The organism is Methylobacterium sp. Leaf89 (genome assembly GCF_001422215.1).
Lineage (GTDB): Bacteria > Pseudomonadota > Alphaproteobacteria > Rhizobiales > Beijerinckiaceae > Methylobacterium.
Window position 1 is genome coordinate 519,802 of record NZ_LMML01000028.1, and the last position, 55,303, is coordinate 575,104.

55 protein-coding genes and 1 tRNA gene (1 of these 56 cut by a window edge) are annotated in these 55,303 nt (G+C 70.7%); 32 read left to right on the top strand and 24 right to left on the bottom strand.

Annotation, left to right across the window (positions count from 1 at the left end; genetic code table 11):
• Positions 1-1,233 (bottom strand): methyl-accepting chemotaxis protein (locus ASF18_RS13635; RefSeq protein ID WP_244472702.1); only part of this gene is annotated, 1,233 nt, incomplete at its 3' end.
• Positions 1,234-1,761: 528 nt separating this feature from the next.
• Here ASF18_RS13635 and ASF18_RS13640 point away from each other — a divergent pair.
• The 3 genes from ASF18_RS13640 to murC all read left to right on the top strand — a co-directional run bounded on the left by ASF18_RS13640 (position 1,762) and on the right by murC (position 5,522).
• Complete coding sequence (locus ASF18_RS13640) at positions 1,762-2,928, top strand: putative peptidoglycan glycosyltransferase FtsW (protein ID WP_056215997.1); 1,167 nt, start codon at positions 1,762-1,764, stop codon at positions 2,926-2,928.
• Positions 2,925-4,034: an undecaprenyldiphospho-muramoylpentapeptide beta-N-acetylglucosaminyltransferase gene (gene murG / locus ASF18_RS13645; RefSeq protein WP_056352297.1), complete on the top strand. Its 1,110-nt coding sequence runs from the start codon at positions 2,925-2,927 to the stop codon at positions 4,032-4,034. Before ASF18_RS13640 ends, murG begins: the two co-directional genes overlap by 4 nt.
• 72 nt (positions 4,035-4,106) lie before the next feature.
• The gene (murC, locus tag ASF18_RS13650) at positions 4,107-5,522 is read left to right on the top strand and encodes a UDP-N-acetylmuramate--L-alanine ligase (protein ID WP_056215994.1); all 1,416 of its coding nucleotides are present in this window, start codon (positions 4,107-4,109) and stop codon (positions 5,520-5,522) included.
• On the opposite strand, the gene ASF18_RS24765 is transcribed toward murC, so the two are convergent.
• Complete coding sequence (locus tag ASF18_RS24765) at positions 5,474-6,208, bottom strand: hypothetical protein (RefSeq protein WP_244472703.1); 735 nt, start codon at positions 6,206-6,208, stop codon at positions 5,474-5,476. The genes murC and ASF18_RS24765 overlap by 49 nt on opposite strands.
• A 34-nt stretch (positions 6,209-6,242) precedes the next feature.
• Here ASF18_RS24765 and murB point away from each other — a divergent pair, with 34 nt between their 5' ends.
• From murB to ASF18_RS13710, 11 genes are all read left to right on the top strand, one after another.
• Positions 6,243-7,175: a UDP-N-acetylmuramate dehydrogenase gene (murB, locus tag ASF18_RS13660; protein WP_056352303.1), complete on the top strand. Its 933-nt coding sequence runs from the start codon at positions 6,243-6,245 to the stop codon at positions 7,173-7,175.
• Between the two features lie 37 nt (positions 7,176-7,212).
• Positions 7,213-7,446 carry an AbrB/MazE/SpoVT family DNA-binding domain-containing protein gene (locus ASF18_RS13665; protein WP_056215989.1) on the top strand — a complete coding sequence of 78 codons (234 nt, stop codon included), beginning with the start codon at positions 7,213-7,215 and terminating at the stop codon, positions 7,444-7,446.
• Between the two features lie 37 nt (positions 7,447-7,483).
• On the top strand, positions 7,484-7,807 hold the full coding sequence (locus ASF18_RS13670) for a type II toxin-antitoxin system PemK/MazF family toxin (protein ID WP_244472704.1): 324 nt from the start codon (positions 7,484-7,486) through the stop codon (positions 7,805-7,807).
• A gap of 38 nt (positions 7,808-7,845) precedes the next feature.
• Positions 7,846-8,769, top strand: coding sequence for a D-alanine--D-alanine ligase (locus ASF18_RS13675; protein WP_056352307.1), 924 nt, complete (start codon positions 7,846-7,848; stop codon positions 8,767-8,769).
• 68 nt (positions 8,770-8,837) lie between these two features.
• Positions 8,838-9,722 carry a cell division protein FtsQ/DivIB gene (locus tag ASF18_RS13680; protein WP_244472705.1) on the top strand — a complete coding sequence of 295 codons (885 nt, stop codon included), beginning with the start codon at positions 8,838-8,840 and terminating at the stop codon, positions 9,720-9,722.
• A 66-nt stretch (positions 9,723-9,788) separates the two neighbouring features.
• The gene (gene ftsA / locus ASF18_RS13685; RefSeq protein ID WP_056215981.1) at positions 9,789-11,111 is read left to right on the top strand and encodes a cell division protein FtsA; all 1,323 of its coding nucleotides are present in this window, start codon (positions 9,789-9,791) and stop codon (positions 11,109-11,111) included.
• Between the two features lie 123 nt (positions 11,112-11,234).
• Positions 11,235-13,031, top strand: coding sequence for a cell division protein FtsZ (gene ftsZ, locus ASF18_RS13690; protein ID WP_056215978.1), 1,797 nt, complete (start codon positions 11,235-11,237; stop codon positions 13,029-13,031).
• 329 nt (positions 13,032-13,360) lie between these two features.
• A complete protein-coding gene (lpxC, locus tag ASF18_RS13695) occupies positions 13,361-14,308 on the top strand; it encodes a UDP-3-O-acyl-N-acetylglucosamine deacetylase (RefSeq protein WP_056352310.1) in 948 nt (315 codons plus the stop codon).
• A gap of 221 nt (positions 14,309-14,529) precedes the next feature.
• Complete coding sequence (locus ASF18_RS13700) at positions 14,530-15,408, top strand: outer membrane protein assembly factor BamD (RefSeq protein WP_056215974.1); 879 nt, start codon at positions 14,530-14,532, stop codon at positions 15,406-15,408.
• Positions 15,409-15,550: 142 nt separating this feature from the next.
• Entirely contained in the window at positions 15,551-17,218 is a 1,668-nt protein-coding gene (gene recN, locus ASF18_RS13705; RefSeq protein ID WP_056352313.1) for a DNA repair protein RecN, read from the top strand.
• A gap of 120 nt (positions 17,219-17,338) precedes the next feature.
• Positions 17,339-17,548: a hypothetical protein gene (locus tag ASF18_RS13710; RefSeq protein ID WP_156389702.1), complete on the top strand. Its 210-nt coding sequence runs from the start codon at positions 17,339-17,341 to the stop codon at positions 17,546-17,548.
• Between the two features lie 7 nt (positions 17,549-17,555).
• Here the strand turns inward: ASF18_RS13710 and ASF18_RS13715 are convergent, their stop codons facing one another.
• Both ASF18_RS13715 and ASF18_RS13720 read right to left on the bottom strand, forming a co-directional pair.
• Positions 17,556-17,798 (bottom strand): hypothetical protein, encoded by a 243-nt coding sequence (locus ASF18_RS13715; RefSeq protein WP_056352316.1) that lies wholly within the window; start codon positions 17,796-17,798, stop codon positions 17,556-17,558.
• Between the two features lie 89 nt (positions 17,799-17,887).
• Positions 17,888-18,409 (bottom strand): GcrA family cell cycle regulator, encoded by a 522-nt coding sequence (locus ASF18_RS13720; protein ID WP_056352319.1) that lies wholly within the window; start codon positions 18,407-18,409, stop codon positions 17,888-17,890.
• Between the two features lie 310 nt (positions 18,410-18,719).
• Here ASF18_RS13720 and gph point away from each other — a divergent pair, with 310 nt between their 5' ends.
• Positions 18,720-19,400, top strand: coding sequence for a phosphoglycolate phosphatase (gph, locus tag ASF18_RS13725; protein WP_056215962.1), 681 nt, complete (start codon positions 18,720-18,722; stop codon positions 19,398-19,400).
• 77 nt (positions 19,401-19,477) lie between these two features.
• Here gph and ASF18_RS13730 read toward each other — a convergent pair whose 3' ends face one another.
• The 5 genes from ASF18_RS13730 to ASF18_RS13745 all read right to left on the bottom strand — a co-directional run bounded on the left by ASF18_RS13730 (position 19,478) and on the right by ASF18_RS13745 (position 25,598).
• The gene (locus ASF18_RS13730; protein ID WP_056214300.1) at positions 19,478-20,194 is read right to left on the bottom strand and encodes a DUF4142 domain-containing protein; all 717 of its coding nucleotides are present in this window, start codon (positions 20,192-20,194) and stop codon (positions 19,478-19,480) included.
• A gap of 429 nt (positions 20,195-20,623) precedes the next feature.
• Entirely contained in the window at positions 20,624-23,716 is a 3,093-nt protein-coding gene (gene polA, locus ASF18_RS13735) for a DNA polymerase I (protein WP_056352322.1), read from the bottom strand.
• 48 nt (positions 23,717-23,764) lie between these two features.
• Positions 23,765-24,109 carry a HepT-like ribonuclease domain-containing protein gene (locus ASF18_RS23080; protein ID WP_082487534.1) on the bottom strand — a complete coding sequence of 115 codons (345 nt, stop codon included), beginning with the start codon at positions 24,107-24,109 and terminating at the stop codon, positions 23,765-23,767.
• Positions 24,099-24,395 carry a nucleotidyltransferase domain-containing protein gene (locus tag ASF18_RS13740; protein ID WP_056352324.1) on the bottom strand — a complete coding sequence of 99 codons (297 nt, stop codon included), beginning with the start codon at positions 24,393-24,395 and terminating at the stop codon, positions 24,099-24,101. Before ASF18_RS13740 ends, ASF18_RS23080 begins: the two co-directional genes overlap by 11 nt.
• A gap of 45 nt (positions 24,396-24,440) precedes the next feature.
• A complete protein-coding gene (locus ASF18_RS13745) occupies positions 24,441-25,598 on the bottom strand; it encodes a YihY/virulence factor BrkB family protein (protein ID WP_056352327.1) in 1,158 nt (385 codons plus the stop codon).
• 346 nt (positions 25,599-25,944) lie between these two features.
• Here ASF18_RS13745 and ybaL point away from each other — a divergent pair, with 346 nt between their 5' ends.
• Complete coding sequence (gene ybaL, locus ASF18_RS13750) at positions 25,945-27,759, top strand: YbaL family putative K(+) efflux transporter (RefSeq protein WP_056352330.1); 1,815 nt, start codon at positions 25,945-25,947, stop codon at positions 27,757-27,759.
• A 4-nt stretch (positions 27,760-27,763) separates the two neighbouring features.
• Here the strand turns inward: ybaL and ASF18_RS13755 are convergent, their stop codons facing one another.
• The 3 genes from ASF18_RS13755 to ASF18_RS13765 form a co-directional block, all read right to left on the bottom strand.
• Complete coding sequence (locus tag ASF18_RS13755; protein WP_056352333.1) at positions 27,764-29,245, bottom strand: UdgX family uracil-DNA binding protein; 1,482 nt, start codon at positions 29,243-29,245, stop codon at positions 27,764-27,766.
• A 1-nt stretch (position 29,246) separates the two neighbouring features.
• Complete coding sequence (locus ASF18_RS13760) at positions 29,247-30,461, bottom strand: putative DNA modification/repair radical SAM protein (protein WP_056352338.1); 1,215 nt, start codon at positions 30,459-30,461, stop codon at positions 29,247-29,249.
• Positions 30,462-30,584: 123 nt separating this feature from the next.
• Entirely contained in the window at positions 30,585-31,202 is a 618-nt protein-coding gene (locus tag ASF18_RS13765) for a RecX family transcriptional regulator (RefSeq protein WP_056275140.1), read from the bottom strand.
• A gap of 81 nt (positions 31,203-31,283) precedes the next feature.
• On the opposite strand from ASF18_RS13765, the gene ASF18_RS13770 reads away from it, so the two are divergent.
• Positions 31,284-32,714 (top strand): TAXI family TRAP transporter solute-binding subunit, encoded by a 1,431-nt coding sequence (locus ASF18_RS13770; protein ID WP_056275142.1) that lies wholly within the window; start codon positions 31,284-31,286, stop codon positions 32,712-32,714.
• Between the two features lie 39 nt (positions 32,715-32,753).
• Here ASF18_RS13770 and ASF18_RS13775 read toward each other — a convergent pair whose 3' ends face one another.
• The 4 genes from ASF18_RS13775 to ASF18_RS13790 all read right to left on the bottom strand — a co-directional run bounded on the left by ASF18_RS13775 (position 32,754) and on the right by ASF18_RS13790 (position 36,057).
• Entirely contained in the window at positions 32,754-34,064 is a 1,311-nt protein-coding gene (locus ASF18_RS13775; protein ID WP_056352341.1) for a Gfo/Idh/MocA family oxidoreductase, read from the bottom strand.
• 132 nt (positions 34,065-34,196) lie between these two features.
• Positions 34,197-34,568 (bottom strand): hypothetical protein, encoded by a 372-nt coding sequence (locus ASF18_RS13780; protein ID WP_056352344.1) that lies wholly within the window; start codon positions 34,566-34,568, stop codon positions 34,197-34,199.
• Positions 34,569-34,662: 94 nt separating this feature from the next.
• On the bottom strand, positions 34,663-35,436 hold the full coding sequence (locus tag ASF18_RS13785; protein ID WP_056214342.1) for a phosphatase PAP2 family protein: 774 nt from the start codon (positions 35,434-35,436) through the stop codon (positions 34,663-34,665).
• 90 nt (positions 35,437-35,526) lie between these two features.
• Positions 35,527-36,057: a 2'-5' RNA ligase family protein gene (locus ASF18_RS13790; protein ID WP_056352345.1), complete on the bottom strand. Its 531-nt coding sequence runs from the start codon at positions 36,055-36,057 to the stop codon at positions 35,527-35,529.
• Positions 36,058-36,190: 133 nt separating this feature from the next.
• Between ASF18_RS13790 and ASF18_RS13795 the strand changes: the two genes are divergently transcribed.
• From ASF18_RS13795 to ASF18_RS13830, 8 genes are all read left to right on the top strand, one after another.
• Positions 36,191-37,171, top strand: coding sequence for a hypothetical protein (locus tag ASF18_RS13795; RefSeq protein ID WP_082487536.1), 981 nt, complete (start codon positions 36,191-36,193; stop codon positions 37,169-37,171).
• Positions 37,172-37,215: 44 nt separating this feature from the next.
• Entirely contained in the window at positions 37,216-38,193 is a 978-nt protein-coding gene (locus ASF18_RS13800; RefSeq protein WP_056352350.1) for a glutathione S-transferase family protein, read from the top strand.
• Between the two features lie 65 nt (positions 38,194-38,258).
• On the top strand, positions 38,259-38,744 hold the full coding sequence (locus ASF18_RS13805; RefSeq protein ID WP_056275655.1) for a hypothetical protein: 486 nt from the start codon (positions 38,259-38,261) through the stop codon (positions 38,742-38,744).
• Positions 38,745-38,928: 184 nt separating this feature from the next.
• On the top strand, positions 38,929-39,828 hold the full coding sequence (trxA, locus tag ASF18_RS13810; protein ID WP_056352353.1) for a thioredoxin: 900 nt from the start codon (positions 38,929-38,931) through the stop codon (positions 39,826-39,828).
• A gap of 28 nt (positions 39,829-39,856) precedes the next feature.
• A complete protein-coding gene (locus ASF18_RS13815; RefSeq protein WP_056214355.1) occupies positions 39,857-40,525 on the top strand; it encodes an LON peptidase substrate-binding domain-containing protein in 669 nt (222 codons plus the stop codon).
• A 27-nt stretch (positions 40,526-40,552) separates the two neighbouring features.
• The gene (locus ASF18_RS13820; RefSeq protein ID WP_056214359.1) at positions 40,553-40,759 is read left to right on the top strand and encodes a Trm112 family protein; all 207 of its coding nucleotides are present in this window, start codon (positions 40,553-40,555) and stop codon (positions 40,757-40,759) included.
• A 14-nt stretch (positions 40,760-40,773) separates the two neighbouring features.
• Positions 40,774-41,769, top strand: a complete 996-nt coding sequence (locus ASF18_RS13825; RefSeq protein ID WP_056352356.1) for an asparaginase — start codon at positions 40,774-40,776, stop codon at positions 41,767-41,769.
• A 211-nt stretch (positions 41,770-41,980) separates the two neighbouring features.
• A complete protein-coding gene (locus ASF18_RS13830) occupies positions 41,981-42,376 on the top strand; it encodes a hypothetical protein (protein ID WP_056214366.1) in 396 nt (131 codons plus the stop codon).
• A 195-nt stretch (positions 42,377-42,571) separates the two neighbouring features.
• Here ASF18_RS13830 and ASF18_RS13835 read toward each other — a convergent pair whose 3' ends face one another.
• Both ASF18_RS13835 and ASF18_RS13840 read right to left on the bottom strand, forming a co-directional pair.
• Positions 42,572-42,931, bottom strand: a complete 360-nt coding sequence (locus ASF18_RS13835) for an STAS/SEC14 domain-containing protein (protein WP_056214370.1) — start codon at positions 42,929-42,931, stop codon at positions 42,572-42,574.
• A gap of 53 nt (positions 42,932-42,984) precedes the next feature.
• Positions 42,985-45,231 carry a primosomal protein N' gene (locus ASF18_RS13840; protein WP_056352359.1) on the bottom strand — a complete coding sequence of 749 codons (2,247 nt, stop codon included), beginning with the start codon at positions 45,229-45,231 and terminating at the stop codon, positions 42,985-42,987.
• Between the two features lie 96 nt (positions 45,232-45,327).
• On the opposite strand from ASF18_RS13840, the gene ASF18_RS13845 reads away from it, so the two are divergent.
• From ASF18_RS13845 to ASF18_RS13865, 5 genes are all read left to right on the top strand, one after another.
• Positions 45,328-46,044, top strand: coding sequence for an alpha/beta hydrolase (locus tag ASF18_RS13845; RefSeq protein ID WP_056275160.1), 717 nt, complete (start codon positions 45,328-45,330; stop codon positions 46,042-46,044).
• Positions 46,041-47,132, top strand: a complete 1,092-nt coding sequence (locus ASF18_RS13850; RefSeq protein WP_056352361.1) for an ABC transporter ATP-binding protein — start codon at positions 46,041-46,043, stop codon at positions 47,130-47,132. Before ASF18_RS13845 ends, ASF18_RS13850 begins: the two co-directional genes overlap by 4 nt.
• Before the next feature lie 136 nt (positions 47,133-47,268).
• The gene (locus ASF18_RS13855) at positions 47,269-48,306 is read left to right on the top strand and encodes an extracellular solute-binding protein (RefSeq protein WP_056352363.1); all 1,038 of its coding nucleotides are present in this window, start codon (positions 47,269-47,271) and stop codon (positions 48,304-48,306) included.
• Positions 48,307-48,507: 201 nt separating this feature from the next.
• The gene (locus tag ASF18_RS13860) at positions 48,508-50,226 is read left to right on the top strand and encodes an iron ABC transporter permease (protein ID WP_056352366.1); all 1,719 of its coding nucleotides are present in this window, start codon (positions 48,508-48,510) and stop codon (positions 50,224-50,226) included.
• A gap of 32 nt (positions 50,227-50,258) precedes the next feature.
• Positions 50,259-50,333, top strand: a tRNA-Val gene (locus tag ASF18_RS13865).
• A gap of 282 nt (positions 50,334-50,615) precedes the next feature.
• Here ASF18_RS13865 and nhaA read toward each other — a convergent pair.
• Positions 50,616-51,830, bottom strand: coding sequence for a Na+/H+ antiporter NhaA (gene nhaA, locus ASF18_RS13870; protein ID WP_056352369.1), 1,215 nt, complete (start codon positions 51,828-51,830; stop codon positions 50,616-50,618).
• A 419-nt stretch (positions 51,831-52,249) separates the two neighbouring features.
• On the opposite strand from nhaA, the gene ASF18_RS13875 reads away from it, so the two are divergent.
• Complete coding sequence (locus ASF18_RS13875) at positions 52,250-53,377, top strand: acyltransferase (RefSeq protein ID WP_056352370.1); 1,128 nt, start codon at positions 52,250-52,252, stop codon at positions 53,375-53,377.
• A 162-nt stretch (positions 53,378-53,539) separates the two neighbouring features.
• Complete coding sequence (locus ASF18_RS13880; protein WP_056214407.1) at positions 53,540-53,770, top strand: tautomerase family protein; 231 nt, start codon at positions 53,540-53,542, stop codon at positions 53,768-53,770.
• A gap of 10 nt (positions 53,771-53,780) precedes the next feature.
• Here ASF18_RS13880 and ASF18_RS13885 read toward each other — a convergent pair whose 3' ends face one another.
• The 5 genes from ASF18_RS13885 to ASF18_RS13900 all read right to left on the bottom strand — a co-directional run.
• Positions 53,781-54,119 (bottom strand): hypothetical protein, encoded by a 339-nt coding sequence (locus ASF18_RS13885; RefSeq protein ID WP_244472706.1) that lies wholly within the window; start codon positions 54,117-54,119, stop codon positions 53,781-53,783.
• A gap of 198 nt (positions 54,120-54,317) precedes the next feature.
• Positions 54,318-54,476: a hypothetical protein gene (locus ASF18_RS24290; protein WP_200917592.1), complete on the bottom strand. Its 159-nt coding sequence runs from the start codon at positions 54,474-54,476 to the stop codon at positions 54,318-54,320.
• A 4-nt stretch (positions 54,477-54,480) separates the two neighbouring features.
• Positions 54,481-54,744, bottom strand: a complete 264-nt coding sequence (locus tag ASF18_RS13890) for a hypothetical protein (RefSeq protein ID WP_056275174.1) — start codon at positions 54,742-54,744, stop codon at positions 54,481-54,483.
• A gap of 2 nt (positions 54,745-54,746) precedes the next feature.
• Positions 54,747-54,983 carry a hypothetical protein gene (locus ASF18_RS13895; RefSeq protein ID WP_056352373.1) on the bottom strand — a complete coding sequence of 79 codons (237 nt, stop codon included), beginning with the start codon at positions 54,981-54,983 and terminating at the stop codon, positions 54,747-54,749.
• Positions 54,984-55,006: 23 nt separating this feature from the next.
• Positions 55,007-55,303, bottom strand: the final stretch of a protein-coding gene (locus ASF18_RS13900) for a DUF2254 domain-containing protein (protein WP_056352376.1). It continues 972 nt past the right edge of the window; only the last 297 of its 1,269 coding nucleotides appear in the window; the start codon falls outside the window, past its right edge; its stop codon occupies positions 55,007-55,009.

Sequence of the window (55,303 nt, forward strand, 5' to 3'; positions counted from 1 at the left end):
CAGGTTGGTCTGGCCCGCGATGTTCGTGATCATGGCGACGACGTCGGTGATGCTGGACGCAACCTCGGTCAGCCGCTTCACGGTCGCCTCGGTGCGGTGCGTGTCCTCCACGGCCTGGTTGGCCATGCCGGAGGATTGGCTGACCTGGGTCACGATCTCCTGGATCGAGGCGGACATCTCCTCGCTGGCGGCCGCGACCGTGTGGACGTTGGCCGAGGTCTCTTCCGCCGCGCTCGCCACCGTCGTCGCCTGCCGGATCGACTGATCCGCCGTGGAGGCCATCGACTGGGCGGTGGCCTCCATCTCGGTGGCCGCCCCCGCCAGTCCCTGCGTGAGGTGCGAGACGTTGGCCTCGAAGCGCTTCGTCAGCCCGTCGAGCACTTCGGCCCGGCGGATCTTCGCCTGGTTCTCGGCGTCCTGCTCGGCCGCCAGCTGACGCGCGTCGATCGCGTTGCGCTTGAAGACTTCCAGGGAGCGCGCCAGCAGGCCGATCTCATCCTTGCGCGCCATGCCCTCGACGCTGACGGTCAGGTCGCCGCTCGCGAGACGGCCCATCGCGGCGCCCATAACGGTGGCCGGACGGGTGATCGCGAAGATCACGATCAGGCCGGCGCTGCCCAGGGCGGCCAGCAGCCCGACGACGGCCGACGCCACCAGCGTGGTCGTGGTGCTTCTGACGATCTCGTCGGCGTTGACGGCGCTCGCCTTCAATTCCGCGTCGATGAGGGCGATCCGCTGATTCGCCTCCTCGCGCAGCTTGGCCCGCAACGGTGTCGCTTCTGTCTGGGCGATCCTGTTTCCGGTCGCGGGATCGTTGTTCAGGGCGGCCTCGGAGGAGCGGTTCAGAACGGCGAAGTAGACCTCCAACCCCCGTCGAAGCTCGGCGTTCGCCGCGACGCGATCGGACGTATCCGCCAGGGCGGCAAGGCTGGCCTGTGCCGCGTAGGTCGCCTTGATGGCGATGGCCTGCCGGGACTTGAAGTCGTGGCTTCTCGGACCGGTCGGATCGATCAGGATGTTGCGATTCTGGAGTGCGGCTTCCGTCAAGGTGATCTGCAGGCCGAGAGCGTAGCTCTGCCGTGCCATCTGCACCTGGACGATCTCCCGTGTCTGGTCCGCAATCCGGGACAGCGCATGACGGGCGTAGATCACAAGACCTACGGCGACCAGTGCCGTCATGGCGAACGGAATGATGATCTTTACCAGGAGGCTTAGATTATTGAACGTCCTCATCACGCATCCCGCCTCTGCAAATGGAGGATCATATTTGTTTCTTCACGGATCTCATTTGACAGTTAAATAACAGTTAATATTCGCAATTTATATGTTTAAATGAGGTTTGATTATTCAAAGATCGATAATAGTGTTGTTATGGTACAGATCCTAGAAGGATGAGTTCAGCAAGGTTATTATTCACCGCAGGATGAGTTCAGATGTTCTGATTTGGAGATAGGGTCATGGAACGGAAGAGTTCCCGTGCGCTGCCTTCTGCGAGATCTCGGGTTCGGTGGGTGTTCCTGGCTCGGCAAGAAGGACATTGCTGAAGAGGGTTTTTTGAATGCGCTGGAGCCGTCGTCAGATCATCTCGAACGGCCGGGTATCCTAACGACGTGACCCTCGGGACACGCGAGGCTTCGACGGCGCATCGCAACACTTGGTTTACCATTCCGGCACAGGATCGGTCCCGTGCCGGCCTGCCGCCGCCGGCCGCGATCGGCTGCCCTGCCCGGGCGCCGTGAGGCCCCGGAGAGCGCTGATCCCATGATGTCCCGCGCCGAACGCACGCCCCTGACGGACTGGTGGTGGACCGTCGACCGCGGCCTGCTGGCCGGCCTCGGCGCGCTCATGGTGGCGGGCCTGGTCTTCCTCATGGGCGGCGGGCCGCCCGTGGCCGAGAAGATCGGCCTGCCGACCTTCCACTTCCTCAACCGGCAGGCGCTCTACCTCGCGCCCACGATCCTCATCATCGTCGGCGTCTCGTTCCTGTCCCTGCGCCACATCCGCCGCGTCGCGCTCTTCACCTGGATGATGGGCGTCGCGCTCTGCATCCTGGCGAGCAAGTTCGGGCCGGAGATCAAGGGCGCGCACCGCTGGATCCAGTTCGGCGCCATCGGCATCCAGCCCTCGGAATTCGTCAAGCCCGCCTTCGTGGTGGTGGCGGCCTGGGCCTTCTCGGAGGGCGCGCAGCGCCGCGACATGCCGGGCGGCCTGCTGGCGATCCTGCTCCTGCCGGTCACCATCGTGCCCCTCGTGCTGCAGCCCGATTTCGGCCAGACCATGCTCATCACCATCGTGTGGTGCGCGCTGTTCTTCGTGGCCGGCCTGCACTGGTTCTGGGTGGCGGGCCTCGGCGCCGGCGGCCTCATCGGCGTGGCCGCCGCCTACCGCTTCCTGCACCACGTGCGCGAGCGCATCGATCGCTTCCTCGACAGCGATTCCGGTGACAACTTCCAGGGCTTCTGGGCCCGGCAATCGTTCAATTCGGGTGGCTGGTTCGGCACCGGTCCGGGGGAGGGCGTCGCCAAGCGCCACCTGCCCGACGCCCACACCGACTTCATCTTCTCGGTGACGGGCGAGGAGTTCGGCACCGTTGTGTGCCTCGGCCTCGTCCTCCTGTTCGCCTACATCGTCATGCGCGGCCTGAAGCTGGCCCGGCGCACCGACGACACCTTTTCGCGGCTGGCGATCACGGGCCTCACCACCCTGTTCGGCCTCCAGGCCTGCATCAACATGGCGGTGAACGTCCGGCTGATGCCCGCCAAGGGCATGACGCTGCCCTTCGTCTCCTACGGCGGCTCGTCGCTGATCTCGCTCGCCCTCGGCATGGGCTTCCTCGTGGCCTTGACCCGCAAGCGCCCCCGGACCACCACCCTGAGCCAGAAGCCGCCGGGCACCGCCCCGGCGACGATCGCCGGAGTGATGCGTTGACCGTTGCCACCGCCACGATCCTGCTCTGTGCCGGGGGCACGGGCGGGCACCTGTTTCCCGCCGAGAGCCTGGCCTACGCCCTGCGCGCCCGCGGCGTGCGGGTCGTGCTCGCCACCGATGCCCGGGTGGACTCCATCGCCACCGGCTTCCCCGCCTCCGAGATCGTCACCATCGCGTCCGCGACGCCCTCGGGACGCTCCCCGATCAGGCGCGCCGGCGCGCTCCTCACCCTCGGCCGGGGCTTCGGTGTCGCCGCGCGGGAGATCCGGCGCATCGATCCGGCCGCCATCGTGGGTTTCGGCGGATATCCCACGGTGCCGCCGATGCTGGCGGGGCAGATCCTGCGCGTCCCCACCATCCTGCACGAGCAGAACGCCGTGATGGGTCGGGCCAACGCCTTCCTGGCGCGGGGCGCCCGCGCCATCGCCACGGGCTTCCGCGAGGTCCGGGGCGTGCCGGCCAAGGCGCTGGCACCCCGGACCCACACCGGCAACCCGCTGCGCCCGGCGGTGCTCGCGGCCGCGAAGGTCGCCTATCCGCCGGCCGGTGCCGGCGATCCCCTGCACCTCCTCGTCTTCGGCGGCAGCCAGGGCGCCCGGGTGATGGGCGAAGTCGTTCCGGCCGCCATCGCCAACCTGCCCGCCGATCTGCGCGCCCGGCTCCACCTCGTGCAGCAGGTGCGGGCCGAGGACCTGACGCAGGTCCAGAATCTCTATCTCGGCCTCGGGCTCGCGGGCTTCGAGGCCGCGCCCTTCTTCAAGGACCTGCCGGCCCGCATGGCGGCGGCGCACCTCGTCATCGGCCGGTCCGGCGCGTCCACGGTCTCGGAACTCGCCGCCATCGGACGGCCCGCCATCCTGGTGCCGCTCCCCGGCGCCCTCGACCAGGATCAGGCGGCCAACGCCGCGACGCTGGCCGCCATCGGCGCCGCGCAGGCGATTCCGCAATCCGCCTTCACGCCGGACCGGCTCACCGCGGAGCTGGTCGACCTCTTCACCAATCCCGGAAAATTGACCGCGGCGGCCTCAGCCGCCAAAAGCGCTGGAATTCACGACGCGGCCGAGCGGCTCGCCGACATCGTCCTCGCGACGGCGGCCCGCACCTGACGGCGTCCGCCGATTGATCCCCTTCGGGCCGGTTCGTCCGGACCCCCGACGCCCCTGAGACTGGTCCTTCCCATGAAGCTGCCCGACAAGCTCGGCCCCATCCACTTCATCGGCATCGGCGGCATCGGCATGTCCGGCATCGCCGAGGTGATGCACAACCTCGGCTACACCGTGCAGGGGTCGGACGCCAACGACAACGCCAATGTCCGGCGCCTCTCCGAGAAGGGCATGCGCACCTTCATCGGCCACGAGGCCGGCAACGTCGAGGAGGCCGCCCTGGTGGTGGTCTCCACCGCGATCCGCCGCGACAATCCCGAGCTCGTCGCCGCCCGCGAGCGCCGCCTGCCGGTGGTGCGCCGGGCCGAGATGCTGGCCGAGTTGATGCGCTTCAAGTCCTGCGTCGCCATCGCGGGCACCCACGGCAAGACGACGACGACCTCCCTCGTCGCCACCCTGCTGGATGCCGGCAACCTTGACCCCACCGTGATCAACGGCGGCATCATCAACGCCTACGGCACCAACGCCCGCATGGGCGAGGGCGAGTGGATGGTGGTGGAGGCCGACGAATCAGACGGCACCTTCCTGAAGCTCCCGGCCGATGTCGCCATCGTCACCAACATCGACCCCGAACACCTCGACCATTTCGGCTCGTTCGAGGCGGTCAAGGACGCCTTCCGGCGCTTCATCGACAACATCCCGTTCTATGGCTTCGCGGTGATGTGCATCGACCACCCGATCGTGCAGGACCTCGTCGGGCACATCGAGGACCGCCGCATCATCACCTACGGCGAGAACCCGCAGGCCGATGTCCGGCTCATCGATGTGGACCTGCGCGGCGGCCAGAGCCGCTTCCGCGTGATGATCCGCGACCGCCGCCCCGGCTTCCGTCTCGAGATGGAGGATCTCGTCCTGCCGATGCCGGGCAAGCACAACGCCCTGAACGCCACCGCGGCGCTCGCCGTGGCGCACGAGCTCGGGGTCGAGCCGGAGGCGATCCGCAAGGCACTGGCCGGCTTCGGCGGGGTGAAGCGCCGCTTCACCCGGACCGGCGTGTGGAACGGCGCCCTGATCTTCGACGATTACGGACACCATCCGGTGGAGATCAAGGCGGTGCTCAAGGCCGCCCGCGCCTCCACCGAGGGCAACGTCATCGCCATCGTGCAGCCGCACCGCTACACGCGCCTCGCCTCGCTGTTCGACGATTTCTGCACCTGCTTCAACGATGCCGACACGGTCATCGTCGCCCCCGTCTACGCGGCGGGCGAGGCGCCGATCGAGGGCATGGACCGCGACGGGCTGGTCTCGGGTCTGAAGTCGCGCGGCCACCGCGACGCCATCGCGCTGCAGCGCTCCGAGGACCTCGCCGGCATCGTCGCCGGCCGCGCCAAGCCCGGCGACTACGTCGTCTGCCTCGGCGCCGGCAACATCACGCAATGGGCCTACGCCCTGCCGGGCGAACTCGCGGCCCTGGACGGCGTGACGGCGTGAAACCGGCCTACGGGTCGGCACCGTCCGGAATCAGATCCTCCGGGTCGACGTCCAGCGCACGCGAGGGTGCGATAAACAATGAGGTCGGCCGTGCGCTCACCCCGTTCCATCGCCGACAGGAGGGACTCGGTGATCCCGCCGAGGCTGGCTAGGGCGGCCATCGTCATGTCCGGGCGCTTTCGCCAGAAGGGGAGGGGGCGCGGAGCCCGGCGCACGGCATCGAGGTCAGACTTACTCGGGATCTCGTCCGCGCCGCTCGCCAGTCGCGCCTGCGAGGCCTGCAGCGTACGCGCGCCCGTCGCATCTTTGGCCAGAGCGACGAGCCGCTGGAAATCGGCCTCCGGCAGGATCACGATGGCTTCGCCCGAGGGCGTCTTGGTGCGCACGATGGTCATGCCGATCTTCCTAGCCGTAGATCGAGCCGCGCGGGCCGATGTCGGGCACCATGATCCGACCGGCGCGATCGTGAAGATCACCCGCCAGTCGCCGATCCGAAGGTGATATCCCTGCGTACCCCTCAGAGCCTTGATGTTGTTGGCGAGCGCATCCGGTCTCTCAGCGAGAAGGCGCAGCTTCCCGCGGATGAGCGCCTCTGTCCTGGGCGGCATCCGGATCAGAGCGCGCGCCGCCGGGCGTGTGGAACCGATCGTCCGGCCTAGCGCACGCTCCCGCTCGTCGTCCTGCAACCGATAGTCGTTTCAACTGAAAAGCACCCGCCCAATGACCGCCTTCCCGGACATCACGCCCGACATCCGCGCCCGGGCGCCGGCCCTGCGCGGGCGGCTCATCGCCAACCAGCCGCTCTCGGACCTGACCTGGTTCCGGGTCGGCGGCCCGGCGCAGGTGCTGTTCACCCCGGCCGACGCGGAGGACCTCGGCCTTCTGCTCTCGGCCCTCGATCCGGAAATACCCGTGACGGTGATCGGCCTCGGCTCGAACCTCATCGTCCGTGACGGCGGCGTGCCCGGCGTCGTGGTGCGCCTCGGCGGCCGGGCTTTTGGCATGGTGGCGATCGACGGCGAGACCCTGCGTGTCGGCACCGCCGTGCCGGACATGCGCCTCGCCAAGGCGGCGGCGGAGGCCGGGCTCGACGGGCTGGCGTTCTTCCGCGGCATTCCCGGTTCGGTCGGCGGCGCCCTGCGCATGAATGCCGGTGCCCACGGGGGCGAGACCACCGACGTGCTGGTGGAGGCCCACGGCATCGACCGCCGGGGCGAGGCGCGTCGCTTCACCCATGCGGAGATGGGCTTCACCTACCGGCACAGCGGCGCCCCCGACGACGTGATCTTCACGCATGCGGTGTTCCGCGGGAGCCCCGGCGAGCGGGCGGCCATCGAGGCCGAGATGGAGCGGGTGACGGCGGCGCGCGAGGCGGCCCAGCCGATCCGCGAGCGCACCGGCGGCTCCACCTTCAAGAACCCGCCCGGGGGCAAGGCTTGGCAACTCGTCGACGCGGCCGGCTGCCGCGGCCTGACGGTCGGCGGCGCACAGGTCTCGGAGATGCACTGCAATTTCCTGATCAATCGCGACAACGCCACGGCGGCCGACATCGAGGGGCTCGGCGAGGAGGTACGCCGGCGCGTGCGCGAGACCTCCGGCGTCGAACTCCACTGGGAGATCAAGCGCATCGGATTATCGACACGGGCGGCGTAAGACGGTAAGACGTAAGCTGGGCGACGGGGAGAACTCGATGACCGGACGGGACGTTCTGACGGCCTATTCGAAGGTCTCCGTGAAGAGCCAGACCGTGCTCCCGGCCGAAGTCCGCGAACGCCTCGGCATCGGCCCGGGCGATCGCCTTCGCTACGTGATCACCCGGGACGGCATTCGTATCGAGAAGGCGCGGCCCGAGGGTGAAGATCCCTTCGTGACATTCACGGAATGGGCCGGTGCCGCCGACGAAGAAGCCTATGGCAATCTCTAGGGACCCAGGCGGATGCACGTTCCCCGCAGGGACCGTGGTGGTCGTACCGTTTCCCTATTCAGACCGTTTGGCTGAGAAGCGTCGCCCGGCCGTCGTGGTCTCGGGGGAGGCCGTTGCCGAGGCGGGATTCGTCTGGATCGCCATGATCACCAGCGCGAACAACCCCGCCATGGGGGGCGATCAAGCGATCGACGATCTTGCTGCTGCCGGGCTTGATGCTCCTTCGGTCATCAGACCCATCAAGCTGGCCTGCATCGAACCGGCTCGCATCCTCAAGCGGATCGGAACATTGCCGCCGGTCGCGGCCGGCGCGGTTTTCGATGCGATCAACGACCGGATCGGCCCGCGAAGGCCGGCGTGACGACGCAACCCATGTCCGCGCAATTCCCAGGAGTCCCCATGTCCAAGCACGTCGCCGTCCTCATGGGCGGGTGGTCCTCCGAGCGACCGGTCTCGCTGAATTCGGGCCATGCCTGCGCCGATGCCCTGGAGGGGCAGGGCTTCCGCGTCACGCGGGTCGACGTCCAGCCGGACATCGCGACGGTGCTCACCGACCTGCGGCCCGACGTGGCATTCAATGCGCTGCACGGGCCCGCGGGCGAGGACGGCACGATCCAGGGCCTGCTGGAGCTGCTGCGCATCCCCTACACCCATTCCGGCGTGCTGGCCTCGGCTCTGGCGATGCACAAGGAGCGTGCCAAAGTGGTCATGCGGGCGGCCGGCGTCAGCGTCCCGGAGGGCCGCGTCGTTAACCGTCATGAGGCCGCAAAGTCACACGTGCTGACGCCGCCCTACGTGCTCAAGCCGGTGGCCGAGGGCTCCTCCATGGGGGTCATCATCGTGCGCGACGGACGCTCCCATCCGCCCCAGGAAGTGGGCCGCGCGGATTGGGGCTATGGCGATGAAATCCTTGCGGAAACCTACGTTGCCGGGCGCGAGCTGACCTGCGCCGTGATGGGCGAGCGGGCCCTCGGGGTGATCGAGATCAAGCCCGCTTCGGGGGAGTGGTACGACTTCGACGCGAAGTACGCCGAGGGGGGGTCGATCCACGTCCTCCCGGCAGAAATTAAACCAAATCTTTACCAGCGTGTCCAAGAGTTGTCGTTAACGGCGCATCAAGCACTCGGGTGCCGGGGCATCAGCCGTGCGGACCTTCGCTACGACGACACACCGGGGGGAACCGGTGCCCTCGTCGTGCTGGAGGTCAACACGCAACCCGGCATGACGAAGACGAGCTTGGTCCCGGAGATGGCAGCCCATGCGGGCTATAGTTTCGGTGAGCTCGTTCAATGGATGGTGGAGGACGCAACGTTGGGCCGCTAGGGGCCGAAGGCCCGCTCGGCGGCCACGGCCTCCCCGGGTCGGGCCTGCCGGGTCCGGCCGCCGGCACCGTGCGTTCGGTCCGGTCCGCGCTGGCGGCGCGCCTGCGCCGCTTCACGCCGCCCGGTCGGCGCTCCCGCCTCGCGGTCCCGATCGAGCGCCGCGTCCCGCGCCACCTCGGGACGGCGGCCTTCTCGGTCTCCTTCGCCGCCCTCGCCCTCGCCGGCTTCATCGGCAGCGGCGCCTATGACCGCTTCGTGGCCGAGCACGGCCGCCCCCTCGACATCGCGGCGCGGATCGCCGGCTTCGGCGTCGAGCGCGTCACCATCTCGGGCATCGCCCGGCTCTACGAACGCGAGGTGCTGCAGGCCGCCGGCATCGACGGCCACTCCTCGGTGGTCTTCCTCGACGTGGCGGAGGCCCGCGAGCGCCTGCTGGCGGTGCCGCTGATCGCGAGTGCCTCCGTGCGCAAGGTCTATCCGAACGAGATCGTCATCACCCAGGTCGAGCGCGAGCCCGCCGCCCTCTGGCAGCGCAACGGCGAGATCGCCGTGATCGCCGCCGACGGCACGGTGATCGACCAGATGCGCGACGACCGCTACGCCGCGCTTCCCCTCGTGGTCGGTGACGACGCCAACCTCAAGCTCAAGGACTACCTCGCCCTGATCGAGGCGGCCGGCGCCCTGGCCGAGCGGGTCAAGGCCGGCACCTACGTGTCCGGACGGCGCTGGACGCTCAAGCTCGACGGCGTCGACATCCGCCTGCCCGAGACGGGCGCCACCGAGGCCCTGGCTCGATTGGTCAAGCTCGAGCGCGACAACCGCATCCTCGAGAAGGACATCATCGCGGTGGACCTTCGCATGCCCGACCGGGTGGTGGTGCGGCTCACCGAGGAGGCGGCCGCGGCCCGCGCCGAATCCCAGAAGAAGTCCAAGCCCAAGGGGACCAGCACATGAGCCGCACGATCCGTCCGGCGCATCCCGCGTCCCGTCCCCGTTTCACCTCCTCCGCCCGGTAGCCCGATGCACGACCCGCACGGCCTCACCCCACGCCTGAAGCCTCTCTCCGCCCGGCGCAGCACCACCCTCTCGGTGCTCGACATCGGAACGAGCAAGGTCGTCTGCCTCATCGCCGAGCTTCAGCCGGCCGAGGCCCTCACCACCCTGCGCGGGCGCACCCACTTCGCCCGCGTCATCGGCATCGGCCACCAGCGTTCGCAGGGTCTCAAGGGCGGCGTCATCGTCGACCTCGAGGCCGCCGAGGGCGCGATCCGCCAGGCGGTCCACGCCGCCGAGCGGATGGCGAAGGTCGAGGTGCAGTCGGTCATCGTCAACATGTCCGGCGGCCGGATCGGCTCGCAGCACTTCGAGGCGCGCGTCGGCACCCGCACCGGCACCGTCACGGGCTCCGACGTGGAGCGCGTGCTGGAGACCGCCTCCGCGCACGGCGTCAGCCCCGGCCGGGCGGTGCTCCACGCTCTGCCCACCGGCTACGCCATCGACGGCCAGGGCACGGTCATCGATCCGTCGGGCATGATGGGCGACGCCCTCGGGGTCGACCTCCACGTGGTCACCGGCGAGGCGGCCGCCGCCCGCAACCTCATGCTCGCCGTCGAGCATTGCCACCTCGGCGTCGAGGCGGTGATCGCCACCCCCTACGCCGCCGGGCTCTCAGCCCTGGTCGACGACGAGGCCGAGATGGGCGTCGCCGTGGTCGACATGGGCGGCGGCACCACCAGCGTCGGCGTCTTCTCCGGCGGCCACCTCGTCCACGTGGACGCCGTGGCGGTCGGCGGCCACCACGTCACCATGGATATCGCCCGCGGCCTCTCCACCCGGGTCGCCGCGGCCGAGCGCCTCAAGACCCTCTACGGCTCGGCCATCGCCACCGCCTCCGACGAGCGCGACATGATCGCGGTCCACGGGGTGGGCGAGGACGAGGGCGATGCCCCCAACCACGTGCCGCGCTCGCAGCTCGTGCGGATCATCCGCCCGCGCGTCGAGGAGGTGGTGGAACTGGTGCGCGACCGCCTCCGGGCCGCCGGCTTCTCGGCCCAGGCCGGGCGGCGAGTGGTGCTGACGGGAGGCGCGAGCCAGCTCGTCGGTCTGCCGGAGGTCGCCCGCCGGGTGATGGAGGGCCAGGTCCGCATCGGCCGGCCGCTCGGCATCCGCGGCCTGCCGGAGGCCGCCAAGGGACCCGCCTTCTCCGCGGCGGTGGGCCTCCTGGTCTACCCGCAGGTGGCGCATGCGGAGCATTTCGAGCCGCGGGGCCACGGAGCCTTCGCCGGCACGGGAACGGACGGCTACCTCTCGCGCGTCGGACGCTGGATCCGCGAGAGTTTCTGAGACGACCGCCGTCGCGCCCCAAACCCCACACATCGGGGTGGGTGCGAACGGCCAGACGAGAATCGGCGCCTTCCTCAACCGAGGCGTCAAACGAAACGTGAAAGGCACGAGAGGCTCGACACCATGGCCATCAGTCTGCAGGCGCCGGATATCCGGGAACTCAAGCCCCGCATCACCGTCTTCGGTGTCGGCGGAGCCGGCGGCAACGCCGTCAACAACATGATCGAATCCGGCCTGCTGGGCTGCGAATTCGTGGTCGCCAACACCGACGCCCAGGCGCTGACCTCCTCGAAGGCCGAGCGCGTGATCCAGATGGGCCTCGGCGTGACGCAGGGCCTCGGCGCCGGCTCGCACCCCGAGGTCGGCTCGGCCGCCGCCGACGAGGTCATCGACGAGATCCGTGACCAGCTCTCCGGCGCCCACATGTGCTTCATCACCGCCGGCATGGGCGGCGGCACCGGCACCGGCGCGGCCCCCGTCATCGCCCGTGCGGCCCGTGACATGGGCATCCTCACCGTCGGCGTCGTGACGAAGCCGTTCCAGTTCGAGGGCGTGCGCCGCATGCGCACCGCCGAGGCCGGCATCCAGGAGCTCCAGGCCGCCGTCGACACCCTGATCGTCATCCCGAACCAGAACCTGTTCCGGGTCGCCAACGAGAAGACCACCTTCGCCGACGCCTTCGCGATGGCCGACCAGGTGCTGTACTCGGGCGTCGCCTGCATCACCGACCTGATGGTCAAGGAAGGCCTGATCAACCTCGACTTCGCCGACGTCCGGGCCATCATGCGCGGCATGGGCAAGGCCATGATGGGCACCGGCGAGGCCTCGGGCGAGAACCGCGCCAACCGGGCCGCCGAGGCCGCCATCGCCAACCCGCTCCTCGACGACGTCTCGATGAAGGGCGCGCGCGGCCTGCTGATCTCGATCACCGGCGGCAACGACCTCACCCTCTACGAGCTCGACGAGGCCGCCACCCGCATCCGCGAGGAGGTCGATTCGGACGCCAACATCATCCTGGGCGCCACCTTTGACGAGAGCCTCGACGGCATCATCCGGGTGTCCGTGGTCGCCACCGGCATCGAGCCGGCGCTGATCGCCGCCAACTCGCAGAACAACCCCGACATCGTCCAGACCGAGCAGCGCATCGCCGAGGTCGCCGAGCGTCTGCGTGCGGAAGCGAGGGCGCGGGCCGCACAGCCCGCGTCGACCTTTCGCCCCGTCGGACAGGACGGAGCCGTAGCGGCCCCGGCCGCGCAGCCCGCCGCTCCGGCGTCGCTGCAGGCCGCCCCGATCCAGGCCGCTCCGGTCCAGGCTCCGGTGCAGCAGGCCCTGCGCGCCCCCGAGCCGATGGCCCTCGCCCCCGAGCCGATGCGGGTCGAGCTGCCCCAGGCCCCGGTGATGCGCGACGAGGTGATGCTGACGCAGACCCAGCCGCGCGCCGCCATGTCCTACGAGCCCGCACCGATGCCGGCTCCCGAGCCCGCGCCCCAGCATGCCGCCGGCCCGTTCGTGCCGCCCCGGCCGGCCGTGGCCGTGGCCCGCGCCCCGCGCATGCCGCAGATCCAGGACCTGCCGCTTCCCGCCCAGGCCCAGCTCCGGGCCCGCGAGGAGCAGCCGGCCGAGCCGGCCGGCGATTCCAAGCGCATGACGCTGCTGCGCCGTCTCGCGACGGTGGGCTTCGGCGGACGCCGTGAGGAGGTCGAGGCCGCGCCGCTTCCGCAGATGCGGGCGCCCGCCGCCCCGGTCCCGCAGGCCGCCCCGCCCGCGGACTACGCCAAGCGCGCTCCCGTGCAGGCTCCCCCGGCCTACCGCCCGGCCCAGGGCAACCTCGATCCTCAGGGTCGCGTCGCTCCCCAGGCCCGCATGATGGACGACGACCAGCTCGAGATCCCGGCCTTCCTGCGCCGCCAGGCGAACTGAAACCGGGGTCCGGCGGACGCGTCAACGCCAAGGCTGAGATATTTCAGCCACAGGCCCGGAGCCTCGCGGCTCCGGGCTATGCCTATTGTTAAACCGTTGTTCCAAAACGAGATTCGGATTCGCTGGTGGAAACCGCGGCTGTAACACAGCGTAAGAATCCGTGATTTGGCCTGCCTTGGAGGCGCGGCTATACGAATTTTGGAACGACAAGGCGCGGTGGTTTCGGCCATCAGACGCCGGCAGGGGCTTCAAGCAGCGGACGGATCGCAAGGGGCGCAGGGCCCATCCCGACGGGATGGGCGCGCCCGATCACGGCCGAGGGCTATGGAATGCGAACGAACCAACAGACGACACTCAAAGCCCCCGCGACCCTGAGCGGCATCGGCGTCCATTCCGGGAACCCGGTCGAGATCACGCTGCATCCGGCGCCCGCCAACCACGGCATCGCCTTCCTTCGCACCGGAATGCCCACCGGTAACGACCGGCTCATCAAGGCCCATCACGCCTGCGTCTCCGCCACCGAACTCTGCACCGTCATCGGTGACGTCGAGAGCGGCGCGGTCGCCACCATCGAGCACCTGATGTCGGCGCTCTACGGTCTCGGGATCGACAACGTCCTCGTCGAGATCGACGGCCCAGAGATGCCCATCCTCGACGGCAGCGCGCTCCCCTACGTACAGGCCATCGACGCCGTCGGCACCGCGACCTGCGGCGCCGCCAAGCGCTGGATCAAGGTCCTCCGCTCCGTCCGCATCGAGGTCGGCCGGGCCTTCGCCGAGCTCCGCCCCATCGACCGGGGCTTCCGCCTCGACGTCGAGATCGATTTCGAGAACCCGGTGATCGGCCGGAGCCGCAAGGCGATGGACCTCACCCCCTCCGCCTACCGTCGCGAGATCGCCGGAGCCCGCACCTTCGGCATGATGCGGGACGTCGAGCGCTACTGGAAGGCGGGCTTCGCCCTCGGCGCATCCCTCGAGAACACCGTCGCGGTCGGCGAGACCGCCGTCGTGAACCCCGAGGGCCTGCGCTACGCCGACGAGTTCGTCCGGCACAAGTTCCTCGACGCCGTGGGCGATCTCGCCCTCTCGGGTCTCCCGCTCCAGGGCGGCTACCGCTCCTATTGCGGCGGTCACCGCATGAATGTCGGCGTCCTCACCGCCCTGTTCTCCGATCGCGCCAACTACGCCATCGTCGAGGCCCCCGGCGCCCGCCGCGAGGCCAGCCTGACCGAGTTCGGCGCCAGCCTCGGCATCGCCGCCTTCGTGGGCGATCTGTAGCGCCACCGACACACAGCCGTCGTTTCTGTCCAGGGCGTGGCCCGCCCGCCGCTTTCGCGCCCAAATCGCGCTCCACGGTGAATCGAGCGTGAAACGGGACGTCCGTCCGGTGTGCAGCGCACCCGGATCGTGGCATGAGGCCGTCAGCCACGCGACCGACCTTTGTGATGGCTTGACGACGCGAGTCCGAGAACGGACCCGTCTGTTGGGGGAACACCGGAATGCGCCTTACTCATCCCAACCGCGGTGCGATGGCGGCCGTGCTGGTGTCCGTCCTCGGCCTCGGCCTCGGCGGATGCGACGCCCTCGACTCGATCAATCCCTTCGCCGAGAAGTACAAGCCGGAAGTGGTTCCGGATGTTCCCGCCGACAAGCTCTACAGCGAGGGCTTGGCGCGGATGGAAGACAAGGACTACGAGGGCGCCTCGAAGAAGTTCGGCGAACTCGACAAGGCCTACAGCTATTCCGACTGGTCGCGCAAAGCGCTGCTGATGACGGCCTACGCGAATTACGAGGGCGCGAAGTACGACGACGCGATCAACGCCTCGAAGCGCTACCTGCAGCGCCATCCGGCGAGCAAGGACGCGGCCTACGCCCAGTACCTGATGGCGATGTCGCACTACAAGCAGATCCCCGACGTGACCCGCGACCAGGACCGCTCCGAGAAGGCGCTCGCCGGCCTGCAGGAGCTCGTCCAGAAGTACCCAACCTCCGAATACGCGGCCGACGCCAAGGCCAAGATCCAGATCACGCGAGACCAGCTCGCCGGCAAGGAGATGGAGGTCGGGCGCTTCTACCTCGAGCGCCGCAACTTCCCGGCCGCGATCAACCGGTTCCGCGACGTGGTCAGCAAGTACCAGACGACCCGTCACGCCGAAGAGGCCCTGGAGCGCCTGACCGAGGCCTACATGGCCCTTGGCCTGACTCAGGAGGCCCAGACCTCCGCCGCCGTGCTCGGCCACAACTTCCCCGACAGCCCCTGGTACAAGGATGCCCACGCGCTCCTGCAGAACGGGGGTCTCGAGCCGCGCGAGGAGAAGACCTCGTGGATCAGCAAGGTCTATCGCGGCGTCATCGGGCGCACCGCCGAGGCCCAGTAATCCCGGCGCCGCTCCGGCGCCCGTTCGGCGTTCCGAGCGCCGCTTGGCCGCTCCCGGTGGGGGCGGCATCTTTTTGCGTGAAGCCGGCGGCACTTCGCCGTAAGGACAGCGCCAGGCTTCACAACGGGACCTCAGACGCGGCATGCTGAGCCAGCTCGCGATCCGCGACATCGTTCTCATCGACAAGCTCGTCCTGAACTTCCGCGAGGGCCTCAGCGTCCTCACCGGCGAGACGGGCGCAGGCAAGTCGATCCTGCTCGACGCCTTCGCGCTGGCCCTCGGCGGCCGCGGCGACGGCCGCCTCGTGCGTCACGGGGAGGGGCAGGGTGCCGTCACGGCCGTGTTCGACGTGCCCCTCGATCATCCGGCCCGGGCGCTCGCCGCCGAGGCGGAAATCGACACCGAGGGCGATCTCATCCTGCGTCGCGTGCAGATGGCGGACGGGCGCACGCGCGCCTTCGTCAACGACCAGGCCGTCGGCGTCCAGGTCCTGCGGGCCATCGGCGCGGCCCTCGTGGAGATCCACGGGCAGCACGACGACCGGGCCCTGGCCGATCCCACCACCCACCGCGCCATCCTGGACGCCTTCGGGGGCCTGCAGGGCCCACTGGTTCAGGTCGCCGAGGCGGCCAAGCGCGTGAAGGGCGCCCGCTCCGCCCTGTCCGAGCACCGGGCCCGGGTCGAAGCCGCTGCTAAGGAATCCGATTTTCTGCGTCATGCCGTGGCGGAGCTCGAAATCCTCGCGCCGGAGCCGGGCGAGGAGACCACCCTGGCCGAGCGCCGCACGGTGATGCAGCAGAGCGAGAAGGTCGCCCGCGAGCTGAACGAGGCGATCGAGGCTTCGGGCGGTCCCATCGTTTCCCATCTCTCCTCCGCCCTGCGCAAGCTGGAGCGCCGGGCGGCGCAGCTGCCGGCCCTGGTCGAGCCCTGCGTCGCCGCCCTCGACACCGCCCTGACCGCCCTCGACGAGGCCCACACCATCCTCGACGTGGCCCTGCGCGAGGCGGAGTTCGATCCGCGCGAGCTGGAGCGGGTGGAGGAGCGGCTGTTCGCCCTTCGGGCCGCCTCGCGGAAATACCAGGTGCCGGTGGACGACCTCGCGGCCCTGCGCGCGCGCTACGCCGCGGACGTCGCGGCGATCGACGCCGGCGAGGAAGCCCTCGGCGGCCTGGAGGCGACGCTCGCCGCGGCCGAGGCCGCCTACGCGAAGGCCGCGGCCAAGCTCACGGAGGGCCGCAAGCGCGCGGCCAAGGCCCTCGACGCGGCGGTGAAGGCCGAGCTGCCTCCGCTCAAGCTGGAGCGCGCCCGCTTCATCACCGAGATCGCCACCGATCCGGACTCCCGCGATCCGTCCGGCTACGACCGCGTGGAGTTCTGGGCCCAGACCAATCCCGGCACGCGCCCGGGGCCGATGATGAAGGTCGCCTCGGGCGGCGAACTCTCGCGCTTCATGCTCGCCCTGAAGGTGGTGCTCGCCGACAAGGGGTCCGCGCCGACCTTGATCTTCGACGAGATCGACACCGGCGTCGGCGGGGCGGTGGCGGATGCGATCGGCGCCCGGCTTGGGCGCCTCTCCACTCGGGTCCAGGTGGTGGCTGTGACTCACGCGCCGCAGGTGGCGGCGCGGGCGGAGACGCACTTCCTGATCGCCAAGGACCCCGTGAAGGGCAGCGACCGGGTCGCCACCCGGGTCGCCTCCCTTGAAGCCCCGGCGCGTCGCGAGGAGATCGCCCGGATGCTGGCCGGCGCGACGGTGACCGACGAGGCCCGGGCCGCGGCTGCGCGCCTCCTTCAGGCGGCCGACGTCTGAGCGTAACGGCGCGGCGCGGCCTTTAACGGTTCCTTAACCATGTTGGGCGACACTCGTTGAACGGCGAGTGTGCTCCATTTCGGCGCCGGCGTTGGATCGCTCGAACGAGGGACTGAGACGTTGGACCAGAGAGTTTGCGACGGCGAGATGCGGGAGGACACGACGCATGCGTGTCAGCCCAACCTGCCCGACGACACGCGGTACCGTCTTGGAACCGCGCTGCGATCGATCTACGAAGAAACCTGCGACACCCTGCCGATCCCAGACAGCCAGATCGATCTCCTCCTGCGCCTGCGGCACAAGGAGCGGGACCTGCGGCGGCTCGACTAGGGGTCCACTACCAGCGCCGCGCATTGGGCTGCCGCTTGTACTCGGCGGCGCGGATCTGGGTGAGGACGCGGTCGAGGCTGAGGAGCAACACCTTCTCGTCGTCGGCGGCCTGGTCCACGGCCACTTGGCCCGGGCCGAACTGCCGGCGCAACTGCACCAACGACAATTGGCGTTCCAGATCCTCGCGCTGCGCATGCAGGTCGAGGAAGGCGGCCTCGTCGGCATCGATGGCAGTCGTCGTCTCCGTCACGGCTCGTCACCTTCTCTCGCCGGTCGGGGACCGGCGACGAAGATCAACGCGCGAAGTCCCGAAACCGTGCCGCGCTTGTGCGCGACGGATCAGCGAAAGCCGCCGACGCGCCGGTCTCGCTTGCGCTCGGCGGCCGGCTGGTAGGCGATCTGTGCGTGGGCGGTGCAGTAGGGCAGGCCGGTGATCGAGCGGTCGCCGCAGTAGTGGAAGTCGGGCGAGGTCGGATCGCCGATGGGCCAGCGGCACATCGATTCCCGCAGGTCCATGATCGTCACGCGACGGGAGATCGTCAGGGCCACGGGTGGCACCACAGCCGGTGCGGCCGCGGGTGCCTCGAAGGCAACGGGGGCATCGTCGAGGTCCGGGGCCACGATCGCGGGTGCCGCGACCTCCAGCTCCGGCTCGCGCACGACCTTGCGGGGCGATACGCCGGGCGTCTCGGACGCCTTGACGCGGCCCGACAGGCCGAGCCGGTGGACCTTGCCGATCACTGCGTTGCGGGTCACGCCGCCGAGCTGCGTCGCGATCTGGCTGGCGCTCAGGCCATCCTCCCACAGCCGGCGCAGGAGATCGACCCGCTCGTCCGACCAACCCGGGACCGTTTCCGTCATAGCCCCCTCCGAAATCGCCCGCTTCCGTCCGTTCGGCTCACGTGACGCCCCTGCACCGGGCCTGCGGCGCCGAGATCAAGACCGTCATCGCAGGAAGGACAGCGGCCCCCCGGCCGTCGATGTGCGAACCGTACAGGACGCCGAGACGCCGAGGCAAGTGCGGGCAGGATCAGGCCCGGCACCCCGCGCACCTGTCCACCGGCAAAGGCCGGGCGGCCGCGCGCTGGCCGGCCTCGCCCGTGCGGCCCGGATAAGCTAGAGCGGCGGCTCCGTGCCCTCCCGTCCGCCCCCTGACCCCCTGCGAGTGTTCATGACCGCCCTGCCGCCCATCGCCGTCTTCGACCTCGACGGAACCCTGGCCGAGACCGCCGGCGACCTGATCGGCACCCTAAACGTGATCCTGCGCCGCGAGGGGCTCCAGGCCCTGCCCCTCGAACAGGCCCGGGACATGATCGGGGCAGGCGCCAAGGCCCTGATCCAGCGTGGTTTCACCACGGCCGGCGAGCCGCTGTCGACCGAGCGGCTGGAGGCGCTGTTCTCGGACTTCATCGCCCATTACGGCGACCATCTCTGCGAGCAGTCGCACCTGTTCCCCGGCGTGGTCGAGGCTCTGGACGCCCTGCGCGCCCGCGGCTTCCTCCTCGCCGTGTGCACCAACAAGTACGAGGGCCAGGCCGTGCGCCTCCTCGAACTCCTCGGGGTGGCCGACCGCTTCGCGACCATCTGCGGCCGCGAGACTTTCCCGTACTTCAAGCCGGATCCGCGCCACATCACCCTGACCGTCGAGCGTGCCGGCGGCGATCCGGCCCGGGCCGTGATGGTGGGGGATTCCCGCGCCGACATCGATGCCGCCAAGGCTGCCGGGATCCCGGTGGTGGCGGTGCCCTTCGGCTACACCGACCTGCCCGTGACGGAGCTTGGCCCGGACCGGGTCATCGCCCATTTCGACGATCTCGGCGCCGCCGTGGAGGCCCTTCTCCCCGCCGCCTGATGCGAGCGACGGTTGCGGACCACGAAAAAGGGCCGCCCCATTGGGCGGCCCTCTCTCATTCCGACGTGGCGTGCCGGTCAGTTGATCCGGTCGGCGAGGTTGGCGGAGTGGGCGTGCTCGCCAGCGATGTACGGCAGCGCTTGGTTGGCGAACTCACGACCCTGCGCGTTGTCGCCGTTGCGGGCGTAGGAGGCGTAGAGGCCGAGGGTGCGGGCGTCCGAGTTGGCCTGCTGGTCGACGTAGGTGCGGTCGAAGTCGCGGCCCGCGCGGGCGGACTTCAGACGGTCGATGCGGCCCTGGCCCTCGGCGCCGATGGCGACGCGGCGGCCCGGCTCCGAGGGGCTGTTGTCGACGAGGCCGACGCCGCCGAGGACGCCGCCCACGACGCGTTGGGCGATGGTGGCCGAGATCGTCACCGGGGCGAGGACGACGCCGATCGGGTTGTCGAGGCGGGTCTCGAAGGGCTGGGTGTCGGACACGACGGTGCCGCCGGCGGTCAGCGAGGTGCCCTCGGGCAGCAGCGCCTGGGTGGTGGCCTTACGCTCGACCAGGACGTTGTGGGCGTACTGACGGACGCGCGGGTTGCGCGAGCGCTCCAGGGCGATGCGGCTCGACTCGATGCTGACGGCATCCGAGCGCAGCGCCGCGGCGCGGAAGTCGGAGGTGTCGGTCACGGTCGGCTGGTTGTCTCCGAATTGCGGCGCGACGCGGAACGACAGGGGCTCCTGGGCGAGCGCCGGAGTGGCGAGGGCGGCGACCGACAGGCCGAGGGCGGCGAGGAGGGACTTGGTCATGGCAGGGTCTCTTTCCGGGGCGCCCGCACGGCGCCGTTCTTGTTGATCGTTTGCGGTGCGGCAACACGCGGCCCAAGCGGGCGTTCCACCCTGCGTCGCATTGGAGCATTGCGTTCGGAGGGGTGTCATTCCGCCGGCCCGACTCCAAAGCGGCCCCGTTCCCCGAGGGGGGATGGCGGTGCGCCCGTCGGATGTCGCGTCCGCCAGCGCGGGGCACCGCAGCGCGCCGCCCTCCACGATCAAGACCGGCGACCCGGACGCCATGGTCCACTACCGGTTCGACGGGCCGACCGTCGCGCGGCAGCCGCGGATCAACCGGGGGGCCTGGCCCGTCGTACGGATCGCCGCCGAGCCGGCTTCTGGTCCGTGTCGCCGATCTCGCCGCCGGCCTCGGCCGGACCCGAGGCGGAAGGCGGCGCGAGGCGCCTCTCAGTGCGCTTCCTCCCAGTTCAGGGCGGCCCGGGCCTCGACCACCAGGGGCACCCGCAGGGTCAGGGCGGGGGCGGGGGCGTCGACCATGATGCGGGTGATCACCGGCAGGGCCTTCTCGACCTCGTCCTCGGGCGCCTCGAACACGAGTTCGTCGTGCACCTGCAGGAGCATGCGCACGTTGAGGCGCTCGGCCCGGAGCGCTTCCTCCATGCGGATCATCGCCCGGCGGATGATGTCGGCGGCCGAGCCCTGGATCGGGGCGTTGATGGCCTGACGCTCGACGGAGGCGCGCTCGTTGGGATTGTTCGAGCGGATCTGCGGGTAGTGGCAGACCCGGCCGAACAGGGTGGTGACGTAGCCGAGATCCCGGCAGCGGCGCTTGGTGTCGTCGATATAGGCACGGATGCCGGGGAAGCGTTCGAAATACTGCTTGATGAAGGCCCCGGCCTCCTCGCGGCCGATGCCGAGGCGGTCGGCGAGGCCGAAGGCCGAGATGCCGTAGATGATGCCGAAATTGATGGTCTTGGCGCGCCGGCGCAGGTCCGGCGTCATCTCGGGGAGCGGCACACCGAACATCGCGCTGGCGGTGGCCGCGTGGATGTCGATGCCGTCCGCGAAAGCCTGGCGCAGTTGCGGGATGTCGGCGATGTGGGCGAGGAGGCGCAGTTCAATCTGGCTGTAATCGGCCGAGATCAGGCGGTTGCCCTCCGCCGCCACGAAGGCGCGGCGGATGCGGCGCCCTTCTTCCGTGCGGATCGGGATGTTCTGCAGGTTCGGCTCGGAGGAGGAGAGCCGGCCGGTGGTGGTGGCGGCCAACGAGAACGAGGTGTGGACCCGGTCGGTCTCGCGGTCCGCATGCTGCTGCAGCGAGTCCGTGTAGGTGGATTTCAGCTTGGCGAGCTGGCGCCATTCGAGGATCTTCTTCGGCAGGGGGTGCCCGGCCTGGGCCAGCTCCTCGAGCAGGGTCGCGGGCGTCGCCCACTGGCCCGAGGGCGTCTTCTTGGCGCCGGGCAAGCCCATCTTGCCGAACAGGATGTCGCCGATCTGCTTGGGCGAGGAGACCTGGAATCTCTCGCCCGCATCCTCCTGGATCTCCTCCTCCAGGCGCACCAGGATCTGGGAGAAGTCGCCAGACAGGCGGCTCAGCATGTTGCGGTCGACGCGGATGCCCTGCCCCTCCATCCGAGCGATCACCGGCACCAGCGGGCGCTCCAGGGTCTCGTAGACGGCGACGCGCTTCTCGGCCACGAGCCGCGGCTTCATCATCCGCCAGAGGCGCAGGGTGACGTCGGCATCTTCGGCCGCGTAGGCGGTGGCCTTGTCCAGCGCTACCCGGTCGAAGGTGATCTTGGCCCGGCCGGTGCCGGCCACGTCCGAGAAGGTGATGGGCTGGTGTCCGAGGTGGCGGCGGGCGAGCTCGTCCATGCCGTGTCCGCCCTTGCCGGCATCGAGCACGTAGGAGATCAGCATGGTGTCGTCGAAGGGCGTCACGCGGATGTCGTAGCGGGACAGGACGGCGAGATCGTATTTCAGGTTCTGGCCGACCTTCAGCACGCCGGGATTTTCAAGGAGCGGCTTCAGGCGCTCGATCACCACCTTCGCGTCGATCTGGCCCGCCGCCGGCTGGAACGCCTCCGAGGCCGCCTTGGCGTCGCCGAACAGGTCTCCGTCCGCGCCCTTGACGGGCTCCTGGTGCCGGAGCGGGATGTAGGCCGCCCGTCCCGGCGCGACGCAGAGGGAGACGCCCACGAGGTTGGCGTGGTTGGCGTCCAGCGAATCCGTCTCGGTGTCGACGGCGATGACGCCGGCCTCCTCGGCCTCGGCGATCCAGGCGTCGAGTTGCTCGACGGACTGAATCGTCTCGTAGGCGGCCGTGTCGAAGGGCTTCACCGCCTCCGCCGCCCGCGCCGCCACGAGGCCGGCGGGGGTCGGCTCGGAGGGGCCGCGGGGCTTGGGCGCGACGTCGGGCAGGCCGAGATCGGCGAAGGGATCGACCTCGCCGCTCGGCGCGCCGGACGCGGTCTCGGGATCGACCGGCACGGGATCACCGTGGGCATCGGGGAAGAACGGGGCGTCGGGCGCGGGCTCGCGGTTCGGCAGCAGCGCCGGGTCGGGCTGCACCGCCTCCGGGTCCACGTGGAGCATCTGGGCGATGCGCCGGGTCAGGGTGTTGAACTCCATCGCCTTGAGGAATCCGACGAGTTTCTGCGGATCGGGCTTGGGCAGGCGCAGGTCGTCCAGCGGCACCGGGAGGGGCACATTCTCCTCCAGCGCCACCAGCTTTCGCGAGAGCCGAGCCTGATCGATGCTGGCGAGCAGGGTTTCGCGGCGCTTGGGCTGCTTGATCTCGGCGGCGCGATCGAGCAGCGCGTCGAGGCTGCCGTATTCCTTGATGAGCGCGGCCGCCGTCTTCAGGCCGATGCCGGGCACGCCCGGCACGTTGTCCGAGGTGTCGCCGATCAGCGCCAGGGCGTCGCCGATCTGCTCGGGGGTGAGGCCCTCCCACTTGGCGATGATCGCATCGCGGTCGAGGTTGCGCTCGGGCCGGTAGCCGGGCTTGCCCTTGGCGCCGGACTCGAAGTCGTAGAACCGCACCAGGGGGCCGACGAGCTGCATCAGGTCCTTGTCGGAGGACACGATGATGACGCCGGCGCCCCGCGCCTCGGCCTGGCGCGAATAGGTGGCGATGAGGTCGTCGGCCTCGTAGCGGATGAGCTCGATCGGCTGCAGGCCGAAGGCCCGCACGGCGTCGCGCATCAGCGGCATCTGCCGCTTGAGGTCGTCCGGCGCGTCCGGCCGGTGGCCCTTGTAGTCGGGAAACAGCTCCTTGCGGAACGAGCCCTCCGACTTGTCGAACACGATGGCCAGATGCGTCGGCATCACCCCGGCCGCGCCCTCCTGCACGAACTGGGCGATCTTGGTGCAGAACAGCCGCACCGCCCCGGTGGGCAGGCCGTCCGACGGCCGGGTGTTGTACTTCTGGTCCTGGTTGATCGACTGGAAGTAGGCGCGAAAAATGAACGAAGAGCCGTCGACCAGGATGAGCTGATCGCCGGGGCCGACGGGCTTTTCGGAGGAGGAAGCGGTCATCGATCGATCAACGAAAGGAGGGGGCAAATGGCGACGTCGCCGCGAAGATCATTGGTCGGACCGTAGTTCGTTCCGGCATACCGTGAGTAGGTCAGGCAATGCCTCATGGACGGTCCCGCACAGAAGCTTTGCCGAGACACGCTCATATCGATGCCGATAGACGTTCCCCGAGTCCGCGATCTGCCGCCATGGGATATGGACGTTCCGGAGTCGGGTTTCCTCGTCGACGCGCCGACTCGCCTCCGAGATGATATCCAGGCAGCGCGTCACGCCGTAGAGTAGAAGCCGGTTGCTGGCGAAATCTTCGAAGCTCAGGTCCGCAGTGAAATCCTGAGCCGCTTCAACATTTTCGATGATGCCGAGCAGGGCGCGGCGGCCCCACTCAGAAAGCATGGATCGCGTCGCGCTCGGCTCCGGGGCGTACGTGAGGCTTCAGCATCGAGCGGGTTGCGACATCCACTTCGACAGGGAACAGATCGGCGATGAACCCAACGACGCCGACGTACCCGCAGACATCCCGGATGGTGGTCTCGTCGATGTCGATCATGACATCGAGGCCGCTTGCCGCATGCGCCTCGCCACGCGCGACGGAACCGAATAGGGCGGCATGCAGAACGCCCCGTTCGCGCAACTCGGCCTCGTGCGCGCGAAGAATCTCGAGGGCGGTGCTGCGATCCATACCGCGACCGTACTCGAAGTCAGACCTGAGCTGAAGGGCTCCCCCTCACGTCGCCGCCCCCACCGTATCGGCCATCCGGGCGTCGCGGGTGCCGAGCGGCTGCTCGGGGCCGCGGGTGGTATCGGCCTCGGTCTGGTGCTCCATCTCGGCGTTGATCTCGGCGCCGATGAGCACGATCGTGGTGGAGATCCAGATCCAGGTCATGAAGCCGATCACGGCACCCAGCGAGCCGTAGGTCTCGTTGTACTTGCCGAAATTGGCCACGTACCAGGAGAAGCCCAGCGAGGTGATGAGCCAGGCCACGGCGGCCAGGGCGCTGCCCCAGGTCACCCAGCGCCAGCGCGGGGCGTCGCGGCTCGGGCCGTAGCGGTAGAGAAGGGCGAGGCCGCCGAGCACCGCGGCGAGGAGCACCGGCCAGCGCAGCAGGGCGATGTACCAGGCCTCCGAACTCAGCCCGATGATGTTGATCGCCGCCGGCACCACCACGATCCCGACCAGCGCCAGGATGATGAACAGCAGCGCGCCGCCCGTGAAGGCCAGCGAGCGCAGGTTGAGCCAGACGAAGCTGCGCGTCTCGCGTTCCTCGTAGACGATGTTCAGGGCGGAGAAGACCGCCTTCATGCCGCCGTTGGCGCTCCACAGCGACAGCACGATGCCGGTGAAGAAGGTCAAGCCGAGGGTGGTGTCGCCCTTGGCGGCGATGCGTTTGACCTGCTCGCCGACGATGTCGAGGGCCCCGGAGGGGATGACACCCTGCAGGCTCTGCAGGTGCTCGTTGATGGTGGCCACGTCCGCCACGAGCCCGTAGCACGAGACCAGGGCGGCGATGGCGGGGAAGATCGCCAGGAGCACATAGAAGGTCACGCCGGCTGCGACCGAAACGATGTTGTTCTCCGAGACGTCGTGGAATGCCCGCATCCCGATATCCTTCCAGCCCTTCGCCGGGATGTCGGACGGCGTGCGCGCGCCGCGGCCGCGCTCGGGCTCGGCGCTGGCCACCCGGCGGGCATCGGTGCCGGCATGGGACGGGGAGGGCTGGCGGGTCGGATCCTTCGGCATCGCCCGGGCCGGTGCTGTCCCTCCGGCCCGACGCGGGAGCGCGACGAAGCCGAGAAGTGCGGTGGCGAGGGCCACGGTCCAGAGGGTCGAGTTTCGGGTCTCGACTGCATTGGGTGCAGTCGAATGCTCGTTCGGTGAGGTCATCGATCGTCCGTTCCGCCAAAGGAATCGTAATCGTAAGGTGATGCTGGCGTTGCTCGACGCAACAAACGTTGGTTCGACAACGGGAGGTGACGGCCAAGAGTTTCCTTCCGGTTCACGGAAAAGCGAGCGCGGGCGACGCGGCGGCCCAGCCGGATTTATTCCGCGAAACCCCCGTCCGAGGGCCGACGTTGTGCGTCGGGGCACGCGAAGCGACCCGCGGTGCGGAATTTCGGGGCCAGCCTGGACGTGAGGGCCGATCGCGGCTTGCCCTCGCGGGCGCCACGCGGCACGGCCGAGGGAGCCCCAGACCTCGACCCCAAAACCTCGACCCGGAGACTCCCGACCCGTGCCGCACGCGACAGAGCTGATCGCCATCATCGCCCTCGGCCTCGTGCTGGCCTTCGTGTGCGGAATGCTGGCGCAGCGCCTGCGCCTGCCGCCCCTCGTGGGCTACCTCCTCGCGGGCGTCCTCGTCGGCCCCTACACGCCGGGCTTCGTGGGCAACAGCCAGCTCGCCGGCCAACTCGCCGAGATCGGCGTGATCCTCCTGATGTTCGGCGTCGGCCTGCATTTCTCGATCAAGGACCTGATGGCGGTGCGCACCATCGCGCTGCCGGGCGCCATCGTGCAGATCCTGGCGGCCACCGCCATGGGCGGCGCGCTGGCGCTGGCCTGGGGCTGGGGCCTCGGGGCGGGGCTCGTCTTCGGCCTTGCCCTGTCGGTGGCGAGCACGGTGGTGCTGCTGCGGGCGCTCGAGGAGCGTCGGCTCCTCGACAGCGACAAGGGCCGCATCGCGGTGGGCTGGCTCATCGTCGAGGATCTGGCCATGGTGCTGGCCCTTGTGCTGCTGCCGGCGCTGGCCCCCTCCCTCGGGGGCGACGGGGCAGGCGTCGCGCACCATGCCGGGGACGGCAACATCTGGCTGACCCTGGGGCTGACGCTGGCCAAGGTCGGGATCTTCGCCGCCGTGATGCTGGTGGGCGGGCGCCGCTTCGTGCCCTGGCTCCTCGACCAGGCGGCACGCACGGGCTCGCGCGAGCTCTTCACCCTGGCGGTGCTGGCCCTGGCGCTCGGCATCGCCTTCGGTTCGGCGGAGCTCTTCGGCGTCTCGTTCGCGCTCGGCGCCTTCTTCGCCGGCATGGTGCTCGCCGAATCCGACCTCAGCCATCAGGCGGCGGCCGATTCCCTGCCGCTGCAGGACGCCTTCGCAGTGCTGTTCTTCGTCTCGGTCGGCATGCTGTTCGACCCAGGCATCCTGATCCGCGAGCCGCTCTCGGTGCTGGCGGTGCTCGGCGTCATCCTCATCGGCAAGTCCCTGGCGGCGGTGGCGATCGTGCTGGCCTTCCGGCATCCGCTGGGCACCGCGCTCACCATCGCGGCGAGCCTCGCCCAGATCGGCGAGTTCTCGTTCATCCTCGTCAGCCTCGGCCTGTCCCTGAAGCTCCTGCCGGAGGAGGGGCGCGACCTCATCCTCGGCGGCGCCATCCTGTCGATTACCCTCAACCCGCTGTTCTTCGCGCTCACCGACTGGGTCGGCCGCAAGGTCGCCGAGCGTCCGGCCCTGGCCGCCCGCTTCGAGCGCCAGGGCGCCGCGGCCATGGCGGTCACCAGCGAGAGCCCGCCGCATCGGGGCCACGCGATCCTCATCGGCTATGGTCGGGTCGGCAGTACCATCGGCCAGGCGCTCAAGGCCTGGGACCTGCCCTACATCGTCCTCGACCGCGACCGCCGCCGGGTCCTGGAGTTGCGCCAGGAGGGCATCGAGGCGGTGTTCGGCGACGCCACGGCGCCGGGCATCCTGCAGGCCGCCGACATCGCCCAGGCCCGCCTGATCGTGGTCGCGACACCGGAGGCCCACACGACGCGGCGCATCGTCGAACTCGCCCGGGAGATCCATCCGGGCATCGACACCCTGGTGCGCACCCACAACGACGGCGAGCGCCGCCACTTCGAGGAGCAGGGCGTCGGACTCGTGCTGATGGCCGAGCGCGAACTGGCCTTCGGCATGACCCTCTACGCCCTGCGCAGCCTCGGCCTGAAGGAGGGCGAGGCCCGCATCTTCGTCGACAGCACCCGGGTCGAGAGCCGCTCCGCCCCCATCGAGACCGCGATCGACCAGGTCACGCCGGAGCTGCGCCCCCACAAGGAGGAGGGGGCGTGAGGCGTCAGGCGGCCAGGGAGCGCCCGAGGTCGTGGACGCGGCGGAGATCGGCCACGAAGGCCGCGTAGGCCTCCGCCTTCGCCTCGTCCGGCAGGCGCAGCAGGTAGGACGGGTGCACGGTGATGAAGCCCGCATAGGGTTTTTCGAAATCCGCCTGGCCGCGCGCCCGGGTGATCGGGATCTGTTTGCCCGTCAGCGCCAGCACGGCGGTGGCGCCGAGCGCCACCACGAGCTTCGGCGCGACGAAATCGAGCTCCCGGTCGAGCCACCAGCGATAGTGGCTGACCTCGCCGGCGGTGGGCTTCTGGTGGATGCGGCGCTTGCCCCGCTCCTCGAATTTGAAGTGCTTGACCGCATTGGTGAGGTAGGCCTCGCCTCGCGCGATCCCGGCCTCGGCCATCGCCCGTGAGAGCAGTTGCCCGGCTGGGCCGACGAAGGGGCGCCCCTGGCGGTCCTCCTGGTCGCCCGGCTGCTCACCCACGAAGGCGATGGACGCGCCCAGCGGTCCTTCGCCGAGGACGGCCTGGGTCGCGCCGGGGACCAGCGGCTCCGAGCGCCGGATGAGGGCGTTGAGCGCCTCCAGCGAATCCGGGGCCTGGTCCGCCATGGCCGCGACGGCCCGGGCGGGATTGCGCTTGACCGGCATCTGCGGCGTCCTCTCGATCATGGCGCCGGTCCGCGCCGCCGCCTGCCGGACGAGGCCCGGAATGGCGGCGGTCTCGGGCATGTTGCGCCAGTACTTCTTCGGCATCTCCGCCCGCATCGCGGCGAGGTTCGTCCGGGCGGGGTTGAACGTGCTCTCGTAGTAATCGCGCCAGCCGGCCTCGAATCCGTCCTGTGCCGGTGCGTCCTCGCGTCGCCCTGGCGGTCCGAACGCGAGGACATCGCCGTCCCAGCGGGCGGAGGCCTCCGGCGTCAGGATGGTCCAGTCCAGTCCGCGGAAGCGATCGACGAAGAACGGGGCGGCGGCCCCCAGGATGTGGTGGTCCGGCTCGAACCAAGCGACGAAGCGCTCCGGCCCATCGCCCTCCACGCGGCGGAAGCGCAGGAAGGCGTGCATCTTGTGCAGGTCGCGGGCGATGGCCTTGCGCATCCGCTCCAGGCGATGGACCAGCGGGTCGCTCGAGATCTCTAGCAAACGCCGCTCGCCGCGCTGGATGCGCCAGATCAGATCGTAGAGCAGGGCGTAGCGCTCAGGGTCGCGGTGCAGCACCACCCGGGCGACCATCTCGCCCACCCCGCGCGGCAGGCTCAAGGGAGCTAACTCCGAGGGCGCGGGGGGCGGCGCCCCGAACAGCCCGGACGCTTCGCCGATGGACCACAGCACCCGCTCCGGCGGGATGCCCCGGCCGGCGAGGCGACGGGCCGCGGCCCGGAAGCCCTCGAGGTCGGCGCCCGGGGAGAGGTCGACGGCTTCGAGCGCGCCGCGCCCGAACCCTGTCCCCTCCGCGGGGGAGGGAGGAGCCGATCGGTGTGCGCCCGCCATCCTAGAACAGCGACAATTGCTTGGGCGGGTCGGCGAGCCGTGCCCGCAGGTCGAGCCGGTCGGTGAGGCCGCCCGCCGGATGGTAGTCGGCGGCGATGAGGAAGGGCCGCGCCCGCTTCAGGGCCGAGGTCAGGCGGGCGACGTCGTCGAGGCGCAGGCGGGTGTGCCGGCGGGCCCGGATGATCTTGTCCACCGCCCGGGCGCCGAGGCCCGGCACCCGCAGCAGCATCTCGCGGTCGGCGGCGTTCACGTCGACGGGAAAGCGCGCCCGGTGCTTCAGGGCCCAGGCCAGCTTCGGGTCGATGTCGAGGGAGAGCATCCCGTCCTCGGTGGCATCGGCCACGTCGTCGGGGGTGAAGGCGTAGTACCGCAGCAGCCAGTCGCCCTGGTACAGGCGGTGCTCGCGCTGGAGCGGCGGCGCAGTCAGCGGCAGGATGGTGGACCCGTCCGGGATCGGGCTGAAGGCCGAGTAGTAGACCCGCTTGAGGTTGTAGGAGCCGTAGAGCAGGGCGCTCTTGCGGATCAGCGCCTCGTCCGTGGTGGCGTCGGCCCCGACGATGACCTGCGTCGACTGCCCGGCCGGCGAGAACCGGCGCTTCTCGGATTTCGCCTCGGCGATGCGCTCGCCGATCTGCGCGATGGCGTTCTGGATGACGGCGCCGTCCTTCTCGGGGGCCAGGCGCTCCAGGCTCGCCTCGGTGGGCAACTCGACGTTGATCGACAGACGGTCGGCGTAGAGGCCCGCCTCCTCGATCAGCCAGGGGCTCGCCTCCGGGATCGATTTCAGGTGGATGTAGCCGCGAAAGCCGTGGTCGCGCCGCAGCGATTTCGCCACCCGCGTCAGCAGCTCCATGGTGTGATCGGGCGACTTGATGATGCCCGACGAGAGGAACAGGCCCTCGATGTAGTTGCGCTTGTAGAACTCCACCGTGAGGGTCACGACCTCCTCGACGGAGAACTTCGCCCGCTGCACGTTGGAGGAGCGCCGGTTCACGCAGTAGGCGCAGTCGAACAGGCAGTAATTCGTCAGCAGGATCTTCAGGAGCGAGATGCAGCGCCCGTCCGGCGTATAGGCGTGGCAGATGCCGGCGCCGGTGGTCGAGCCGAACTCGCCCTTGCCGGCCGTGCGCTTGGGCGCCCCGGACGACGAGCACGAGGCGTCGTACTTGGCGGCATCGGCGAGGATGCGCAGCTTCTTCGCGAGCATTTCGTCCATCGACGAGAAATGCGCCTCGTTCGCGCTTCGTTCAAGTTTTCGCGCACGGATTCGGGCTTTCTCCGCCGCCGCGATGTCGCAGCCTTATAGCTGGGAACCAAAGCCCGGAGCCCGGTCCCGGAGCTAAGCCTCGTGGTCGAGGGGCTCGGCGTCGGGATCGGCCTCGATCACCCGTCGGCCGAGGCCGTACGGGAAGCCGGCGCGGGCCATGGCGGCGAGATCCCGGTCGCGATGGGCCTCGCGCGTCCCGGGCCGGCGCCAGGGTCCGAGGCGCCGCCGCTTGGCATAGGCCCGGGCCGCTTCCGCCTCGAGGTCGACGCCCGCCTCCGCCGTCTCGCGCTCGGCCTCCATCGCGCTCGCCACCTGCTCGCGCGACACGCCCTTGGCGGCGAGCTTGGCCGACAGGGCCCGGGCGGAGGCACCGCGCCGGCGCAGGGCCGCGAGGCGCCCGGCGGTGAAGCGGGCGTCGTCGACGAGGCCGGCGCCGACCGCGCGGGCGACCGTGGCCTCGATCGCCTCGGCGAAGGCGCTCGCCTCCTCCCCGCGCAGGCGGCAGCGCTTGTCGACCCGGCGCTTCAGGGTCTGCCGCAGCATCGCCACGGAGGCGCTGTAGCGTTCGAGGTAATGCAGGGCCGCCCGCTCGAGATAGGCGGGGGTGACGGGCGGGGGCGGTTTGACCTCGGCCCGGTCATCCGGTGCGGCTCCGGTGGGGCGGCGGGACGCAACGTTTCGCGGTGTCATCGGTTCTTCACGATCCGGACGGGGTTCGGGGGTCGGTCTCGCAGATATGGTGATCCCGCTGGACAAAGGCTCGTTCCTGCCATGCCGGCATTTCTCGTGAGACGCGAGTGGCTTCTCGTCCTTCTGGCGCTCGGCTTCGCCGTCGTGGCGGGGATGCTGGTCTACCTGTCGCGTCCCACCACCCTGACCGTGGCGGTCGGTCCCCGGGACGGCGCCGAGGCGACCCTGCTCCAGACCTACGCCCAGGCCCTCGCCCGCGGTCGCGAGGATGTCCGCCTCAAGCTGAACTTTTACGATGACGTGCGCGACAGCGCCGAGGCGCTCCAGCGCAACAAGGCCGACCTCGCCGTGGTCCGGCCCGACGTCCTCCTGCCCGAGAATGGGCTCACCCTGGCGATCCTGCACGACGAGGCCCTGCTGATCGCCGCGCCGGAAGCGGCGGGCATCGAGAACTTCCCCGACCTCGCGCGCAAGCGCCTCGGCGTGGTCGAGCGGCACGCCGCCGACATGCCGTTCCTGACGAACCTCCTCGCCTTCTACGACTTCTCCGCCCAGCCGGCGGCCGAGCCGGTCCCCGAAACCGGGCTCGGCCCGGCCCGGATCGCCCTCGTGCCGCTCACCCCCCAGGAGGTCACCAGCGCCATCGCGGAAGGCCGCGTCGACGCGGTGGCGGTCATCGCCGCTCCGGCCTCGAAGGCGGCGATCTCGACGGTGCGTGCCGTCGAGGCGGCCTCGGCCGAGAAGAAGATCAATTTCGTCTCCGTGCCGGATGGCGGGGCGATCATCCAGCGGATGCCCGAGTTGCAATCCGTGACGATCCCGGCCGGCACCTTCGGCGGTCGCCCGAAGCGCCCGGACGAGGACGTGAAGACGGTGGGCGCCTCCTACCGGCTGATGGCCCGCGGCGGCGTCAGCCGCTTCACGGTCGCCTCGGTGACCCAGCACCTGTTCGAGTGGCGCTCGAAGCTGGCGCCCCTGGCGCCGATCGCCAACCTGATGAAGGCGCCGGACTTCGATTCCACCGTCGCGGCCACGAGCGCTCGCCTGCCGAATCATCCCGGCGCGGTGGACTACTTCGAGCGCGAACAGCAGACGATGTTCGAGCGCTACGAGGACTATATCTACCTGCTGGCGTTCTTCGGCGGCACCGTCGGCTCAGGTGTCGCCTGGGTCGCCCAGCGCCTCGCCCGAAAGCGGCGCGAGCGCATCGACATCGTCCTCGACCGGCTCCTCGACATCCTGCGCGAGGTGCGCGCCGCAACCGGCAAGGCCGACCTCGACGGCCTCGTGCGCGAGACCGACGACCTTGTGGCCGACGTCGTCCAGCATGCCCGCGAGCGCAACATCGACAACCGCACCGTGAGCGCCCTCATCCTGGCCATCGACGCGGTCCATGCGGCGATCAACGACGAGCGCCGCAATCTCGGCGCGGGTGACATCGAGAGCGGGCGGGCGGTGGACCATGCCCGCACGGCCCGCCTCCTCTCGCTCCACACGCCGGCGGCGGAGTAGCCGGCCGAGACCCGATCGCGACGCGGCGGACGCCCGGGATCAGCCCGCCGCGTCGAGTTCGGGGCCGCGGGTGACGTCGAGGCCGCTCGGTGCGCCCGGCGGCGGGCCGACCGTGACGGGCCGGCCCGTGCGGGCCGCCTCATAGATCGCCTCCATCAGCACCTGGTCCTGCAGGCCCTCCTCGCCGGGGGTGCGCGGGCGCCGATCCTCCTGGATGCAGCGCGCCATATGGTCGATCTCCAGGGCGAACTGGTTCTTCTGCGCGAGGATGCGGGTGTCCTGCGATTCCGCCTGCCCGTCCGGTCGCGCGATCACCAGGCGCTGGCCGCGATACGCGAAGGCGTTCTGCAGGTCGATGGCGGCCCGGTCGGTATGGACCTGGAGCCGGCGCGACTCGTGAACCCCGTAGCTCGTCAGGCACTGCGCGATGACCTGCGAGGGGAAGCGCAGGGTGAAGGAGACCGACTCCTCGACCTCGGCGAATTTCGGATCGCCTTCCGGCGAATGGATCTGTGCCTCCACCGAGACGGGTTCCTCGCCGGTGAGGGCGCGCACGCCGTTCAGGCAGTAGAGCCCGATATCCGGCAGGGCACCGCCGCCGGCCAGCGCCTTCTTCAGGCGCCATTGCTGGGGCAGGCCGGTGGTCTGGCCGTTGAAGGCCTGGATCAGGCGCGTCCGGCCGACCTCGCCGGAGCGGGCGAGACGCGCCACCTCGCGGTTGTAGGGCTCGTACTGGCAGCGATAGGCGATCATCAGCTTGACCTTGGCCGCCGCGCAGGCCGCGATCATGTCCCGGGCCTCGGCGGAGGAATTCGCCATCGGCTTCTCGCAGAGCACGTGCTTGCCGGCCTTGGCCGCGGCCAGCACGTCCCCGCGATGGACGGCGTTCGGCGTCACCACGTACACGGCCTGGACCGCGGGGTTTTGCGCGAGGCGGTCCCACTCGTCGTAGCTGTAGACCGCCTCCGGCGCGATCCCGTACTGCTCGGCCACGAGCTTCGCCTTGGCGGGGGTGCCCGACATCAGAGCGACAACGCGGGCCCGCTTCGTCTCGCCGAAGGCCGGCAGGATCTCTTCCAGGCTGAGGCGTCCGAGGCCCACGATGGCGAAGCCCACGCGCTGGCCCGGCGGCATCGGGGCGGGGGGCGGCGGGGGCGCCCGGTCCCCGGGGCCGCGCCAGTTCGGGAACATGACCTTGCCGCCCTGCACCGCGCCGGTATCGGCCGGGACCGAGGGGCCGGGCGGGCCGGATTGCGCCCCCGCGCCCGTCGCCCCGAGGGCGAGGCCGGTCAGGGTCGCACTGCCCGCGCGCAGGACGTTGCGGCGGGAGAGGGGGATGTCATCCGTCATGAAGCTCGCTGTCGGTTCCGGCGGGACAGGGGCCGCGGATGGAGAACCGCCGGCCTGCTCCTTCGGGAACGTCACGGCGAGAAACGCGGTTCCGGCGATCCGACGGCCTGCGCCACCGGATCGCTGCCGCCCTCAGGCCTCGTCGCCCCGCGCGGCCAGGCGGGCCCGCAGGGACGCGATCTCCGAGCGCGCCGCCCGAAGGTCGCGCATGAGTCCGATGGGGATGGGCACCGCGGCGGGCGGGTCCGGCACGAACTGGACGCCGACGCAATCGTCGCCCCGCCAGATCAGGCGTACCGGCCGCGTCTGCCGGGTCTTGCGGATGTGGAGGTCGAAGATCTCCGGCAGGGGCACGCCGTCGCTGAGCGCGAGGCGCAAGCCATCGGGACCGCAGTCCCGGATCAGGCAGGCCGTGTCGGAGGCGTGCGGGGCGATGCGGATCTCGGCGCCGAGAAGGCTCCGCAGCCGGTTGCCCTGTCGACGCTCGCGGGTGATCGAACCCATGTGACCCTCTTCAGAAGTGGCATTGGGGTAACAGGGTTGTGGCCTCCCGGTGCCGGTAGGCGAAAGCGCCGGAGCGATTCATCGTCCGGTAGGGTTAAGGCGTCCGCTCCGGCTCCCCGTGACGGGTCGGGGCCTCGACGTCGCCGCGCTGCTGCAGAACCAGGGCGACGAACCAGCAGAGGGCGGCCCAGGCGGCTCCGACGCACCAGCCGGCGACCACGTCGCTCGGCCAGTGCACCCCGAGATAGATGCGGCTGAGCCCCACCAGCAGCGTCATCGACACCCCGACGATGAGCACCAGGATCTTCACCCCGCGCTGGCGGTCCACCCGGGCGATCAGGCTCGCCAGGGTCAGGTAGGCGATGGCCGACATCATGGCGTGGCCGCTGGGGAAGCTCGCGGTGAACACCTCCATCCCGTGGGGCACGAGGTCCGGGCGGGGGCGCTGGTAGAACATCTTGAGCACCGTCGAGGCGATCTCGCCGCCGCCGATCGCCGCGACCACGAAGACGGCGATGCGCCGGCGCCCCGTCATCGCCAGATAGGCGCAGGCCGCTGCCGTCACGAACACGATGGTGAAGACGCTGCCGAGCCCGGTGATGTCGCGCATGGTCTCCTCGAGCCAGCGCGGCCCGATCGGGTCGGAGAGATCGGCCGGATTGCGCAGGGCGAGGAGGATCTTGCGGTCGAGGGCGGCGGTCGAGCCCTCGCCGACCTCGTTGGCCAGGGCGAAGAATCCGTAGCCGAGGAGACTCACCGCCAGCAGCGCCAGGACCGGGCCGACCTCGTTCAGGCGCAGGGCCAGGCGCAGGGCGTTCGCCCGGGTGACGAGCGGATTGTTGCGGTAGCCGGAGGGCAGGGCTTTCATGCGGGCGTCTTCGCGAACTGGTCGATGGGGGGCTGGGGGCTCCCGGCATAGCGGATCGGCGGGGCGTCCTCCATCCGGGCGGACGCGGCGTTACCCGAACGCAAAGCTGGCGCGACGCTCCCAGGGACCGCCGAGGTAGCGCCAGAGCAGAAGGCCCGGCGCCGTGAACCGGAAGGGCGTGAAATCCGCCTCCAGCTCGGCGTGCAGCGTCCGGGCGGTGCCGGGATCGACCTTGTTCTGCACCGTGACGTGCGGGCGCCAGCCCTGCCGATCCTGCGCGGTTAGGCCCTCGCCCAAAGCCTCGAACGGGTCGGCGAGCCGCGCCCGGAAGGCCGAGAGGGCGTCGGAGGCGAGTACGTAGGCGACGCCGCGCCCGGTGAAGCGCAGGCCGGTCACCGCCACCTCCGGCGGCGCCTGGGTCCGGGTCATCGCCGACAGGGTCTCGACGATGCCCGGCTCGCTCGGGCCCGGCAGGTGGTGGAACAGGGTCGCGTGGGCCGGGATGTGGTTCAGCGCCTGCGGGAAGTGCCGGCGGCGCAGGCCGTCGAACCGCGCGAAGGTGTCGGGATCCATCCCCAGGGTGAGGATCAGCGGTTCGGGCGTGGGGGTGTGGTCTGTCATGGTCCGATCCGGCGTGAGGCAGGGAGATGGCGCGGGCGGGGGCTGCGTCCAGGGCCGGGCGCCGCCACGGTCCGCGGCGTGGCCGCCGCCGCCCGGCCTGTTCAGGGCGGTCCGGGCCGGGTAGAGAGCCCCGATGCGGCGCAAACACCGGGAAATCGTCCATGTGGGGCGCGAGGGCTGGCTCTTCCTGATCGGAGGCACGAACGGTGTCCTCGAGCAGTATCGCGCCAGCCTGTCCCGGTGGTGGCGCCTGCGCGGCTGGGTCAAGCTCGTCGCGGCGCGGGCCGCCCGGGCCCAGGCGCTGGGCATCCGCTACGTGCACGTCGTCGTGCCCGAGAAGCTGTCGGTCTACGACGACCGGACCCAGGATCTGCGCTTCGATCCGCGCCAGGCGCCCACCCGCGTGCTGGCCCGGCGGCTGATCAACAATCCCCACTACGTCGACCTGCTGGCGCCGATGCGGGCGGCGCGCGACGGCGCGGTGCCGCTCTACTACCGCACCGACACGCACTGGAACTACGAGGGCTGCCGGCTGGCCTACGGCGTGCTGATGCGGGCCTGCGGCGCGGTGCCCCCGGCCGATCTCGATGCCCGCGAGCGCTACGAGACCACCCGGGTGCGCGATCTGGGCGAGAAGATTCCGGAGAAGCCGATCGAGACGGCGAGCCATGCGGTGCTCGACCGCGACGCCCGCCGGACCTACGCGAGCCCGCTCGTGGCCGCCTACGAGGCCGCCGGCCGCGCCCCGGATCTCCATGTGGGCGCCCATGTCTGCTTCCGGAACGACCGGCCGGACGTCGATCCGCGCACCCTGGTGCTGTTCGGCGATTCCTACGCGCATTTCGCGCCGATCATGCTCACCGGCATCCTGGCGGAGAGCTTCCGCGAGGTGCACTTCGTCTGGTCGTCGAGCATCGACTGGGGCTACGTCGAGCGGGTGCGGCCCGACCTCCTGGTCTTCGAGATGGCCGAGCGCTTCGTCACGCGCCTGCCGGACGACACCTTCGACATCGCGACCTACCAGAAGGGCGAGCACCTCGCGGCCGCCGCGCCCGCCGTCGCGGCCCCCCCGGCCGAGGCCCCGGCGCCGGAGGGGCTGTCCGCCGAGGCCTGAGCGCCCATCTTTCCGCGGACACGCAAACGCGGGAGGGAACGATCATGGGGCTGCTCGTCGACGGCGTCTGGCAGGATACCTGGTACGACACCAAGGAGACCGGCGGCCGCTTCAAGCGCACCGACGCCAAGTTCCGGAACTGGATCACCGCCGACGGATCCCCCGGTCCCAGCGGGGAGGGCGGGTTCCCGGCGGAGGCCGGGCGCTACCACCTCTACGTGTCGCTGGCCTGCCCCTGGGCCCACCGCACCCTGATCGTGCGGGCCCTGAAGGGCCTGGAGGCGGCGATCTCGGTCTCTGTGGTCGATCCGCACATGGGCCCGGAGGGCTGGGTCTTCGGCGATTCGCCCGGCGCCACGCCCGACACGGTCAACGGCGCGACCCGCCTCTACGAGGTCTACCTGAAGAACGATCCCGGCTTCACCGGCCGCGTCACCGTGCCGGTGCTGTGGGACAAGCAGCGCGCCGCCATCGTGTCGAACGAGTCGGCCGAGATCATCCGGATGCTGAACGGCGCCTTCGGGACCGCCGGGCCGGACCTCTACCCGGCCGACCTCGCGGGCACGATCGACGCGGTCAACGCCCGGGTCTACGACGCCGTCAACAACGGGGTGTACAAGGCGGGCTTCGCCACCGAGCAGGCCGCCTACGCGGAGGCCTTCACCGCGCTGTTCGCCGAACTCGACGCCCTGGAGGCCCGCCTCGACACGGCGCGCTACCTCTGCGGCGACCGGCTGACCGAGGCGGATCTCCGCCTCTTCACCACCCTGGTGCGGTTCGACGCCGTCTATGTCGGGCATTTCAAGTGCAACCGCCAGCGCATCGCCGACTATCCCAATCTGTCGAACTATCTGCGCGACCTCTACGCCCTGCCGGGGGTCGCCGGCACGGTGAACCTCGCCCATATCAAGCGGCACTATTACGAGAGCCATCCGACCATCAATCCGACCCGGATCGTGCCCCTCGGGCCGGCCCTCGACTTCGACGGCCCGAACGACCGCGCCGCCCGCTTTCCCGCCTGAGCCCGGAGCCCTGCGCGCCCGCAGCCCCTCGACGAACCGACCCGCAGCCTTACATCGGAATCATGATGCGCCTCTCGACCACCCGCCTCGTCCTTCTCGCTGCCCCGCTGCTCACGGCCGCGCCCGCCTTCGCCCAGACGGCCGTCAAGCTCGAGGGGCGCTGCGAGAAGCTCGTGATCGCCGGCCAGGACGTCTCGGCCACCTGCAAGAACACCCTGATGAACACGGTCTCGCGCAACCGCACGAGCTTCGACTTCGCTGCCGAGGGCCGGTCCCTGAGCTTCAGCGGCAACGGCGCCCAGCAGGAGCGGACGGAGGAGACCGACCCGCTCCAGCCGATCAACCTCGTGATCCCGAGCGAGACCACCAAGGACGGCGTGGTCCAGGGCCCCCTGGTCGCCGTCGGCTCCTGCGCCTTCAGCACCCCGGAGCCGGGCAAGACGACGATCACCTGCGAGGCGAACGCCGCCAAGGGAACCTACCAGGGTGTCTTCGTGACCGATGCCAAGGCACCGGATGCGGGCAAGGCCGGCGGCAGCGCCCCCCGCTAGGAGCGCGGGCTTCCTCCGGTGGGTGGGTCATGTCGAAGCGGGATCCGCCGATGACCCGGGGGCGATTGCGTGTGGACGTCCGCTCTGGTCCGAGCGCGCGGAGTTCCCATCTCTTGACGCAGGACGGAACGGGTGGACAGACCCGGACCCTCCGACGGATCCAAACGAAGGCCTCGAGGACGTTATGCTGAACGATGCGCCGGTGCCGGGCGGCCCCACCCCCACCAAGGACGTGACCACGGCGAGCTTCCGCCAGGACGTCATCGCCGAGTCGATGCAGCAGCCCGTGCTCGTCGACTTCTGGGCCCCGTGGTGCGGCCCGTGCAAGCAGCTCACCCCCGTGCTGGAGAAGGTGGTCGCGGGCTCCGCCGGCAAGGTGAAGCTCGTCAAGATGAACATCGACGAGCATCCCTCCATCGCCGGCCAGCTCGGCATCCAGTCGATCCCCGCCGTGATCGCGTTCGACAAGGGGCAGCCGGTCGACGGGTTCATGGGCGCGGTGCCCGAGGCCCAGATCAAGGACTTCATCACGCGCCTGGCCGGCCCCGCCGGTCCGACGCCGATCGAGGAGGCCCTGTCCGAGGCCGAGGCCCTCCTCGGGGTCGGCGACGTGGCGCAGGCCGCGCAGCTCTACGCCGCCGTGCTCGCCGAGGAGCCCGCGAACGTCGACGCGATCGCGGCGCTGGCCAAGATCCAGCTCGACGCCGGCGACATCGAGAACGCCAAGGAACTCGTCGCCATGGCGCCGCCCGAGACGGCGTCCCATGCCGGCCTCGCCAGCGTGCGCGCGGCGATCGAGCTCGCCGAGCAGGCGGCGGCCCTGGGCGACCTCGGTACCTTTCAGGCCCGGATCGAGGCAGACCCGAACGATTTCCAGGCTCGCTTCGACCTCGCGCTCGGTCTCAACGGCCGCAACCTGCGCGACGAGGCGGTGGACCAGCTCATCGAGATCGAGCGCCGGGACCGCACCTGGAACGAGGGCGCGGCGCGCAAGCAGCTCCTCACCTTCTTCGAGGCCTGGGGCCTGATGGACAAGGCCTCGATCCGCGGGCGGCGACGCCTGTCGACGCTCGTCTTCGCGTGAGGCCGCGAACGAACCGCAGGGGAACACGATGAGCACGCATGCGGGCTACAAGGGACCGGCCGACTGCCCCGGAGTGATTCCGGTCTTCCCGCTGCCCGGTGCGCTGCTGCTGCCGCGCGGACAGATGCCGCTGAACATCTTCGAGCCGCGCTACCTCGCCATGATCGACGATGCCCTGCGGAACGACCGGATCATTGGCATGATCCAGCCCGACGTGGAGGCGGGCTCGTCGCCGATGACGCCGAAACTCTTCCGCGTCGGCTGCGCCGGGCGGATCACCCAATTCGCCGAGACCGGTGACGGGCGCTACCTCATCTCGCTCACCGGCATCGCCCGGTTCCGGGTGGAGAGCGAGCTCGCCACCACCACCCGCTACCGCCGCTGCCAGGTCTCCTACGACGACTTCGCCACGGATTTCGAGGCGCGGGCGGGTGAGGCGGCGGTGGACCGGGAGGGCGTGCTCAAGGCCCTGCGCGACTTCGTCGAGGTCAACGACCTCAAGGTCGACTGGGCCGGCATCGAGGAGGCGCCCAACGAGGCCCTCGTCAACGCCCTCTGCATGATGAGTCCCTTCGGCGCCCGCGAGAAGCAGGCCATGCTGGAGGCGCCGGACCTCAAGACGCGGGCCGAGGTCTTGATTGCGGTGACCGAAATGGAGTTGGTGCGCGGGTCGGGCTCCGAGCCCACGCTGCAATAGTTTTTTCCCGCGAAGGATACGCCCCAGATGGCCGATGACACCCCGGGCCCCGTCGAGGCCACCCGCGTCGACCCCAAGCTCCTCGAGCTCCTCGTCTGCCCGTTGACGAAGGACACCCTCGAATACGATGCCGGCCGCCAGGAACTGGTGAGCCGCTCCGCCCGCCTCGCCTATCCGATCCGCGACGGCATCCCGATCATGCTGCCGGAAGAGGCGCGGGCGCTCACCGACTGATCGGCCGCGCCGGCATGACCGATCGCCCGACCATCGCCCTCGTCGCCACCGGCGGCACCATCGCGATGAAGCACGATCCCGTCACGGGGGCCCCGGTCCCCGCCCTGACGGGGGCCGACCTCGCCGCCGCGGTGCCGCGCCTGGCCGACCTCGCCCGGATCGCGGTGGTGGAGTTCGCCAACGTGCCGAGCGCCTATATGGGCCCGGACCTCTGGCCCGGCCTCAGCCGCACGGTGGCGGACCTGTTGGCGCGACCGGACATCGCGGGCGCCATCGTCCTGCACGGCACCGACACCCTCGACCAGACCGCCTATTTCCTCGATCTGACGCTGGCGAGCGACAAGCCGGTGGTGATGGTGGGCGCCCAGCGCAACGCCTCCGAGGCGGATGCCGACGGCGCGCGCAACCTCCTCAATGCGGTCCGCCAGATCCTGGCCCAGGGCGCGCGCGAAGATCTGCGTGGGCTGGGGGTGACGGTGACGCTCAACCACAACATCAACGCCGCCCGCGCGGTGCGGAAGTCCCACACCAACAACGTCGAGACCTTCAATTCCGGCGAGGCCGGCTTCCTCGGGCAGGTGGACGAGGACCGGGTCGTGTTCGCCCGCAAGCCCCTGCGGCGCCAGACCCTGCCGCTCCCCGAGCGGCTCGCCCGGGTCGCGCTCGTGGCGATGGCGGCCGGTGACGACGGGCGCCAGCTCCGCCACGCGGTGGCGGATGGGGCCGAGGGCGTGGTGGTCGCCGCCTACGGCTTCGGCAACGTCAACGAGGCCCTCTACGACGCGGTGGTCGAAGCCATCGCCGCCGGCGTCACCATCGTGGTGGCGAGCCAGGTCCCGCATGGCCGGGCGCTGCCCGTCTACGGCTTCAAGGGCGGCGGCAGCATGCTGCGGGCGGCCGGCGCGGTCTTCGCCGACGACCTCTCGCCGGACAAGGCCCGGGTCCTGGCGCTCCTCGCCCTGCCGATCACCCGGGACCGCCAAGCATTGCAAGCGTATTACGACCGGTAACGCCAAGCTTCGGCTTGGTCCTGGGCCATGGTCATGGCCTGTTCAGACACGTTCGGCAATAAGTCTCATCCATCGATTGCGGCGCTTGTCACAATCCTGCCGCTTCGGCGGGTATGCTCAGCGCACTCTCACTTGATCGTCTGCTTGAACCGCCGGTGCGCCATCCTGTGGCCGCGGCTCGGACGGACGCTGTTTTGCCGAAGGATGATGCATGTCCAAAGTTGCGGTGGTTCTGGCGCTCGGAGCCGGCCTGTCCTCGCCCGCGATGATCCCGGCCGCGGCCCGCGACGGCGGAAACTTCAACGGGGCCTGGTCGGTGGAACTGGTCACCGAGAGCGGCATGGTCTGCGACAGCCGCTACACCTATGCGGTGTCGGTGCAGGAGGGGCAGGTGCGCCTCACCTCCGCGGCGGCCGGCGCCACCCTGAACGGCCGCGTCGGGCCGGACGGCACGGTCGGTCTCAACGTCTCGAACGGCACCGCCTCGGGTGCGGTCTCGGGCCGCCTCCAGGCCCAGAGCGGCGGCGGCACCTGGAAGGTCTCCTCCCTGTGCTCGGGCCGCTGGACGGCCCGACGCCACACCACCCGGACCGCCCAGGCGGAGTAGGGTTCGAGCCGGACGCGGCCCGCTTCCCCGGCGGATCGCGGGCCTGAAGGAACTCTCGTCGCGCTTGTGGGACGACCGCGACCGGCGGTCGATCCGCGGCGGACGGGGCCCCAGGGCCCCCGCGCCTCACCCCTCCCCACAGGGGGGAGAGGGACGAGCCGGCCGGATGCGTGTCCCGGCCGTCGGTTCAGGGCCTCAGGCGGCCGCGAGCCATTGGCGCGCTTCCTCGATATGCGCGCGGTCGAAGGTCTTGATCTGGGCCGGCGAGACCTTGCCGAAGGTGTCGGCGATCATCCGCAGCCACGAGGCGTCGGTCACCAGGGCGACATGGCTGACGCCCTTCATCATGGCGAGGCCGAAGCGCGGGTCCTTGAAGAACGCGGCCGGCTCCATGCCCTTGAAGTCGCGCACGTCTTCCAGGAGCTTGATCTTGCCGCCCTTGTCGAGGTCGGCCTGCATGGCGGTGATGACGGTGTTCATGTCCGCATCGGTGATCTGTCCGTCGACCACGATCTCGGCGACGCTCGAATCCGGCTTCTTGGTGTAGGTCAGCACGTGGGGCACTCCTCAGGGGATCGAACGCTACCCAAGCGAACGTCGGGCCAGCGTTATAGGAAACTCTGCGGGTCCACGTCGATGGCGACCTTCACGTTGCCGCGAACCTTCGGGCCCCGTGCCAGCCACTCGCGCAGGTAGGTCTGCAGGTCGACGGTGCGCTCGGTCTTCACCAGAAGCCGGAAGCGGTAGCGCCCGCGGATCAGCGCGAGCGGCGCCTCGGCCGGCCCCAGCACCATCACGCCCTCCGGCGGCTCGGCGGCCCGCGCCAGGGCCTGCCCGTGGGCCTCGGCCACCTCGCGCTCGTTCGCCGAGACGATGAGGGCGGCCAACCGGCCGAAGGGCGGCAGGCCGGCGGCCTCGCGGGCGCCGATCTCCTCCTCGTAGAAGCGCTCCGAATCCCCCGAGAGCAGCGCCGCGATCACCGGATGGTCGGGCTGGTAGGTCTGGAGCAGGGCGCGGCCCGGCTTCTCGCCGCGCCCGGCCCGGCCGGTGACCTGCTGCAGCAGCTGGAAGGTGCGCTCGGCCGCGCGGGGATCGCCGGAGGTCAGGCCGATATCGGCGTCGAGGACGCCCACCAGGGTCAGGTGCGGGAAGTTGTGGCCCTTGGCCACGAGCTGCGTGCCGATGACGATGTCGCAGCCGCCCTCCGCCACGGTCTGGAGCTCGGCCCGCAGGCGCTCGGCCCCGCCGGGAAAATCGCTCGACAGCACGATGACGCGCTTGTCCGGGAAGAGCTCGGCCACCTCCTCGGCGATGCGCTCCACCCCGGGGCCGCAGGGGGTGAGGTTATCGAAGGTGCCGCATTCCGAGCAGGAATCCGGGCGCCGCTCGGCATAGCCGCACTGGTGGCAGACCAGGGCCCGGCGGAAGCGGTGCTCCACCAGCCAGGTCGAGCAGTTGCGGCACTGGTAGCGGTGGCCGCAGGCCCGGCACAGGGTCAGGGGCGCGTAGCCGCGCCGGTTGAGGAACAGCAGGGCCTGGTCGCCGGACTCCACGGTCTCGCGCACCGCCGCCACCAGGGCCGGGGCGATGAAGCGGCCCCGCTCGGGCTTGTCGGCGCGCATGTCGATAGCGGCGATGTCGGGCAGGCGCCGGCCGCCGAAGCGCTCGGGCAGGGCGACCCGGAGGTAGCGCCCGCGCTCGGCATTGACCCGCGTCTCGATCGAGGGGGTGGCCGAGGCCAGCACCACCGGGCAGTTCTCGATCCGCCCGCGCACCACCGCCATGTCGCGGGCGTGGTAATGCACCCCGTCCTCCTGCTTGTAGGCGGCCTCGTGCTCCTCATCGACCACGATGAGCCCCAGATCCGCGAAGGGCAGGAACAGGGCCGAGCGGGCGCCCACCACCACGGCGATCTCGCCCGCCGTGACCCCGGCGCGGATGCGCTCGCGGCGCTTGCCCCCGACGCCCGAGTGCCAGGTCGCCGGACGCACGCCGAAGCGCTCGGCGAAGCGGTCGAGGAACTGCGCCGTCAGGGCGATCTCGGGCATCAGGATCAGCGCCTGGTGGCCGCGCCGGACGCAATCGGCCACCGCCTCGAAATACACCTCGGTCTTGCCCGAGCCGGTGACGCCCTCCAGCAGCACGGTCGGCGCCTTGTGCGCCACGCCGGGCGGCGCGACCTTGCCGTCGGCCGGCAGGGGATCGCCGATCGCGTCCGTCGGCGCGGGCTCGGCGGGGCCGGGGTTCATCAGCGCGACGAGCTCCCGTACCGCCGCCTCCTGCGCCTCCGAGAGGGGCACGCGGGCGTGGTCCGGGTCCGGCGGCAGGGCGACCGGCTCGGGCGCCAGGGCCAGGGCCTCGAGGGCGCCGTCGTCGATCAGGCCGTCGACCACGCTCAACGAAACGCCCGCCTCCTTGGCGAGCGCGCTCTTGCCCCGCATCGCCCCGTCCGCCGCCACGGCCAGCACCTTGGTGCGGGCGGCGGTCGGCCGGGACGGCGCCTTGCCGGAGGCCCGCACCCCGACCCGCACGGTCTCGCTCAGGGCCGATTCGTCGGGCAGCCGCAGGGCCATGGCCAGGGCCGAGCCCTTCGGCGCCAGGGTGTAGCGGGCGAGCCAGTCGACGAGTTCGCGCAAGGCGTCCGGCAGGGCCGGCACGTCGACCCGGCCGGTCACCGGCCGCAGGTTCGAGCCGCCGGGGCTCTGGCGCACGCCCCACACCACCCCCACCGTCTCGCGCGGCCCGAGGGGGATCTGCACGACCTCGCCGACCGAGAGGTCGAGCCCGGCCGGCACGGCGTAGCTGTAGGCGCTGTCCAGCGCCAGCGGGATCAGGATCTCGGCGACGCAGGGCATCGGGCGGGGCTTTGACGGAACATAACCGGAATATAAGCATGCCGGAGGCAATGCGCGACCGCCGTGCCGCCGATCATCGCCCGGAGGCGCCCCAGGATGGACGGACCCGAACCCCCGGCCTCCGGCACGGCCGGCGATCCGGCCCCCGAGGGGGTGCTGCTCCTGCATGGCCTCGCCCGGCGGGCCGCGTCCCTGGCCCGGCTGGAGCGCGCCGTCCGGGCCGCCGGGTTCGTGACGCTGAACCTCGATTATCCCTCCCGCAAGGCGGATCTCGCGGATCTCGCAGGCATCATCGGACCGCCCGTCGCCGCCTTCGCGGCCCGGGTACGGACCCTCCACGTGGTCACCCACTCGATGGGCGGGCTCCTCGCCCGGGCCTGGCTTCGCGAAGGCCGGCCGGCCAATCTCGGACGGGTGGTGATGCTGGGGCCGCCGAATGGTGGCAGCGAGGTCGCCGACCGCCTTCACACCCTGCGCGCCTATCGCCGGGTCTTCGGCCCGGCCGGCGCCCAATTGACCACCAAACCGGACGAAAGCCTGCGCAACTGCCTCGGCCCCGTCGATTTCCCCCTCGGGATCATCGCGGGCGACCGCACGCTCTATCCCCTGGAATCCTGGCTGATGCTGCCGGGTCCCGATGACGGCCGGGTCACCGTCGCGCGCACCCGGGTCGCCGGGATGGCCGACCACATCACCCTGCCGACCAGCCACGGCCTGATGATGCGCAATCCCGCGGTCATCGCCGAGACCCTGCGCTTCCTGCGCACCGGAGGGTTTTCGCCGTCCGCCCGCGGTGACACAAGGCGCGCATGAGCCTCGACGCGCCTCCGCCCGACCCCGTGCCGCCGCGCCTTGAGCTGCGTGGCATCGGCCTGCGCTTCGGCGCGGTGCAGGCCCTCGCCGACATCGCCTTCCAGGTCCGGCCCGGCGAGATCCTGGCCCTTCTCGGTGATTCCGGCTGCGGCAAGAGCACGCTCCTGCGGGCCATCGCCGGCCTCGAGCAGCCGGAGACCGGGACGATCCGCCTCGACGGCGCCCTGCTGAGCGAGGACGGCCGCGGCGTCGCGCCAGAGGCGCGCGGCGTCGGGCTGATGTTCCAGGACTACGCCCTGTTTCCGCATCTCACCGTGGCGGAGAACGTCCGCTTCGGCCTTCACGGCAAAAGCCTCCAGGGCAGGTCCGCCGCCGAGGCCCGCGCCCTGGTGCAGGCGCGGCTGGAGCAGGTCGGCCTCGCCGACCGGGCCAAGAGCTATCCCGGCACCCTCTCGGGCGGCGAGAGCCAGCGCGTGGCCCTGGCCCGCGCCCTGGCCCCGGGGCCGCGCGTCCTCCTCCTCGACGAACCCTTTTCGAACCTCGACCGGCGCACCCGCGACCGGGTCCGCGACGACACCCTGGCGGTCCTGCGCGCCAGCGGCGCCACGACGCTCCTCGTCACCCACGACCCCGAGGAGGCCCTGGGCTTCGCCGACCGCATCGCCCTAATGCGGCGGGGGCGCATCGTGCAGGTCGGCACCGGGCCGGACCTGTATTGCCGCCCTGCCACGCGCTTCGCCGCCCGCTTCTTCGGCGACCTCGTCGAGATCGACGGGACCTGCCGCTCCGGCACCGTGGCGACGCCGTTCGGCCTGGTTCCCGCGCCGGGCCACGCCGAGGGGGCCGCCGTGACCCTGTGCCTGCGCCCGGAGGCGATCCGCCTCGGCGCGGCGGGGGCGTCCCTTCGGGCCGTGGTGCGGGCGCGCCGCTTCCTCGGGGCCGCCGCCCTCCTGAGCCTGTCGGCGGACGGGTTGCCCGAGCCCCTGCACCTGCCCGTGCCGGCGGACGACCCGCGCGAGCCGGGGGATGCGGTCGGCCTGAGCCTCGATCCGGACCGCGGGTTTATTTTTGCGAACGAGATGGATTAAAACACAGGCCCAGGCCGAGCTTGCGTTCGATCCGGGGTAATAGTTTCGAATTGTTTTAAGTCCAAAACATCGCGCTTGTGTTTTTCTCGCCGATGCTTCTGAACACCCGCCACGTTCTGACGGAAGGGTGTCGGCCATGGCGGGTGGGATCAAGGCAATCGGGTTCGCTGGCTGCGCGTTGACGGGTTTGGCCCTCGCGGCCCTCGTCGGGACGGCGTCGGCCGCCGAGGTCAACCTCTACACCACCCGCGAACCCGGCCTGATCCGGCCCCTGCTCGACGCCTTCACCGCCAAGAGCGGCGTCACCGTCAATACGGTGTTCGTCGAGAAGGGCCTCGCCGAGCGCGTGGCGGCCGAGGGCGCCCGTGCCAAGGCCGACGTGCTGATGACCGTGGATGTCGGCAACCTCATCGACCTCGTCGACCGCGACCTCGCCCAGCCGGTGCGCTCGGGCGTGCTGGAGGCAGCGGTGCCCGCTACCCTGCGCGACGCCGAGGGCCGCTGGTTCGCCCTCTCCATGCGGGCCCGGGTGCTCTACGCCGACAAGGACCTCGCCGACCTCACGGCCATCACCTACGAGGGGCTGGCCGACCCAACCTGGAAGGGCGGCCTCTGCCTGCGCGCGGGCCAGCACCCCTACAACACGGCGCTCATCGCCCATTATCTCGTCAAGCACGGCCCGGAGAAGACCGAGGCCTGGCTGCGGGCCCTGAAGGCCAACCTCGCCCGCAAGCCCGCCGGCGGCGACCGGGACGTCGCCCGCGACATCCTCGCCGACACCTGCAAGATCGGCCTCGGCAATTCCTACTATGTCGGCCTGATGCGCTCCGGCCGCGGCGGCCCCGAGCAGCGGACGTGGGGCGAGGGCATCAAGGTGGTGATGCCGACCTTCGCGGGCGGCGGCACCCACGTGAACATCTCCGGCGCGGTGGTGGCCAGGAACGCCCCCAACCGCGACGAGGCGGTCAAGCTCCTCGAATACCTCGTCTCCGACGAGGCCCAGGGGCTCTACGCCAAGGCCGATTACGAGTATCCGGTGAAGGCCGGCGCGCCGATCGACCCGCTCCTCACGGCGCTGGGCCCCCTGACCATCGATTCCGTGCCGCTCGTCGAGATCGCCCGCAACCGCAAGGCGGCGAGCCTCCTCCTCGACACGGTGGGTTTCGACAACTGAGGAGCCTGCGGCGCAGGCGGGTGAGGGGGCGCCCCCTCCGGAGCGGTCGCTCCCCCAACGACCCGCCGACGCGGGCCACCCCCTCCCGCGGAGGGGAGAGGGACGCGCGCATGACCGCTACGGCGCGTGAGCCGGTCGGTCCTTGCGGGAGGAGCGCCCACACCGTCGGCCGATCCAACGGAAAACGTCCTTGAGACCAGCATGACCGGGGTCGCCCCCGCCCTCCCGCCCATCGCCCATCCCCGCGGCCTCGCCTGGGGCGTCGCCGCCCTGCTGCTCTGCGCCCTGGTGCTGAGCCCGGTCGTCGCCCTCGTGTTCGCGGCGGGCGACGGAAGCGGAGCGGGGGCGGGCGGCGCCGCGCTCTGGCCCCACCTCGTCGCCCACGTGCTGCCCCAGGCCCTGCGCGACACCGCCCTGCTGCTCGCCGGGGTGGGCGTGCTGGTGGTGGTGCTGGGGGCGGGCTCCGCCTGGCTCGTGGCGGCCTACGACTTCCCCGGCCGGCGCCTGCTGGAGGCCGGGCTGCTCCTGCCGATGGCGGTGCCGACCTACATCGTCGCCTTCGCGTATCTCGACCTGATGCACCCGATCGGCCCGGTGCAGACCACCCTGCGCGACCTCCTCGGTTATACCCGCCCGCGCGATTTCGTGCTGCCGGAGATCCGCTCGCTGCCCGGCTGCATCCTGCTCCTCGGCTTCGTGCTCTACCCCTACGTCTACCTGCCGACCCGGGCCCTGTTCCTGATGCAGGCCGCCAACCTCATCGAGGCGGCGCGGATGCTCGGGCGTCGGCCCTCCGCCACCTTCCTGCGGGTCGCCCTGCCGATGGCGCGGCCGGCCATCGCCCTGGGCGCGAGCCTCGCTCTGATGGAGGCCCTGAACGACATCGGCGCGGCGGAATTCCTCGGGGTGCGCACCCTGACGGTCCAGGTCTACGCTACCTGGGTGAACCGCTCGGATCTCGCCGGTGCGGCCCAGATCGCCCTCGTCATGCTGGTGGCCGTCGTCGCCCTGGTGGCCCTGGAGCGCTGGGCCCGGGCCGGGCGCGGCTTCTCGAGCGGCGCCCAGCGCCCGCGTCGCCTCGCCCGGCAGCGGCTGAGGGGCCTGCGCGCCGCGGCCGCCCTGGCCCTCGGCCTCGTGCCCGTGGCCGTCGGCTTCGCGATTCCCGCGACCTACCTCGTGCAGGCCGCCCTGCGTCGGGTGTGGCGCAGCGGGCTGCCGGAGACGATCCTGGCGGAGATCGGCCACACCCTGCTGTATGCCGGCGCCGCGACCGTGATCGCCGCCGCCCTGGGCTTCGTGGTGGCGGCGGGGCCGCGCCTCGTCGCCCGGCGCTGGGGCGAGGCGCTGATCCGGGTGGCGAGCCTCGGCTACGCGCTCCCCGGCGCGATCCTGGCCATCGGTCTCCTCGGGCCCCTGGCCTGGGCCGACGCCACTCTGTCGGCGGGGACGACGCGGCTCTTCGGCGTCGCCCCGGCGCTGATCGGCCTCGGCACCGGCGGGGCCCTCGTCACCGCCTACCTCGTCCGCTTCCTCGCGGTCAGCATCGGCACCTGCGAGGCCGGGCTGGCCCGCGTGCCCCGCAGCCTGCCCGATGCCGGGCGGATGCTGGGGCGCGGGCCGGGCGCGACCCTGTGGCGGGTCCAATTGCCCTTGGCCTGGCCGGCGGTGCTCAGCGGCGCGCTCTTGGTCTTCGTGGACTGCGTCAAGGAACTGCCCGCGACCCTGCTGCTGCGGCCCCTCAACGTCGAGACCCTGGCGACCCATCTCTACGGCGAGGCCGCGCGCGGCACCTACGAGGACGGTACGGTGGCGGCCCTCCTCATCGTCGCCGTCGGGCTCGTGCCGGTGGTGATCCTGCTCCGCCTCGGGACCCCGCGCCGCGAAGTCGACGCAGAACCTGCCGATCAGCGCTTGACGTAGCCGCGCCCCTCGCCCTAGAAGGCCCTCGGTCCGGGTGCGTAGCTCAGCGGGAGAGCATTCGCTTCACACGCGAAGGGTCACAGGTTCGATCCCTGTCGCGCCCACCATTTCCCTCGAAGCCCCCCCCGCTGCTTCGACGACCCAATCCCAATCCCAAACACCGACACGAGTCCGAGGCCGCCCATGGCGCCGCCGGTCCAGGACACGCCCGCGACGGGGAGCTCGCCCCCGCCTGAACCATGTTCGGGACGCCCGCGGCGACGAGGACGGGCATGGCTGGCTCCCCTCTTCCTCAGGCCGCCCCCAGGGGCGACGACCGGGACGGGGGCCGACGCTTTCCGCGCGCCTTGCGGCGCTCGGGTGCGGGATCCGGGAGCGCTCGGGGCGTCTCAGGCGACCTCGACGGATCGGGTCTTCGGAGTTCCGACCCGGCGGCGGGGCGCGACCAGCAGGACGAGGGCGCCGGCCGCCATGCAGACGATCGATCCGGCCAGCACGCCGACCTTGGTCTCGGCCTCGAGGTCCGGCGCGTCGGCGAAGGCCAGGAGGCCGATGAACAGGCTCATGGTGAAGCCGATGCCGCAGAGGAGCGAGACCCCGTAGACCTGCATCCATCCGGCCCCCGCCGGCCGCTGGGCGAGCCCGAGCTTCACCGCCGCGAGGACGAAGCCGAACACGCCGAGCTGCTTGCCGACGACCAGACCGAGGGTGACCCCGAGGGTCACGGGGTCGAGTAGCATCGCGGGCGTGAAGCCCGCCAGCGACACGCCCGCATTGGCGAAGCCGAAGATCGGCAGGATCAGGTAGGCCGACCAGGGATGGAGCGCGTGTTCCAGCCGGTGCAGGGGCGAGGTCGGATCGTCCGGCCGGCCGATGCTGAGCCGCAGGGGGATCGTCAGGGCCAGGAGCACGCCCGCCACCGTGGCGTGCACCCCGGATTTCAGGACGAAGACCCACAGCACCGCGCCGAGGACAAGGTAGGGCGCGAGGCGGCTGATGCCGGCCCGGTTCAGGCCGTAGAGCACCGCCAGGGTCGCGGCCGCCCCGCCCAGCATCGGCAGGGACAGGTCGGCGGTGTAGAACAGCGCGATGATGAGCACCGCGCCGAGGTCGTCGAGGATCGCCAGGGCGGTGAGGAACACCTTGAGCGAGACCGGCACCCGGGAGCCGAGCAGCGCCAGGATGCCGAGGGCGAAGGCGATGTCGGTGGCGGCGGGAATCGCCCAGCCGCGGAGGGTCTCCGGCGAGTGCCGGTTCACCGCCACGTAGACCAGGGCCGGCGCCGCCATGCCGCCGAGGGCGGCGAGGCCGGGCAGGATCCGGTCCGGCCAGGTCCGCAGGCGCCCATCCAGCATCTCGCGCTTGATCTCGAGACCGACGAGCAGGAAGAACAGCGCCATCAGGGCGTCGTTGATCCAGTGCAGGACGCTCAAGCCCCCGACCTTGGTCTGCAGGACCGCGAAGTAGCGCTCCGCCAGGGGCGAATTCGCCACCACGAGGGCGAGCACCGCGCTCGCCATCAGGACGAGGCCGCCGCCCGCCTCGGAGGTGAGCATCGACCGGAAGGCCGAGAATGGCCGGCGGAGCGGGGCAGGAGCTTGCATGGTCCTTTCCTTACGACACCTGGGCCGGGACACAACCGCGGCCGCCGGTGAAGCGATGAACGCCTCGGCGCCCCCGTCCCCCTGCGCCGAGGCTCGTGGGGCGCGAGCATGCCGGATCCCCCGAACGGCCCTCGGCCACGCCCCATCGCTCCAGGCCTCCTCGGCTCTGTCTCCCGGGTCCTTGAGCTCCGGGATACTTGGAATTCATGTATTCATCCCTGGCGCTTGTCCTGTGCTGGGTCCCCGAAGACAGTTGCGTTCAGAGAAAGCGTGGGTCGTCCGCAATCTCTCCCGGACGCAGGACCTCGCCAAGACGCGCCGTGCGTTTACCAAGGGGCGCGAAGGACCTTGTCGAAACGGACGCCACCTGCAATCCCTGCAGGGCCCTCGATGATCGGGGCGCAACACCGACTGTCGCCATGCGCCGCCTGCACAGCATCGACTCGATCCGTGGTCTGGCCGCCCTGGCGGTCATCTACGCCCATACCGTCGAGTTCGGGTTGAAGACGCAGCTCGGTCCGTTTCCCCTCGAGCGCCTCGTCCTGTCCGGGCTGACCGAGTACATCGATGTCGGGAAGATCGCCGTGACGCTGTTCTTCGCGGTGTCGGGCTTCGTGGTGCCCTTCTCGCTGTTCAAGGCGGGAGACCGGCCGATCCTCGCCTTCGCCGTGTCGCGGTTCTTCCGCCTATACCCCGCCTACTGGCTCTCGATCCCCTGCGGGCTACTGGTCCTGTTCGTGTGGCCGGGCCGTGACATCCCCGCCGTGCTCGTGCCCGCCAACATCACGATGCTCCAGCAGTTCCTCGGCGTGGAGAACATCATCGCCCTGTACTGGACCCTGCAGATCGAGCTGATCTTCTACGGCCTCTGCGTCGGGCTCTTCGTCCTCGGGCGTCTCGACGATGCCGTCGGCGTCGTGCTGTCGGCCCTGGCCCTGATCGCGGCCGCCCTCGGCCTCGCCGCCCTGCGCTTCGTCCTCGAGCGGAAATTCCCGGTGGCCGTGCCCCTGTCCCTGGCGGTGATGTTCTGGGGACTGTGCCTGCGCTACCACGTCCTCGAGCGCCGGCCGGGCTGGGGCACCGCGCTCGCCGTGGTCACCGGCGCCCTCGTCTGTGCGATCCCGCTGGCGTCCGTGCTGGCCTACGGGCGCGACATGGGCTTTCACGAGAACTGGGTGAAGTACCTCGTCACCTACTGGGCCGCGATGGCGCTGTTCGCCCTGCTGTCCCTGACGCTGCGCATCGAGGGGCGGCTGTTCACCTACCTGGGCGCCATCAGTTATTCGATCTACCTGTTCGGGCCGGTGGTCCAAGGGGTGCTCGAGCATGCGCTGGCCGGGTACGCGCCGGTCGTCCCGATCCACCTGTTCGCGGCCACGACGGCACTCGCGACCGTCGCGGTCGCGGCGCTGGTCTATCGCTGGATCGAAGCGCCCGCCATCGCGCTGGGCCGCCACGTCATCCGTCGCCACCTCCTGCCGACCTCCGACGCAGGGCGGGACGCGCGCCCCCCGGTCGCTCCGCTGCTCGGACGCTCCGAGATCTGAGCCCGCCGCCGGGGCGACGCGGCGAGGCCCTCTGCCCCGGGATCGGCGGCTTGCGCGCCATCGGGACGGGCTTATCGGGCTTGCTGGGGTGCCCCCGTCCTGGCATGGACCCCGCGACGGGCGGTCTCCCGTCCGTCCAGCCGCCGTCAGGACCGAATCGCCATGCCGCACGTGACCGTGAAGATGTACCCGGGCAAGACCGACGCCGAGAAGACGGAGATGGCCGAGGCCATCGCGGCCGCCCTGATGGCCAGTGCCGGAACCGCCGAGCGGGCGATCTCGGTGTCGATCGAGGACGTGGCCCAGGCGGATTGGGAGGCGCAGGTCTACCGCCCCGAGATCGTCGGCCGGCCCGAGACCCTGTTCAAGAAGCCGGGCTACACCCTGCCCTGAGCCCCGGCCCTCATCCTTTCGATCCCTGGAACGGGCGCAGCAGCCAGGCGAGGCGGCCGGCATCGTCGTCCCGGGCGTCCGGCGCCGGCCGGTCGGCCGACGGCTCGGGGGCCTTCGGCGCGCTGGCATCCTGCATGATCTGATCGAGGGGAGAGGGCAGCTCGGCGCCGTACTCGTTCAGGAGCAGGGCCGCATCGAGCAGGAAGCGGATCTGGTCGTCCGGGACGGGACGGCCCTGGATCTGCGCGTCGAGCACGGTCCGCGCGAAGAGGGCGGCCAGCCGCGACAGCTCGGGCAGCCGGTCGGGGGGCGCCCCGGCCCGGATCGATGACGCTGGAGCGGCACTCACCCGCAATCTCCCTGTCTGGATCGCGCGACTTCGACGCGCGTCGCGCATGTCAGGCCCTGTATACCGCGCGTTTCTCACCAGTTCGTTGAGTTCCGACGGCGGCATTTCCGCCGCGCCGGGCGACGAAGGCCCGAACCCAGGAGCCGGGTTCAGGCTCGCGCAGCGTCCGACCCAGGCCCGCCGGCCGGGGGACGTGTCCTAGCCGCCGCCAGGATCGGTCTCGCCGTCCGGCTGCGCACCGCCCTTCGGACCCTTTCCGGGCTTGCCGTCGGTCTTCTCGTTGGGATCCATCACCGCGTCCGGCGCCGTGTTGGCCGGCTTGTCCTTTGGCGGATCCTTGTCGTCGGAGCCTGTCATCGCGTCACTCCTCGGGGGTGGCAGGGGGGGAACGGGGCCGGTCGGACTGTCCGTCGGACGAACCGCCGGCCGGCGTGGGATTGCGCCCCTTTGGAGCGCCGTCCCAGGCGGCGTTGCGGGCCGTATCCGTCTGACCGCCGGGGCCCTGCCGGGTGATCGCGGCCTGATCGGCCGACTGGCCGCCGCCGGCGACGGCCGGGTCGCCGGGCTTTCCGACATCGGAATCGGGCTTGCGCGTGCCCACGATGGGGATGTGATCGTTCGGCATGCCTACGCCCCCGCATCCTGGCCGTTGGGCGCGGTGGCGCGGTCGATGGCCTCGCGGGTCGCGCCCGAGGTTTCGGTCTTCCGCGCGGCCGCGCCGATCTCCTCCAGGGTCGCGGGGGGCGCCTCGCCGCCCTGCACCGCAGGCTCGGATCCGGGGGGCGCGCCCTGCGTCGGCGTCCCGGCGTGGCGGTCGGCGTCCATCTCCTTCGGCGCGCTGCCCGCGCGCGGCTCGTCGGTCATGATGTCCTCCTGCTGTTGCAGGCTCAACCCGGCGCCAGCCCCGAGGTTGCTTCGCTCCAGGCGGCACGGGCCTCGCGAAGGCGGGCCCGGTCGGCCTCGAGCGGCAGCGCCGCCTCGGCGCGCAGGAGGGCCAGGTCGGCCTGCGCGTGGGCGGCCGCCCGGACGGCCGGACTCCCGAGATCCGCGAGGGCGGCGAGGGCCTTCTGCAGCCGCAGGCCGATCGTCACGTCCGACGCGCCGTCGCGGGCGATGGGGTCGAAGGCATCCGCGAGAAGGTCGTCGGCGCCGAGGCCGGGCACGCGCAGATGCGGATAGACCCG

Coding starts and splice junctions, on each gene's coding strand:
- ASF18_RS13640 (WP_056215997.1), top strand. CDS start 1,762: ATGATGTCCCGCGCCGAACGCACGCCCCTGACGGACTGGTGGTGGACC.
- lpxC (WP_056352310.1), top strand. CDS start 13,361: ATGCGAACGAACCAACAGACGACACTCAAAGCCCCCGCGACCCTGAGC.
- ASF18_RS13895 (WP_056352373.1), bottom strand. CDS start 54,983: ATGACCGACGAGCCGCGCGCGGGCAGCGCGCCGAAGGAGATGGACGCC.
- murC (WP_056215994.1), top strand. CDS start 4,107: ATGAAGCTGCCCGACAAGCTCGGCCCCATCCACTTCATCGGCATCGGC.
- murB (WP_056352303.1), top strand. CDS start 6,243: ATGACCGCCTTCCCGGACATCACGCCCGACATCCGCGCCCGGGCGCCG.
- ASF18_RS13740 (WP_056352324.1), bottom strand. CDS start 24,395: ATGGATCGCAGCACCGCCCTCGAGATTCTTCGCGCGCACGAGGCCGAG.
- ASF18_RS13745 (WP_056352327.1), bottom strand. CDS start 25,598: ATGACCTCACCGAACGAGCATTCGACTGCACCCAATGCAGTCGAGACC.
- ASF18_RS13855 (WP_056352363.1), top strand. CDS start 47,269: ATGGCGGGTGGGATCAAGGCAATCGGGTTCGCTGGCTGCGCGTTGACG.
- ASF18_RS24290 (WP_200917592.1), bottom strand. CDS start 54,476: ATGACAGGCTCCGACGACAAGGATCCGCCAAAGGACAAGCCGGCCAAC.
- ASF18_RS13700 (WP_056215974.1), top strand. CDS start 14,530: ATGCGCCTTACTCATCCCAACCGCGGTGCGATGGCGGCCGTGCTGGTG.
- ASF18_RS13675 (WP_056352307.1), top strand. CDS start 7,846: ATGTCCAAGCACGTCGCCGTCCTCATGGGCGGGTGGTCCTCCGAGCGA.
- ASF18_RS13770 (WP_056275142.1), top strand. CDS start 31,284: ATGCCGGCATTTCTCGTGAGACGCGAGTGGCTTCTCGTCCTTCTGGCG.
- ASF18_RS23080 (WP_082487534.1), bottom strand. CDS start 24,109: ATGCTTTCTGAGTGGGGCCGCCGCGCCCTGCTCGGCATCATCGAAAAT.
- ASF18_RS13800 (WP_056352350.1), top strand. CDS start 37,216: ATGGGGCTGCTCGTCGACGGCGTCTGGCAGGATACCTGGTACGACACC.
- ASF18_RS13755 (WP_056352333.1), bottom strand. CDS start 29,245: ATGGCGGGCGCACACCGATCGGCTCCTCCCTCCCCCGCGGAGGGGACA.
- ASF18_RS13840 (WP_056352359.1), bottom strand. CDS start 45,231: ATGCCCTGCGTCGCCGAGATCCTGATCCCGCTGGCGCTGGACAGCGCC.
- ASF18_RS13730 (WP_056214300.1), bottom strand. CDS start 20,194: ATGACCAAGTCCCTCCTCGCCGCCCTCGGCCTGTCGGTCGCCGCCCTC.
- ASF18_RS13890 (WP_056275174.1), bottom strand. CDS start 54,744: ATGCCGAACGATCACATCCCCATCGTGGGCACGCGCAAGCCCGATTCC.
- ASF18_RS13875 (WP_056352370.1), top strand. CDS start 52,250: ATGCGCCGCCTGCACAGCATCGACTCGATCCGTGGTCTGGCCGCCCTG.
- ASF18_RS13790 (WP_056352345.1), bottom strand. CDS start 36,057: ATGACAGACCACACCCCCACGCCCGAACCGCTGATCCTCACCCTGGGG.
- recN (WP_056352313.1), top strand. CDS start 15,551: ATGCTGAGCCAGCTCGCGATCCGCGACATCGTTCTCATCGACAAGCTC.
- polA (WP_056352322.1), bottom strand. CDS start 23,716: ATGACCGCTTCCTCCTCCGAAAAGCCCGTCGGCCCCGGCGATCAGCTC.
- ASF18_RS13820 (WP_056214359.1), top strand. CDS start 40,553: ATGGCCGATGACACCCCGGGCCCCGTCGAGGCCACCCGCGTCGACCCC.
- ASF18_RS13830 (WP_056214366.1), top strand. CDS start 41,981: ATGTCCAAAGTTGCGGTGGTTCTGGCGCTCGGAGCCGGCCTGTCCTCG.
- ASF18_RS13665 (WP_056215989.1), top strand. CDS start 7,213: ATGACCGGACGGGACGTTCTGACGGCCTATTCGAAGGTCTCCGTGAAG.
- gph (WP_056215962.1), top strand. CDS start 18,720: ATGACCGCCCTGCCGCCCATCGCCGTCTTCGACCTCGACGGAACCCTG.
- ASF18_RS13880 (WP_056214407.1), top strand. CDS start 53,540: ATGCCGCACGTGACCGTGAAGATGTACCCGGGCAAGACCGACGCCGAG.
- ASF18_RS13815 (WP_056214355.1), top strand. CDS start 39,857: ATGAGCACGCATGCGGGCTACAAGGGACCGGCCGACTGCCCCGGAGTG.
- ASF18_RS13765 (WP_056275140.1), bottom strand. CDS start 31,202: ATGACACCGCGAAACGTTGCGTCCCGCCGCCCCACCGGAGCCGCACCG.
- ASF18_RS13825 (WP_056352356.1), top strand. CDS start 40,774: ATGACCGATCGCCCGACCATCGCCCTCGTCGCCACCGGCGGCACCATC.
- nhaA (WP_056352369.1), bottom strand. CDS start 51,830: ATGCAAGCTCCTGCCCCGCTCCGCCGGCCATTCTCGGCCTTCCGGTCG.
- ASF18_RS13760 (WP_056352338.1), bottom strand. CDS start 30,461: ATGGACGAAATGCTCGCGAAGAAGCTGCGCATCCTCGCCGATGCCGCC.
- ASF18_RS13805 (WP_056275655.1), top strand. CDS start 38,259: ATGCGCCTCTCGACCACCCGCCTCGTCCTTCTCGCTGCCCCGCTGCTC.
- ASF18_RS13780 (WP_056352344.1), bottom strand. CDS start 34,568: ATGGGTTCGATCACCCGCGAGCGTCGACAGGGCAACCGGCTGCGGAGC.
- ASF18_RS13845 (WP_056275160.1), top strand. CDS start 45,328: ATGGACGGACCCGAACCCCCGGCCTCCGGCACGGCCGGCGATCCGGCC.
- ASF18_RS13850 (WP_056352361.1), top strand. CDS start 46,041: ATGAGCCTCGACGCGCCTCCGCCCGACCCCGTGCCGCCGCGCCTTGAG.
- ASF18_RS13785 (WP_056214342.1), bottom strand. CDS start 35,436: ATGAAAGCCCTGCCCTCCGGCTACCGCAACAATCCGCTCGTCACCCGG.
- ASF18_RS13860 (WP_056352366.1), top strand. CDS start 48,508: ATGACCGGGGTCGCCCCCGCCCTCCCGCCCATCGCCCATCCCCGCGGC.
- ASF18_RS13775 (WP_056352341.1), bottom strand. CDS start 34,064: ATGACGGATGACATCCCCCTCTCCCGCCGCAACGTCCTGCGCGCGGGC.
- ASF18_RS13795 (WP_082487536.1), top strand. CDS start 36,191: ATGCGGCGCAAACACCGGGAAATCGTCCATGTGGGGCGCGAGGGCTGG.
- ftsZ (WP_056215978.1), top strand. CDS start 11,235: ATGGCCATCAGTCTGCAGGCGCCGGATATCCGGGAACTCAAGCCCCGC.
- ASF18_RS13720 (WP_056352319.1), bottom strand. CDS start 18,409: ATGACGGAAACGGTCCCGGGTTGGTCGGACGAGCGGGTCGATCTCCTG.
- ftsA (WP_056215981.1), top strand. CDS start 9,789: ATGCACGACCCGCACGGCCTCACCCCACGCCTGAAGCCTCTCTCCGCC.
- trxA (WP_056352353.1), top strand. CDS start 38,929: ATGCTGAACGATGCGCCGGTGCCGGGCGGCCCCACCCCCACCAAGGAC.